This window comes from Belliella aquatica (assembly GCF_014637795.1).
Taxonomy (GTDB): Bacteria; Bacteroidota; Bacteroidia; order Cytophagales; family Cyclobacteriaceae; genus Belliella; species Belliella aquatica.
In genome coordinates this window covers 254,439-312,109 of sequence record NZ_BMFD01000003.1, presented here as the reverse complement: position 1 = coordinate 312,109, position 57,671 = coordinate 254,439, and the positions used below count along the sequence as shown (strand labels likewise).

Below are 57,671 nucleotides of genomic sequence, written 5' to 3'. Positions count from 1 at the left end.
TCTGGTTCCGCTTGGTCTACCTTATTAGTGAAAATGATATGTGGGAAAAGTGGTTTATTTTCATAAACGTGTCTTTCCACCTCGTCACCATTAAATGGAACAATATTGCTTTCATTTAAGCGAAAATCAATCATCAATAAATCAATATCTGAATTATAGACTTGATTCATTAACTCCTCCAATGACATCCCTTTGGTAAATTCATAACCAATTACATCAAATCCAAAATTTCTGAGTTTTCTTCTATATAATTTTACTTGATTAATATCTTCGTCCAAAAAGCCTATTTTATAATTAATTTCCATAATTCTATTTATTAGTGAGGGAAAAAGAAATTTTTACCGAAAATCCAGCTTGGCAATTCAAGATTTCAATATTACCATTATTGTCGTCTATTACTGATTTCACTAAGTACATACCTAAACCAGTCCCGATTTCATTACCGGTTCTATCTTTCTTTGATGTTATAAAAGGAAGAAATATGTCTTCCTTATTTTCAAAAGCTTTATCTAAGCCTTTACCGTTGTCACTGAAAATGATTTCGAGACGATTGTTTATAATTTCAAATTCAATTTTAATATTTCTTTCTTCAATTGTTTTTCGTTGTTCAAAAGAATCAATTGAGTTGTTTATTAGATTAGAAAAAATGGTCGTTAAATCCATTTCAAAAGCTCTAAAATCATAAGAATCGTTACCAATCTTATTTAAAATCGAAAGATTTATATCCTTTCTCTTGAAAATTCGCTTCCAAGATTCGCTTAATTGAATAAAGAATTGAGCTATATCAAGTTTCGCCCTTCTTCTTTTATCCTTTCTGATTGCCGTTAAAGTGTAATCTACCCAATGTTTTATTTTCTCTTTATCTTCCTTTAGTAATTGAAAGATATCTTCCATATCTTGATAGTTAGTAGAACTCTTTTTTTCAATTGGAATTAATGACTTAGCATATTTTTCCAACTCAATTATTTCAGAAGCATTATTGCTTACTTCTTTTAGTTCGTGTGAGAAAGATGAAACTATTAATCCTAAACTTGCAAGAGAACGTACTTGAACTATTTCTTGATTTTCTTCGTCTGATTTTTCCTCAATAATGTTTCTTACAGATTCTTTAAAAAAAGCCTCAACTCGCTCCTGTTCTTTATTTTTATCAGGTTCTGGATTATTTTTTTGTTCCTCTATTATTCTTTTAGCTAAAAGTTCGGCTTGTCTTTGAATTTCTTTTTGTTGTTCCTTTTCTTTTTCTTGTTTATTAAACAAGTAGATAGGATTTAAAATTCTTGAACGATCTACTTCAAATTCATGAATTATCGCAATAATAATATTCTTGAAAGTATTAAAAGAATCGTTTTCTTGAATTCCACCTCTGTCAGATTTGTCTTCTAGTAAAGCATTGTCTTTTCTTGAAATTGTAATTATTCCAGCGACCGACTCATTGTTTACTCGCCAATCACCAATTCTCTGGCCAGCACCAGCTGGACTTTTTGCTGCTCTAAAGCCTAAACCAAGCCAATCATTTTTTGGGTCTCCATAAGGCCTAACCCTAAATGAATCTCTATAGATTTTTATACCACCAAACCGTTCTAGTGTTGATCGTCTTTCTTTTGCAATAATATCTTTATATGGATAACCTTCTTTTTTTGAGTTTGCCAATTTTATATAATTGAATGAAAAATTAAAATTACCAATTTCTTTTAGAAGGTTTTTCCTTGATTCATTTAAATCCCAATTTAAAAGCTTACCAACACTTTTTGAGTATTTGAATATCTTATTTTCTATGGTATTTAAATCAAATGGAAACGAAAGCCTTTCATATAAATGTTTATATTTTCTATAGATAACATTTAAGTCTAGCTCATTTCTTTCGATTTCAAATTCTACAGTTAATAACTCTGCATTGTATTTGGCTTTTATTTTGTAATCAAAATCATTGTAAAATGCAGTATTAACATATCCGTAATTAGACTTATTTTGAAAATGTTTAAAATAGACCTGAAAAGGAATATTCAATTCTTTAGGAGGAATTAACGCTTCAAGACTTTTATATACACTTTCTATTTCATCTGAGAACCATTCATCTTTTAAATTTGATATTTTTAGAATTGTACCACTTTTGAAATCTATATTGGTTAATTCTCGAAAATCAAAATCTTCCCCAAGTAATTCTTTAATTTTATCTTTTAACGTAATTGAAGTTTCTAAAATCTCAGCTTCAATTTCTGATATTGATTTTTCCAAATCGTCAAATTGACTCCAATTCATTTGCCAATAAATACCAATGTCATTATCTGCACTTTTTGAAAGAGTCCACATTTCAGTATTCAAACCAAGGCGATCCAATGCAAATCTGCCAATACCTTTTGCTCCTGTTTTTACTCTTTTGTTGTCCGATAAAAAAAACTGCTCTTTATTACCTGTACCAATTTGCATCCAGTAGTCTTCTACTGTCTTTTTTTTCATCCCATCTCCATTATCAATAATATACAAGACAGATTTTTCTTTTACTGGTATGTTGTGAATTTCACCATTTTCATCCTCAGTTTGAATTATTGGTATGTCAAAAATCACGAGACAATTTTCCGCATCTGCATCATATGAGTTCTTAACTAATTCTGTTATTGCTCCTTCAGGATTAGAAAAATTTTCCCTTCCAAGCAGCTTACCTGCTCTTGCAGAGACTTTAAATGGAATTTTTGTTGTTATCCTAAGTTTTTCTTCCATTTATTCACAAATAAGTTCTCTTGGTGAAACGTTCAATAGTTTTGCAATTTTAACTATGGTTGGTAACGTTGGCTGAACATCATTAGTACACCACCTAGAGATAGTGGCTTCGTTTTTCCCAAGTTTTTCTGCGAGCCATTTACTGGTCAAGCTTTTCTCGACTAATACAACTTTAATTCTATTTATTGTCTTTGGGCTCATAAAAATTGCATTAGATGCAAAGTTATTGATTTTTTACGAAAATAATTTGTTTTTCGGTTGGTGCCTTGGGGCAAAAGCAAATGTAATACATTGAGTTGGTTTTTAGCATTGGGTTACAGCTCTTTTGATTTTACTGGGGAGTTGGCATTTTGTCTTTGTTTTTATGTTTGTTTTCTGGCGGACGTGTTGACTATTACACTAAGCTGTAACATTTACTTCACTAAACTAATTTTACTTTCGAAACTATTTGAAACAAAATACACAACGAATTGCAGATTTATCCGATCAATACCCCTAAAACTACCACCATCTTCACTCTAAAAAAATACCTACTACAGGGTATTTTTGATAAAAAATGACATTTTACCAATACTTATAAATCGTCCAAAGAATTTTATAGCCTGCCCCAAAGACTCCTTTTACTGTACCGCTTACTTTTGAGACGCCAATGCGTTTTCTGTAATCTACAGGGATTTCTGTGGTTTTGAGGCCTGACTGTGCGGCTTTGATTTGCATCTCTATGGTCCATCCATAATTTTCATCTACCATTCCCAAGGCTTTCAATTGATCCCACTTAATCGCTCTAAATGGGCCAAGGTCGGTATAGTTGGTCTTATAAATCCAGCGCATCAGCGTAGTGGCTAGCCAATTCCCGAAAACTTGAGGCAAGGTCATCGATCCGCCTTCTCTTTTCCCCAAAGCCCGAGAACCAATGACCATATCATAATCGGCTTCTATGATCGGCTTTATTAGATCTAGCAGCTGTTCGGGATAATCAGAATAATCTCCATCTAAAAACACGACAATATCTGCTTGTTCTTCAACTTTCGACAGATAATCCATGGCTGTCAGACAAGCTTTGCCATAGCCTTTCTGCGGTTCATCCAGTACAATTGCGCCAGCTGCTTCGGCTACTTTTTTTGTGGTATCCGAAGAACCATTATTTGCCACCACCACATGCCTGACAATAGTGGGAATATCTCGGATAACTTTTCCAATGGAATCCTCCTCATTGAAAGCTGGAATAATGACGTCGATGATAGGCTGATTCAATTGCAAAATTTTTGATTTGGTGAAAAGAAAGGAAATGAACTTTATTATTGTAACCTGTAACTTTTGAAAGATTCGATGCTAACCAGCGTAAATCCTAAAGCCAGCATCGCATGAAACACGAGCATTTCGTAGGTCTGAAAATAAATAGACATGACAACCATAAATAAAAATACCACTGCCATTATTCCCTCTAGATAAGTTGTCATGGGAACCTTGAGTTGGTGATAGCTATTTTTCTTCCAAGATTCTGTCTCGCTCAGATTGTATTTTGGCGTACGGATGAAAGGTGATTTTTTACCTGTTAGTCCTTCCCATACCGCTTGCGCATTGTGAATGGAAAGTCCCATAGACACCGAGAGAAACAAGGGCAATTCCCATAGGAATCTCAATATTCCTTTGGTAGAAAATTCCACCAAGCTCAAGTTGGCAAAGAAATACACCAAAGCGATAATCACAAAACCCACCAAGAAAACCGCTGCTCCTCTGAAAATCTCTCCAGGGATCATATCCTGCTGAAAAGCCCACCACAGTGGAATGCTACACAAACTCACCAGCACCACCGCGATAAAAATCGCTGCATTGAGTAAGTGTGCCGATGCATGCAATTTTTTCCTCAGGCCCAAGGGCTGTAGCCACACATTTTTCAGGTGTTTGGCTGCACACTCAGCACCACCTTTGGTCCAGCGAAATTGCTGAGATTTGATGGCTGACATCACCGGTGGCAACTCAGCAGGTGATTTTACATCTGGCCGGTAGATGAATTCCCAACCTTTTTGTTGCGATCGATAACTTAAGTCCAAATCCTCAGTCAAGGTATCATCATGCCAATTTCCCGCATCGAGGATACAGGATTTTCTCCAAATCCCACCCGTTCCATTGAAATTGATAAAGGCTTGCTGATGATTTCTCCCCATCTGCTCCACCATAAAATGGGCATCCAAAGCAAAAGCTTGAAGCCTTGTCAGAATAGAGTAACCTTCATTTAGATGGGTCCAGCGACTTTGCACCATGCCAATTTTTTCATTCGAAAAATGCCCAATAGTATGGAGAATAAAGTCAGGATCAGGCACAAAATCCGCATCAAAAACAGCGATAAATTCACCTTTTGCCTGTTCCAAACCCGCTTTGAGTGCACCGGCTTTGAATCCTGTCCGATCTGTTCTGTGGATATACTGAAAATCTATCTCTGGATAATTTTGAATATAGCTTTTGAGAATAGCTGCCGTTTCATCTGTACTGTCATCCAGCAGCTGAATTTCAAACTTATCTTTTGGATAGTTGAATTTGGCAGATGCGTCAATAAGTCTTTCGACCACATATTTTTCGTTGAAAACCGGGAGTTGAATCGTTACAAAAGGAAGCTTCTCCCAAGTAGGTGGGCTTGCCTTGGGAATGTTTTTTCTAAACTGAAAAAAATGATACAGCAAATTTGCCTGGGCAAAGCTATACAGAAGGATAAACAGCATCGCTAGGGCGTAAATGCCCATGATGATATAAATAAAGATCATTAAGATTTTATGCTTATGGATTTATTACCGATGATGATAGGCACGTCATTGATTCTACCTTCTTCATCTGCATTTTCTAATTTCAAGACTCCTCTTGGACATACAGCAGAGCAGACTCCACAACCTACACAAGAAGATCTGACGATATTTTGACCTCTTTGCGCATACCAGCGCACATCAATTCCCATTTCACAATAGGTTGAGCAATTGCCGCAAGAGATACACTGTCCGCCATTGGTGGTGATTCGGAACCTGGACTTGAAGCGCTGCACCAATCCCAGGTATGCTGCCAAAGGACACCCAAATCTACACCAAACTCTGTTCCCCATCAAGGGATAGAAACCAGTTCCGATCACTCCCGCAAATGCAGAGCCAATCAAAAAGCCATAAACTGTGTGTAATTCATTGGTGGCGTAACCCAATAGCTCAAATTCCATAAAATAATTCGCCAGTGTAACCGCAGTCATCACCACTGCAAAAACCAATACGCCATGAATCAAATACCGCTCAATTTTCCAAGCTTTGACTGTCTTATCAGAAAGCTGACGGTAGGGATCGCCCAGAGTCTCTGCCAATCCACCACATCCACAGACCCAACTACAATACCATCTTTTTCCATAGAAATAAGTGAATAGCGGCACACCCACCACAATCAAAATAATGCCCCAAACCAACATAAACATCCCCAAAGCTCCAGAACCTAGCATTCCTTCTAGTCTGTAATCGTAGAAAAAGGAATAGTCCAAAGGCCAGATATTCTTAAAATCATGCCATGGCATATTCAGCAAAACCAAGATTTCTGGAAGCATAAAAGCGAAAGCTAATTGAAAAAACATCACCGATGCCGTTCGAATCGTTTGGTAATTATTGCCCCGATATTTCCTAAACATCCTGATTCCCATAACCAAAATGGCTAGGGTGTAGATAAACCCATATAAAAACCACTGTGAGGCAGGATTGCCCGAAAGCGCCATTGATAAAGGATCGACCATCAAAACGAGATTGGTCAAATAGGCTGGAAACCAATAGAGAACAATGTAGAATAGAATCAACCAAGAGCCTGTGATGATACCAAGTAGCCCCCGCGACTTCATGGAAGAATGATAGATCCCATCATTTTTGATTCCATTGGGTTGATTTCGGTAGAGCGGGAGGATGTACAATAAAGCTCCAAATGCTCCGAGTAAAATGGTCACAGCAAGAAATAAACTCGGACTTTCACTCACAGGGCCTGTAGCTGCTGCTTTGGTCAAAGAAAAAGTGTAGTCATCCCAAATCACCTTATCCCATTCTTCAGCACTTTTCAATTCATTATTATATGCATCAAAATACCTATTGAAGTCAGAAATAAACTTAATGTTTGACTCGTATACTTCGCCATACATCGGTTGGAGGATGTCTACCATCGCTTCTTGATGAATATCCTTGGTCTCCGAAATGACTGATTCTTTTTCGAGTTGGTAAGAACCATAAAATGGCAAAAGACTGAAACCAGCAAATGCCAAAATGAAAATTACCAAGCCTATTTTTTGAATGAATTTCATGCGCGGGAACCGATTAGCTTTTGGAGAAATGATTGTTTTTTGATTTGGATAGACCTCTTATTTTCCTGATTATACTGCTTCAGAACTTCTTTATGCAAGGATTTGTAAAACTCAGGATTGAAACTCGCTTGTCCCAGTTCTCCGAGCACTTTTTCTTGGTGATATCCTTTCTCAATGGCATGATCGAAATATTCGTGGCGAAGTCTCCATCCGAATGCGTTCACGCCGATTATGGCTTGATTTGATTTTTGATATAGAATTCTGATGGCGATTTTTCCTTTGGAATCTTCCCAGTAAAAACTCTCTATCTCCTCTCCCCAAATCGGTGGGACAAATCCGTAAGTCTGATATTCGATGTCAAAGAATTTGGCTGAGTTGAACCAGATTCCTGGCTGATACGGTACTTTTTTGGAGTTGGTCAGGTTGTAGGCAAGTGTCTCACCGTGCATTCTGCCCGTGTACCAGACCTGCTCGATGTTTTTACGATCAGCAGCCGGTGCTTCTTGGAATTCCGCACAGTCTCCGATGGCATAGACATCCTCCACATTTGTTTTGAAAAATGAGTCTACTACAACACCCCGATTGATTTGAATTTTTGATTCTTTTAGGAAGTCAACATTTGGCCTCACTCCTACGGTCAATCCTACAAACTGACAATCAATCAAGTCACCTGATTTGGTTTTTATGGCTTTCACTCGGCCTGTTCCATCGTCTAGAATCTCGTCAAGTTCGGTCTCTAACCGCAAATCAATATGGTGTTCTTTGATATGTCTATTGATTAATTTGGCTTCATCTTCTGGCAAAATAGTATCCCAAAAATTCTTCTCTCTAACCAAAAAAGTCACAGGAATCTTTCTGCTTGAAAACATCTCTGCCATTTCAATCCCGATCAATCCTCCGCCTACGACCACTGCTCTTTTTATAGCTTGAGAATTTTTCTCCATCAATTCCAAATCCTGAATGCTGTAGAGTCCCTGAACTCCTTGGAGATTTTCTCCTTTCCACCCAAATTTATTTGGCTTTGAGCCTGAGGCAATGATCAAAACATCATAATCAAAAGTAGAATCATCTGAAAAAATCAAAGTCTTATTATCGGTATCCACCTGACTCACCCAAGCTTGTTTGAGGGCTATCCTATTTTTCTCCCAAAACCAATCTTCATAAGGCTTGGTATGCTCGTACTTCATGTGCCCCATGTAAATGTACATCAGGGCTGTCCGAGAAAAGAAATGCTCACTTTCTCCAGAAATAATAGTTATTTGGCAGTCAGCATCGGCTTTTCTCAGGTGTCTAGCACAGGTGACCCCTGAGATACCATTTCCAATGATTACAAAATGTTTGGGTTTACTTATTGTTGAGTGACCAGTCATAATCTAGGTAGGAGACTTTAGCTTTGGGGTTGATTTTAACCTTAGAATATTTGTTAAGATAATCAATTATATCCCCATTTTTTGTAAAATCCCCTTTGAACCATGAAAAGATTTTAGAAATCTCTACTTGGTTGGCGCTGATGTTATTTCTTTTTGGTCCATTGATAAATGCCTTAGCCACCTTATCCAATTGAGAATCTATCTTCGTGGAAACGTAAGCCTCGTTCAGAAGTGGTGGACAAGAAATGGAAGCACAATTGATCGCAAAATGTATTCTTGGCTCGTCAAATTCCTTTCTGAGGATTTTATGCTCTATTTCGTCCAAATTAGCATCTTGCCCACCAATCTTGAAAAATTTGATATGCCAAACGGTATTGATCAGTGGAATTTTGATTTTTGGATGAAGGTCTTGGATACTTTTGACTGGATAATTGTCTACGATCAACTTCAAAGTGAATGCATTATAAGCATTGATCCAATAGGCCAATTGCTCATTTTTGCTCCAAGTTTTTCGATCAGGCGCATTATTGCTTAGCAAATCACAGTATTTGTCAAGTTTAGCTTTATCTGCCAACAAGCCTTTGTAATTTACTACCCCGGTGGGTGAGACATACTTTTTCAATAAAGCATCAAAGTCTTCATGTGAAGGAGATTTTGAAGATTCAGCACCTAGAGAAGATGCTCCACAGGAAAAATTAAGGTAAAGTGCGCTAAATAGAATCAGTAGGAATTTCATAGTATATTTTTTTACCTTATAAACGTGATTTTATCACTTATAGATTGCAAGATTAGAAAATCAAATGAATACTAACTGTCTTGTTCAAGACAAAATCAATTTAATATACTTTCACGCCTTTATTCAGCCATATTCCCCAGGATCGACTGTATGCGTGGACACGCTTGGTTTGAGATTCTTGGTCAAATACAGGCATGTCTTCATTTACCCAATGAAATATGCCTCCATAAAGATTGTAAACTTGTTCAAAACCAGCATCCTTGAGTTTCTTGCCAATATCTTGACTTCTCGCACCTATTGAACAGTACACTACAATAGGCTGATCTTTTGAAAGGTCTTGTACTGATTCAAGAGAAAAAGTGTTATAACCTACCCATTTGGCATTTTTGAGATGACTGACTTCAAATTCCTCCTTCTCTCTGGTATCGAGCAAAACTGCATTTTCTAGAATTTCTTTTTGATTCAGTTTGACTGTTGGAAAGTCATTGTCATAGACTCCTTTTAGCAGGGTTTTGTAGGCTAAACTTTGGGCGAAGCTCATTTGGATCGTCAATAAAGTAAAACAAAGGAGTAACAATTTGATTTTCATAGAATCAAAACAGACTTTTTTGCTTGATAGTTTACTTTAAAAACAAAAAGATTATCCATAGAAATCACTAAGTCTCGCAAGGCCTTTTTTATCTAAGATGATGATTTTTTTGCCATCAAATTCTATCAACTCGTCTTTTTTGAACTCTGAAAGCAATCTGATAACCGTCTCTGTGGCGGTACCTACCAAGCCTGCAATTTCCTCTCTAGTCAGGACTATGTCGATTTTCTCCCCTTCACCACCATCTACACCGTAAGTATCCCCTAATTTCAAGAGCGTGAATGCAAGTCTTTCTCTAATTGTCTTCTGTGTGGCGTCTGTTAATTTTCCCTCCATCACACCCATATCATTGCAGAGTGCTTTGGTCAGTCTTCTGTGGAAATTATTATCTTCTTGCAACACCTTTAGAAAGGTCTCCTTAGGGACAAAACAAATTTTGGCATCTTCGACTATAGTTGCTGTGTTAGAATACACCTCCTCTCCCAGCATCGATGAATAACCTAAGAATTCACCTTTTTGGGCAAGTCTGATGATTTGCTCTTTGCCATTGGAAGCTGATTTAAATACTTTCACAATACCGGCACTTACACAAAACACCCCAAGAGGCTTGGTGCCTTCGTAGTAAAGAATTTGGCCTTTTTTGTGTGAAATAAAGTTTTTGTTGTCCGATAGATTACAAAGATGGGCATCGGAAAGATCTGCAAACATCGAGAATTTTCGACTTAAACAGAGTTCACAGGGACTGCTTTTTTCTTTGATCATGGAAGAATTTGAGTTAGTAAAACTGATTTAAACAATAGCTAAAGGTAACAAAAATCATATAAATCTCTTACATAATATCTAGAGAATCGGTAAATCTTTGATTTGCAAAAAAGTCTCTGATGATTCGTCGAATTTTAAAAATAAATGCTGCTTCCCATTAGAAATACCTAAATACGGTGATTTAATCGTTTTATTATAAACACAAACTTGCTCAACTGTCTTCTGAGTCAGTTTGACATCAGGAGCCTTACATTCTATCAATAAAAAAGGTAAGCCCGATCTGTCATGTACCAAAATATCAAACCGCTTTTGCATTTGATTATATTTCAAACCCTTCTCTAAGGCAAATAGACTTTTAGGATAAGCATATTTTTGAATTAAAACTTGTATCAAATGCTGTCGCACCCATTCCTCAGGCGTTAATATCAAATACTTCTTTCTCAAGGCATCGAAAATGCTTAATTTCCCATTCTTTTCCTCCTGAAGTTTGAAATCATATTTTGGGAAATTCAGAGATTCCTGAAGAAAAGAGTAATTCGCTTCCATCATGGTGCAAATATGATGGGTTTTATCAAAGAATGTAAACCAATCCAACCCAAATGAAAAAATTATTACTCCTCATCGCGCTTTCAATCTCTTCTTATTGCTTGTCATCTTGTGGAAAGGAAAAGGAACAAGTAGATCTGATCGTGCACAATGGAACAATTTATACCGTTTCGGAAGACTTCGATATTGTAAAAGCATTTGCAGTAAAAGACGGGAAGTTCGTAGCAGTAGGAAGCAACTCAGATATTCTTTCAAACTATGAAGCAAAAGAAACTATCGATGCGGATGGGCAAGCCATTTATCCGGGATTGATTGATGCTCATGCGCATTTTTATCGCTACGGATTAGGGCTCCAAGTTGTGGAATTACTTGGTGCTGAATCTGAGCAAGAATTGATTGAACGCGTGGTGGAACATCATAAAAACAATCCTGATACTCCGTGGATTTTAGGAAAAGGATGGGATCAAAATCTCTGGGAAGACAAAGAATTTCCTACGAAAGATCAATTAGACGAGCTTTTCCCAGATACGCCGGTTTTGCTTACCAGAATTGATGGTCATGCAGCCTTGGTCAACCAAAAAGCACTTGATTTGGGTGGAATCACCTCCAAAACAGAAATGATAGGTGGAAAAGTGATCTTAGCAGATGGGCAACCGACTGGTGTTTTGATTGATAATGCAATCAAACTAGTCACGGCGAAAGTCCCTGATCCTAGTGAAGAAGAATCGAGAGCAGCCTTGATTGGTGCTCAAGAGAATTGCTTTGCAGTTGGACTGACTTCCCTTGTAGATGCTGGATTAGAAAGAAGTACCATTGAACTCATGCATCAAATGCATCAAGAGAATTCTTTAAAAATGCGAATCTATGCCATGGTCAATCCTACTGATGCAAACATGCAGCATTATTTCGAAAAAGGCATTTATCAAGATGATTTCTTGACGGTCAGAAGTTTTAAAATCTATGGTGATGGTGCTTTGGGATCTAGAGGAGCTGCCTTATTGCAACCCTATCATGATCACAACACCAATTATGGCTTTCTTTTGAATACACCTGAAGCTTTCGATGATTTGGCGAAAAAGATGTATGAAAATGGCTTTCAAATGAATACCCACTGCATTGGTGATTCTGCTAATAGAACATTATTAGACATTTATGCTAAATACCTGAAAGGTAAAAATGACCTAAGATGGAGAATCGAGCATGCTCAAGTTGTAAGTAATGAAGACATGCCCAAGTTCGCCTTATATAGTATCATACCGTCTGTGCAGCCTACACATGCCACTTCTGATATGTATTGGGCAGGTAAGCGACTAGGCCCTTTCCGAATCAAAACCGCATATGCCTACAAAGACCTTCTAGACCAAAATGGAATGATCGCTTTGGGAAGTGATTTTCCAGTAGAGCAAATCAATCCAATGTTTGGATTTCATTCTGCTGTAGTCAGAAAAGATGCTAAAAACTGGCCTGATGATGGATTTCAAATTGAAAATAGAATTAGCAGAGAACAGGCGCTAAAAGGAATGACGATTTGGGCGGCATATTCAAATTTTGAGGAAAAGCTTAAAGGAAGTATTGAAAATGGGAAATTAGCAGATTTTGTGATTTTTGAGAAAGACATGATGACTGCACCTGAAAATGAATTGAGAAACCTCAAGGTCACCGGGACATTTGTCGGTGGTCAAAAAGTCTATTAAAAAGAATGATTATGCACAATGACAACAGGATGTGAATATTTCACTTACCATTATGCGAATAATCGTCAATAGTCAACTACGCCACGGCGCACATGCGGCCTCTGCTGATTGAAATGAACTTCAAACAATATTATAAATGACTACTGCTGCAAAAGCGGATATACATATTGGAAAATTATTATAGAAAAAAACCAGCATTGAAGCTGGTTTTTTTCTATTTTGACCTACTCAAGACTCGGAATTGATCCATGACCTTGTAAGTTGCTCGCATAAGATCGGTATTCACTTGGGGAGAAGCTTGGTCAAAAATTGCTGGAGTATAACCTTGCCAAATGGTATTGCCCTTTTTATTATCAATAACAAAAATCACCAACATTCCATTATTCTGAGCGTATTTGACATTTTTATAATTTTCATCTTTACCTCTATCCTCGTCTTTTAGTTCTTCATCCTCTTCAGTGACAAATGCCCCCTTGCGTTGGAGCCAATAATCAAAGCCTGGTTGATCATAACCTCTGTATTTTACCTCGTCTGTAAAGACTTTGTAATTCACGAGAAGATCAGGTTTTTCATCCACAAATTTAAAACCTTGAGAACCTAATCTTGTAGAAATTGATCTCTTAATAATCTCCACAAATTCTATGTCATCACCATCTTGATTTTCTATAAAACCGAAGGTTTTGTATCTCTTAAAATTAGCCGAGTAGTTGAAATCATAATCTGCAATATAATCTTTTTGCGAGGCACAGCCTGACCCCAAAAGCAAAAGAATAAGCAAGAAGAGGGAAGGATTTTTCATATTGAATTAGGTATAATGTTTAATCAAATTTTTACATTTTGTCTTTTTATCTAATATATGCAATCAAATCGAAGTTTTGAAGAATCTACAGCTTTTAACTTCATATATGTTTTTTTGTTTGTGAAATATAGGATATTGGTGATCAAACATTTATGCGAATTTTTATTAAAAAAAATACGCTTTTGACGCTAAAATCGCTTACTTTCGTTAGAAATAGTGCTTTAAAAATATTGAAGTTTCAAACTCAAAAAAGGTAAATATGTCGCTTTTTATTATTGGTGATGTTCACGGGTGTTTCCATACATACCTCAAATTGATGGATCAATGGGAACCCAAGACAGAGACCTTAATTCAACTTGGTGATTTGATAGATCGGGGTAATTTTTCTCCTTTGACTATCCGACTTGCCTTTGAAGTGAAGAAAGTTTTTAAAAATTCAGTGCATTTTTTGAAAGGAAATCACGAACAAATGATGCTAAGATATTTACAAGGTGATGACCACTCTGACCATTGGCTAGACAATGGTGGAAGAGAAACTTTGGAACAATTCAAAAAGCATAAATTAGACCCTAATTTCTATTTGGGTTGGATGAACACCATGCCACTTTTTTGGGAAAATAAAAATGTCCTCATTTCTCATGCTGGATTTTCTGGTAATGGTTCACCTTTTGAATTAACCAATCCAGACGGAGTACTTTGGAATCGGAAACCCATCATTCATATGGGAAAAGTTCAAGTAATCGGACATACACCTAGAATCGATGCCAAACCTGAATTTATGAGCAATTGCAACACATGGAACATCGACACAGGAGCTTACAAAGGAAACTGCCTTACGGGGATCAAACTTAAAAATGACGGGACTTTTATAGAAAGTATCAGTGTACCAACTGATCCAAAAGATATCCTTGAAAAATCTTCAATTCACGCATCCTTACTCAATGCATCACAAGCGGGAAAATCTAGAATTCAAAATTAGAAATAGATGCTCAAAATAGTTTCTATGAGTCTTGAATTGCGATCAAAACAAATAGCTTGAAAGCCAATTTCAATAATCGCTATACGAAATTCTCGCCTTTGGTTTTTGCATCGCTCACGAATTCCCTGAATTTCTTTTCCGCATCTAGCTCGCAGATTAAAAGCACATTATCAGAATCACTGATCAAATAATTTTCTAATCCTTGCACCACTACCAATTTATCCGGAGAGGCTTTGACAAAACAGCTTTTCGAATCATAAATCAGTGCATTCGCTTCAATCACATTGTTGTTTTCGTCTTTGCTACGAATCTCATGTAGACCACTCCAAGAACCTAAATCAGACCACCCAAAATCTCCCAAAATCACATAGACTTCGTTCGATTTTTCCATAATTCCATAATCAATGGATATATTTTTGACTTGGGAATATGCTTTCACTATAAATTCACTTTCCTTGTCTGTGTTGTAGTACTCTTCTCCTTCCTCAAAAGCTTCTGCTACCTCAGGCATGTACTTTTCAAAAGCCTTGATGATACTCTCTACTTTCCATACAAACATCCCTGAATTCCACACAAACTCACCACTTTCTACAAAAGCCTTCGCCAGCTTGATGTTTGGCTTTTCAGTAAAGGTTTTTACTTTTTTCGCATCCCCATTTTCATTACTGATATACTGAATATAACCATAGCCTGTTTCGGGTCTATTAGGACGAATCCCAATGGTAATCAATCGGTTTTCATCATTAGATGCGTGAAGAGCTAAATTTATTTTTTGTAAAAAATTAGCCTCTCTCAAGATCAAATGATCCGCTGGAGTGACGATAATCTTCGCGTCTTTGTCTTTTTGAGCAATTTTGTAACTTGCATAAGCTATGCAATTCGCAGTATTTCTTCTCAAAGGTTCCGTCAAAATATGGGATTCATCCACATCGGGCAATTGCTCTTTCACCAAATCAAAATAATGCTTATTTGTGACAATTAAGAATCTATCTGGATCTGTAATTCCTTCAAATCGATCATACGTCATTTGAAGTAAAGTCCTTCCAGTTCCTAAAATGTCTAAAAATTGCTTTGGTTTTTTATTTCTACTGTATGGCCAAAATCTGGAGCCAATTCCTCCTGCCATAATAACAATATACGGTTTTTCCTGCATCCTTTTATCTTAAACGATACCTTCTTTCATCAAATCATGAATATGAATAAATCCTGCGATATTATCACCATCCATCGCCACCAGCTGTGTAATATTAAATTCTTTCATCCTATTGAGCGCCCTGATCGCAAATTCATCTTGAGAGATTGTCTTCGGATTTTTTGTCATAATTTCTATTGCTTTTACCTGATGAATATCTGCACCAGATAGAAGCATTCTTCTCAAATCTCCATCAGTGATTATCCCGAGCAATTGACTAGAATGATCTACTACTGCGGTTGCTCCGAGTCTTTTGCTACTGATCTCTACGATAATTTCAGTCAAAAGGGCATCTTCTTTGACCGCAGGAACCAAATTTTTTGGAATCACGTCAGCGACAGTGAGATAAAGTTGCTTTCCTAATGCTCCACCTGGATGATATTTAGCGAAATCTTGAGAAGAGAATCCCCTTGCTTCCAACAAACAAACTGCCAACGCATCTCCCATGGCCATATGAACTGTGGTACTCGTCGTAGGTGCTAAGTTATTTGGGCAGGCTTCTTCTTCAATAGTCGCATTGAGCACATAGTCAGCATGCTCGGCAAGATAACTCTCCACATTGCTTACCAAAGCGATCAGCTTTGACCCTAACCTTTTCAATAGCGGAACCAAAACCTTGATTTCTGGTGTATTTCCGCTTTTTGAAATACAAATAACAAAATCATTTTTTTGGATCATGCCCAAATCTCCATGTATTGCATCTGCTGCATGCATAAATAAAGCTGGTGTACCGGTCGAATTCAATGTAGCCACTATTTTGTTAGCTACAATGGCACTTTTCCCAATACCCGTGATAACCACCCTTCCTGAGGATTCCAAAATTGCTTCCACACAAGCCACAAAGTCATCATCTATATAATTTATGAGATTTTGTATCGCATTTGCCTCCTTTTGGAGCACTTGTATAGCGCTTGTTTTAATATTTTTTGTTAATTTCAATTTTGACAGGCTTAATTGTTAAATTTGTTCAAAGGTAAAAAAGAATTCCTTTAAAGTTTAATGATGACCCCAAAGCGGAACATTAAAACGTGATTGTGAAGTGGATCAAACAGTAAAAGAAAATCTCAAAGAAATATTCGGTTTCAGTCAGTTCCGAGGGAACCAAGAAGCTATCGTTGACAACATCCTAGGTGGAAGCAACACTTTTGTAATCATGCCTACAGGGGCGGGGAAATCACTATGCTATCAGCTTCCAGCCGTTATCAAGGATGGAACGGCGGTGGTAATTTCACCGCTAATCGCTTTGATGAAAAATCAAGTTGATCAGCTCAATGCATTTGGCATCAATGCCTATTTCCTCAATTCAACGCTGAATAAATCTGAAACCAACAAAGTAAAAAAAGAGGTTTTAGCAGGCAATACAAAATTGTTGTATGTAGCACCTGAGTCGTTGACCAAAGAAGAAAATGTCAAGTTTCTCAAAGAAGCAAACATCAGCTTTGTAGCGATAGATGAAGCACACTGTATATCTGAATGGGGGCATGACTTCAGACCAGAATACAGAAGGATCAAGTCTATCATTGCTCAGATTGGAGAGAAACTGCCAATTATCGCTTTGACGGCTACTGCTACACCAAAAGTACAGCAGGACATTCAGAGAAACTTGCAGATGGAAGAAGCTGATTTATTCAAGTCTTCCTTTAATCGAACGAATCTCTACTACGAAGTCCGTCCAAAGATTAAGAACGAGACCAAAAAGCAAATCATCAAATATATCAAAGGTCAAAAAGGTAAGTCTGGTATCATTTATTGCTTGAGTAGAAAAAAAGTCGAAGAAATCGCTTCTCTCCTCAAAGTAAATGGAATCAACGCTGCTCCTTATCATGCTGGCCTAGATCAAAATATTAGAATCAAAAATCAAGATGATTTCCTAAATGAAGAACTTGATGTGATTGTTGCAACAATTGCATTTGGTATGGGAATCGACAAGCCTGACGTACGCTATGTCATCCACTATGATGTACCAAAATCACTGGAAGGCTACTATCAGGAAACTGGAAGAGCAGGAAGAGATGGTTTGGAGGGTCACTGCTTGATGTTTTACAAATATGATGACATTGTCAAACTTGATAAATTCAACAAAGACAAACCTGTAACAGAGCGCGAAAACGCCAAAGTTCTTCTTCAAGAAATGGCTGCTTATGCAGAAAGTTCTATTTGTAGAAGAAAAACGCTCCTTCATTATTTTGGAGAGTACATGGAAAAAGATTGTGGATTCTGTGACAACTGTAAACATCCAACAGAGAAATTTGAAGGACAGGAGTTCTTGGTTTCAGCGATAGAAGCGGTCAAACAAACCAATAATCGATTCAATGTAGAGCATATCGTCAAAGTGATCCGAGGAGAACAAAACGATTACATGAAAAGCTATGGACACGACAAGCTTTCAGTATTTGGTATCGGAAAAGAGGAAGACGAAAGACATTGGAAAACAGTTGTCAGACAAGCCATGATCAATGATTTTCTTGAAAAAGACATTGAAAATTATGGTGTGATTAAAGCAACTCAGAAAGGTCTAGATTTTATCAAGGAGCCTTATGGAATTATGATCAGCAAAGATCATGATTTTGAACAAATGCTTATCAACGACCCCTCAGAAGACATCTCCCTTGGAGGAAAAGCCTATGACGAAAAGCTTTTTGAGTTACTGAAATTAGAACGTAAAAAAGTAGCCAAGTCAAAAGGACTGCCTCCTTATGTGATTTTCCAAGATCCTTCTTTGGAAGAGATGGCTACGGTTTATCCAACTACGAGAGATGAATTGGCGCAAATTAATGGAGTCGGAATGGGAAAAGTCGCTAAATTTGGAGCACCTTTTCTAAAACTTATAGAAAATTACGTCGAAGAAAACGACATCATGACGGCTTCAGATGTTGTCGTCAAAACAGCGGGAAACAGATCTAAAGTAAAAATTTCTATCATTCAGCAGGTAGATAGAAAAATAGACCTGGATGAAATTGCGGAAAATCTGAATATTTCTATGGGGGAATTACTTCAAGAAATCGAACAGATTATCTACAGTGGCACCAAGCTGAACATCAATTATTACATTGAAAACATCATGGACGAAGAGCGAGAAGATACGCTCCATGATTATTTCATGACTGCTGAAACAGACAATATCAAAGCGGCTCTTGAAGAATTAGAAGACGAAGATTTTGCAGAAGAAGAAATCCGTGTCTATCGTGTCAAATTCATCTCAGAACACGCTAACTAAACCAGAATTCACTCAATGAATATATTATTATTAGGAAGCGGAGGTAGAGAACATGCCTTTGCTTGGAAAATTGTAAATAGTCAAAAATGTTCTCAACTTTTTGTTGCGCCTGGAAATGCCGGGACTGCGCAAATCGCCAAAAATGTATCATTATCAATTACTGACTTTCATGCTATTTCTGATTTCGTATTAGAAAATAACATCGACATGGTGGTTGTCGGTCCTGAAGAACCCTTGGTAAAAGGTATCGTTGATTTTTTTCAATCTAATCCCCAGATTTCAACTATTCCCATCATCGGTCCGAGTGAAGAGGGAGCTAGATTGGAGGGGTCAAAAGACTTCTCTAAGCAGTTTATGGAGCGCAACAACATCCCAACTGCAGCTTCAGCAACATTTACAAAAGAGACCATAGAAGATGCTTATCAATTCATCGATCAGCAAAGCATTCCTGTTGTCCTCAAAGCTGATGGACTAGCAGCAGGTAAAGGTGTATTGATTTGTCAAAGTCATCAAGAAGCGAAAGACTCGCTGAAGCAAATGCTTATTGACAATATGTTTGGAGAAGCTTCTTCAAAAGTAGTAATAGAGCAATTCTTAGATGGAATCGAGCTTTCTGTATTTGTAGCAACAGATGGAAAAAGCTATAAAATCCTACCTGAAGCCAAGGATTACAAACGAATCGGTGAAGGTGACAGTGGATTGAATACTGGAGGAATGGGAGCCGTAAGCCCTGTTCCGTTTGCCGATGCGGACTTCATGAAAAAAGTCGAGGATCGTGTTGTCATTCCAACTGTAAAAGGATTAGAAAAAGAAAATATCAAATACACGGGCTTTCTATTCATTGGATTGATGAATATTGGTGGAGAGCCTTTTGTAATAGAATATAATGTACGCATGGGTGATCCAGAGACTCAGGCAGTACTTCCAAGAATCAAAAGCGATTTTGTAGACTTACTCCATGCGATGGGTACCATGCAATTGGAAAAATATACTATCGAACTGGAATCATTCACGACTACCACCGTGGTCATTGTCGCTGGTGGTTATCCTGAAGCATACAGAAAAGGTGACAAAATCATTGGATTAGAAAATGCTGGAAAAGACAATAAAGCGTTGGTATTTCATGCAGGGACTAAACTGGGTTCTGAAGGTGAAGTGCTCACCAATGGAGGTCGCGTAATGGCCATCACTGGAATTGGAACGAACGTAGAGTTCGCACTCGAAAACGCATACAAGAATGTTGCAGAAATCTGTTGGGATGACTTATATTTCCGAAAGGACATCGGTCAAGATATTCTGAAATTAATAAAATAACCCCAAACTAACGAGGAGTGTCAAGCTCCCTTTTGATATAAATATGGCAGGATGTAGTAGCTGCTCTACCACCACTGGATCTAGTGGAGGATGCCAAAATAACGGCACTTGTGGTACGAGCGATTGTAATAAAATGAACGCTTTCGACTGGCTTTCCCACATGGGAATTCCAGTAGTAGATAAGTTTGATATAGTAGAAGTGAAGTTCAAAGGTGGTAGGAAAGAATATTACCGCAATGTAGATCACCTCCACCTCACTACAGGTGACCCGATCGTAGTAGATGTTCCAAATGGACATCATGTAGGATGGGTTTCTTTGCAAGGTGAGTTGGTAAGACTTCAAATGCAAAAGAGAAAAGTTAGAGATGATGATAATATCCTAAGGATTTATAGAGTCGCTAACCAAAAAGATATAGAAAAATGGGAGGAAGCGAAAAATAGAGAAGTTCCAACTATTTACCGAACCAAACAGATCATTGACGAGCTCAATTTGAACATGAAATTGTCTGATGTGGAATTCCAAGCAGACAATTCCAAGGCAACGTTTTTTTATTCTGCCGAAGATCGAGTTGATTTTAGAGAATTGATCAAATTGTTGGCTTCTGAATTTAAAATCAGAGTGGAGATGCGTCAAATCAGCTTGAGGCAAGAAGCAGGAAGGTTAGGCGGAATCGGTGTTTGTGGTAGAGAGCTTTGCTGTTCTACTTGGATACATGACTTCAAAAGTGTCAGTACTTCTGCGGCGAGATACCAAAACCTATCCCTGAACCCAACAAAACTTTCTGGGCAATGCGGAAGGTTGAAATGCTGTTTGAATTATGAGTTAGATACTTACATGTCTGCATTAGAAGATATTCCAAATGTGGAAAAAGCGCTTTTGACTGAAGCAGGACCAGCAAGGTTACAGAAAACAGATATTTTCAGAAAATTGATGTGGTTCAGCTACAACAATGAAAATAACTGGTTTTCGATCACTTGCGAACGTGTCAAAGAAATCCAAGCGCTCAATGCGAAGGACATCAAACCCTTTGATTTACAAAATGATCATGCTAAGGACGCTGAAGATAAAATCAGTCAGTCCAATATGGAATTAGAAGCGCTGGATAAAAAATTCAGTACGACTACCAAGAAAAAGAAGAAAAAGAAAAAACCTAGGAACGGAGACGGTACTCAGGCTAATAGTGAGAGACAAAACCCTCAAAAAACAGCCGCTGCAAATCCAAACAGACCTGGTGTCAAAACGGAACCAAGAGAAGGAGGTATTCGTGATAGAAATAGAAATAATAAGCCAGCACGAAGAAATCCAAATCAAAAACCTCAAAACGGGACAGGATCTGAAAATCCAGCGAAACCCAATTCTCCAAAAGCTAGGGTAAATCCAAATCCTAATTCTCCTGCGAATGAAGAGAAAAAACCGCAGGAAAATAGACCTAAAAAGAAGAGATTCCCTCCTAGAAATAAAGGAGGTCAAAATGATAAGGGTGATCAAAATGGTTAAAAAAACCTTTCCTTTTGTACTTGCTTTATTATCGCTTTGGATGATTTCATGCGATGGCAATCGAGTTTTTGAATCCTACAGTGGTTTTGAAACACAAAAATGGAACATCACGGATACCGTAAGTTTCGAAATTACCGATACTGAGGCATATACAAATGCTTTGATTAACGTGAAGTACAATACTGATTATGGTTTTAGAAACCTTTATGTAAAATACTTCCTCTTTGATAGCCTAGGAAGTCAAATCGAATCACAGTTAGTCAATATTCCACTCTTTGATAGCCAAGGTGGAAAGCCTTTGGGTGATGGATTTGGAAGCACATTTACTAAGACGGACACCTTACCAATCATCACTGATGCTGTATATACCAAAGTACAATTTGTGCAATACATGCGCGTGGAGGAATTGGATGGCTTGGAAGCTATTGGGTTTAAACAAGTAAGGAAATAATATTTGATTATCCGCAATAACGCCAGCATTCATATTTATCACGAGGAAATATGCGGATAATTGTCAACAGTCCACGGAGAATGGTCAACTGATGATCTAAATCTGATGATTACATTATTTTGGATGGCTACTAATAAAAAAGCAGAAATATAAATAATCAATACAAAAAAGCCGGGAAGAAATTCTCGGCTTTTTATTTTTCAAAAATATCTTTTCCCATCCAATGTTGGCGGCTAAAAAAGAAATGGTACGGCCATGACTTTTGCTTAAGCTGGAGTGGATGGTACACAAAAGCCTCTTTTGCACTTGAAGCATCATACAGTCGCTGATCATCTGTGAAAATAGCCTCTACAAAACCTTCTTCTTTATTCTTTACTACCAAATCTAACCAAGCAGAATTGGAAATTGGTGATAATTCAAAATCATCATTTTGGGTAACAAGCCTACTTTTCAATGCCCAACTTTCTAAAAATCCCTGAGGATTATGTGCTTCAATATTTTCCATTTCACCCTTCACTTGAGCTTCTACAAAACTTAAATAAGCTTGAAGCATTTCAATTCCAGGATTAGTTAATTTCATTTTACTAAGATCTCTGGAACTAATACTTGTAACAAGGCTAATCTTCTTCTTTGCTCTGGTGATAGCTACATTCAATCTGTTTTCTCCACCTTTTTTAGACAAAAGCCCAAAGTTTGCAATCAGCTTTCCTTTCTTATTTTTGGCGTAGCCAATTGAAAAAATAACCCAGTCAAATTCATCTCCTTGGACGTTTTCAATATTTTTCACAGACACTTTTCCTAAATCAATGGTAAGATCTTCTTCTAAGAGCTGATTGATCAATTCCATCTGAAAATAATTGAAGGAAATGATTCCTATGCTAAACTCAGGTTTTGATTTTTGAATCCGCTTTACGGTTTCGACTACTGATCTTCCTTCTTCCAGATTAGTCTGATTTTCCCAGACTCCATCTACATGGATCAATTCAAAAGGGCTTTGCTGGAGATTTGCAAGATTTCTATCAGTCAACATCTCAAGTTTACTTTCATAGAAATGCTTATTGGAAAATTGAATCAGAGACTTTTCGGCACTTCTATAGTGACCCTTCAACCAAAATTTCTTAAAAAACCCAGAAGCTAAGTCCAACAATGAATCTGTCTCTACTTCCAATCCCTCCTCTTCTGTGTCAATTCTAACCTGATACAAATCAAATGGCTGCAACTGTTTAGAATCCCCTGCCACAACTACTTGCTTGCCTCTCAGCATCGCAGGAATTCCACGCTCTACATAACATTGCGAAGATTCATCAAAAATCACAAGATCAAAATTCTGCTTCATGGGAAATAAAGCTGAAACAGTTTCCGGGGAAACCAACCAACATGGCATCAACTTAAAAATCTCTCCTTCAAAGTTTTCTATTAGCTTCTTGATCGTCCAAAGCCTCCTTTTCTTGCTGACTTGATGCAAAAGTTCCCTGTAGGTGACAAGATTATTCAATCTGTTAAATTCGAGATTTTTGAATGTGTATTCGCGCACTCTCAGTTCCGAAATATACTGTGACAGCTCCCATTTCTCCACTACAGATTGCATCAACTCCTCTTGTGCATTCAGGAATTTCGCTGTGCTCACTTCTCTCAAAACAGGATATTTTGCCTCTATATGATCAATCCAAGCATTACTCAGACCGATCAAAAACAAATAACTCAGCTGACTGTATTCGTGCGTTGGGAATTCATCCAGCAACTTTTCCATGACATGAATTTCATCAGAAGTCAGCCGCTTTCTCAGTTTATCAAAAGCTACCAATTCATCAAAAACAAAAGGAATTTGCTCTTTTTGCACCAAAAAGGACTCTTCAGGCGCATGAGATATCAAATGCTGAATTTGGATCTTACTGAGATAAATGCTCCAAGTATCAATTTTCTCAGACAGTAAATGATTGAATTTTTCAAAACCCTCTAATAAATCAAAAATCTCACTTGCTGACTTTTCTTCATCTAAAATCAGATCTGAAAAACCATCTAAATCATTGATTAATTTACGTGCTTGAATGGCCTCTAAGTGGGTGGATGCGGCATGATTGAAAGTAGAAAAATCAAAGGGTTTGGAAGGCAATTCCAACCAAGCCTTTTGAGTCAAAAGGGTGTATTGATGATTAAGATTCAATCTATTTTCAAGCTTTTTGACCAAAAAATCCAGATCGTGAGCATTATCCTTGAGCTTATTGGAAGCCAACAGTTCTTGGACTCTAGCAAATTTTTTCTTGTTGAGCAAGCGATCAAATCTTCCTAGCCAAGTGTCTTTTGTCTTGATGTATTCCAAAAGTATAGAAAGGCTTTCCTGAACCTTCCCGTCCTCTATATTCCACTCCACGCCCTCCTCTGAAAGTAAAGATTTCACTGCCTCAAATTTATTTTCCAACCAAAGCAAATCAAATTCTTCAATTTGAAATGGCTTGATCCGATCAAAAACCATTTGCACATCCTTCAAATGCAAATGATGTTTGAGGCTTTTGAGCTTTTCTTTTTGCTCAAAAAGTGAATAAAGGTAGGTAGAGTCCAAGCCTTCAAGTTCATCGAAAGTGTCTTCAAAAGAAATTTTAACCTGATCTATCTCTTGTAAGGTCTCTTTCATTCGCTGAGAAGCAGCAACACCAAAACTGCTAAAATCCACCCGATGAAGCCAAAATGATTGCGCATTTTGATACTTTTTGTAATAGGTTTCATATTCTTTGAAATTTCTCAAAAAATCAGCGACGCTATCCCAGTGAAATTTCTTGTAATACTGCGTCAAGTCCACCTCTTCCTCACCCAACTTGGACGTCATATAAAGTTGCTTGATGGGAATGCCACATTCTTCGGTATTGAAAAGCCCTTTTTTGAAATCATCAAAATAATCCAAATGCATATCAATCGTCCGAGACAACTGAGAAAATTGCCTTTCCAATTGAATAGCATTGATTCCTCTATTCAATTCCTGATACTGCTCTATGGAGTTGACTTGTTTTTGAATCTTTTCAAAAAGTGAATTTCTGTTGGCTCTAAAATCATGTACCAAAGCCAAGAAAGCTGCAAAACCCTTTTCCTCCAATCTTCTATAAACCACATCTAATGCGGCTCGCTTTTGGGAAACAATCAAAACCTTTTTTCCTCTTGAGATATAATCAACAGCCAAATTACTAATCAACTGAGATTTCCCTGTTCCCGGAGGACCTTCGATAAAGCAAGATTGTCCTGCTTTGACCGCTTTGACAACCTCTTCCTGACTTGCATCTAAAGGGAAAACATTATAAAGCTGATCTTCTCTCGGTATCGACATTTCCTCCTCGTCCGGAGCATAATGCTTGGAAAATAATTCCTCGAGATTTTCATATGCATTTTGACTGATCAAATCTTCGTAATCTTGAATCAGAAAACTAGACTTCTGTGAAAATTGTCCTAAAACTGCATAGGATCTAAGTTTGAGAATTCCTGAGTCAAATTGATTTGCATCAACGGACTTGCTGCTTTCTGGAAAGTCAAATATTTTTTGTTGATACAATTCCTGATTGAAGTTGATAGAAAAACTAGTTTTTAGAACCTCGTAAATCTCTGTCAAAAAAGCAGTAGCATCTGTTGGAAAACCCTCCAGCTGCATGTCTTCCTCAGATATTGGTCGCTTACCGTAGGCTCTTTCATAAGCCAATAGAAAAGTTTTATTGAATATAATTTGCTGTGAGTTGTCTGAATTCAACACCCACTCGCCCCCATCTTTTGCCAAGCTCACGGGGAAAAATAACAAAGGACACCTGACAACTTGCTCGTTGATCAATTTTCCTTCAATAAATGGATAGCCAACATAAAGACTTTTCTCTCCCGTCTCTTCTTCAGTCAATTTGATCTGATGAAGAATCGATTTGAGGTTTTGCGAGAGTGAATTGATATCCTTATCTCTAGGATCAGAAATCGGGATAAGAAAAATTGATTTTTTGCCTGCAATCAGGTCTCTGATGTAATCAAAAGAAACTTTGTTCTGTAAAAAATTCAATCTGTTCAAGTCTATCATTTGGGTTAAATAGAGCTTTGGGAGATAAAGCGATCTATTTCTGCTTGAAAGATCCGTCAAGCGATTGAGGTAAACTTGAAAGGTTTCTTTGATCATATTGCCTATTTAAATGGGGAATCTTTTTCTTTTGCCATTTGATTGTAAACCACTCCATCCATGATTCCAGGAATCCATTTATTCAAAAATACCGCCAATTTCCCCTGAGTAGTCAAAACTATTTCTCTTTTTCGCTTTGCTGTAGCTTCTACGATATAGGCTGCGACTTCTTCTGCTGACATCATTTTGGCTTCATCGCGAGGTGATGCCCCTTGGGGTGTTCCATCTGCCAATAAAGCATTTGATCGGATATTTGATGTTGTAAATCCCGGACAGGCCACAAGCACATGAACGCCCTTTTTGAGCAATTCCGTTCTGAGCGATTCAAAAAATCCATTCATCGCAAACTTACTCGCTGTGTAAGCAGTCCTTGCGGGCGTTCCTCGATAACCATTGATTGAAGAAATCCCGATAATGCTTCCTTTCTGCTGCGTAATCGACTCCAAGCAATATTTGGTCGCATACACTGCTCCCCAGAAATTGATATCCATCACTTTTTTGAAAACTTCAATATCCAAATCCTGAAAAAGTGCCCGCATCGAAATTCCCGCATTGTTGATTAGAATATCGATTTTGCCAAAATGAGAAATTGCCTTTTCGGCCATTTTCCTATTGTCCTCCTCAATTGCAGCATCAGCTACAATCCCAATGGCATCCACACCCTCTTTCTGTAATTTGATCAATGAATTGTCTAATTTGAGTTGACTTCTTCCTGTAATTACTACTTGAGCACCCTCCTTTCCAAATGCTATGGCACAAGCTTCTCCTATTCCCGATGTGGCTCCAGTGATGACAACTACCTTATTTTTAAATTTCATTTTAATTCAAATTTGACTTCAAAGATAAAAATTTTGCACGCATGCTAAATGGGTGATTTAATGATTAGATTGAAAATTCCTTTCAATAAATAGATATCATCAAAATAAGCCATTTTTAAAGAAAAACCTTAATATTATATGGCAAACTTGATCTTTGATCAATTTAAAGATAAAATTTCTTTAATCATGAAAATTCTTTAACCTTAAGATAAATGAGTTGAGTATTGTTCAATCCTGTTCCAATCAATAATAAAATATGAAAAGAAAATTATCTATTGCCTTCGCTTTTATCGCTTGGTTTGCTGTTATCGTACAATTTTATCTGATGATGGAAAACCGAATTGCATCTGTTCCAGAAACAATAATTCGATTCTTCAGCTTCTTTACCATCTTGACAAATACTTTGGTTGCGATCTATTTCACAAGTCAAAGCCAAAAAGAAAATTCCGCTTCATTTTTTAGCAAAGCTGGAAGATTGACTGCTATTACGGTTTATATCTTGGTAGTAGGATTGATTTATCAACTCGTTCTTAGACAAATTTGGGAACCTACGGGAATGCAGAAAATCGTTGACGAATTGCTTCATTCAGTAACCCCAGTGATTACTTTAATCTATTGGTTTCTTTATGAAGAAAAGAAGCTGGTCAACTGGTCTCAAATCCCCTATTGGCTAATTTATCCAGCTATTTACCTTACATACATTCTGATTCGAGGACATATTTCTGGTTTCTATCCCTACCCTTTTGTCAATGTCACAGAAATTGGATACCAGCAAATCTTGATCAATTCATTAGGAGTATTGATACTTTTTGTGATTCTGTCAAGTGGGATGATCTTGATTGGGAAAGGTTCTGTGGTAAATTCTAAAGACACTTAAAAAATTCAACTCTTTCAGAGTTGGGAATAGATAACTGGGTTTGCATAGTTGCTTTCTCCTCCGCATTGGCATGCGGGGTTAATTAAGGTTTATCCCCGTTGGGGATGTTAGGAGATCTTAGTTCCTGGAGGGAACAAATTTGAGTAACCCCGGATAAAATCCGGTGGACACTGAAATCATTTTACTAATCTTACTAACAGCTCCAATTGGTCAGAGGAAAACTTTCGAGTTTCTACCCCTACCCTTTTGTCAATGTTATTGAAATTGGATGCCAGCAAACCTTGATCAATTCATTAGGAGTATTGATACTTTTTGTGATTCTGTCAAGTGGGATGATCTTGATTGGGAAAGGTTCTGTGGTAAATTCTAAAGACACTTAAAAAATTCAACTCTTTCAGAGTTGGGAATAGATAACTGGGTTTGCATAGTTGCTTTCTCCTCCGCATTGGCATGCGGGGTTAATTAAGATTTATACCCGTTGGGGATAGTAGTACGCTTTAGTTCCAAGAGGGAACAAATTTGAGTAACCCCGGATATAATCCGGCGGACACTGAAATCACCTCACTAATCTTACTAACAACTCCAAAGGAGTTGAATTTGAAAAGGATGAATCTTCAATAAATTGAGTCTTTTACTCTTTTGGCTTCAATACTATTGGATTTTATGCTGGGTCTTATCTTTACATATTTACCAACATAGCTATAAATAGTCGGATCCTTTAATTTGTATTCAATTTTTATGAAATCCCCCACATTAATATTTGCTCTTCTATTTCCCGCATTAATATTCCCAGTATAATCAACCCCTTCTACTTGATATTTGAATTCAATTTTTTTGGCGTAATAAGTTCCTTTACGCAGAATCAGTTTCTCCTTAATAACTTCTGCTTTTGCATATTCTGTTTTACTTAGTAGTAGATGAACCCCATCTAGAAATCCAAAAAACCATAAGTTTAAAGTAAAAATTGAAACGATAATCATTAAAACAACAATTGAAAAATATTGATTAGGTTTTGAAACAGGTTTTAAATTGTGAACAGAAATAAGGTCATGATCTAACTTCTTTTGAAGAAGATTCTTTATTTCATGGATTTTATCTTCAAAATAATACCTAGCTACTGTTTTTATTTGCTTTATATTTTCGGGAGCTTTATCTAAAATAGTTGATTCACCATTTTCTTCCAGAATTACAGCAAAACCATCTTGAAATAAACTACCTCCTATCTCAATCCAATTATTAGAATCTTTTTCAATAACAATCTGATAAAAAAAAATCCAATCCAATTGATCAATAAGTTCAATTACGTTAGCTAGTTCGGCATTCTTAGAAATGGTTTTTTCTCTTTGCCCATAATCCGAAATCAACTTAACTATCATACTTATCTAAAATGTAAATTTCATTTCTCACCTTCCTAAAAAGGCAATGCATATTTCAATAATACCCAATTACATTGACTTTTTTGATTAATTTTGCGCCCATGTCGAGAAAAATGAAAAATAAGGTTGTAACAAACCTGACTATTGAAAGAATCGCTACGGAAGGGAAATGTGTTGGACATCATGAAGGCAAAGTCGTTTTTGTGCAAGGTGTGGCGCCCGGAGATGTGGTAGATGTAAGAATTACCAGAGGAAAAAGCTCATTTATGGAAGGGGAAGCCATCAAATTCCATGAATATTCTAAAGATAGAATCGATCCATTTTGCTCGCATTTTGGCACTTGCGGTGGCTGCAAGTGGCAACATATCAATTATGACCTTCAAAAGACTTACAAAAGACAACAAGTCGTAGATCAGTTCACACGAATTGGGAAAGTGGAGATTCCTGAGGTCATGCCTATCGTCGGGTCTGCAAATACGAGGTATTATAGAAATAAGCTTGATTTTACTTTTTCGAACAACCGTTGGCTCACACGTGAAGAAATCGACTCAGGAGCAGCATTCGAGAGAAATGCGCTTGGTTTTCATATTCCAAAGATGTTTGACAAAATCGTCGACATCGAGCATTGCTATCTCCAAGGTGATATTTCTAATGATGTACGAAATGAACTGAGAGCATTTGCTTTGAGCAATTCACTTTCTTTTTATGACATCCGAAATCAAGTTGGACTACTGAGAAATCTAATCATCCGAACCACAAGCACAGGCGAAAGCATGGTCATTGTTCAGTTTGGTGGTGACAATGCCGAGGAAATTGACTTGGTAATGAATTTTCTTCATGAAAAATTCCCGCAGATCACTGCACTTCTTTACATCATCAATTTGAAGAAAAATGAGACATTCAATGATCTTGAAGTGGTGACTTTTGCTGGAAGAGCCTACATCGAAGAAGAAATGGAAGGTTTGAAGTTCAGAATCGGACCGAAATCATTTTACCAAACCAACTCAGACCAAGCTTACGAACTTTATAAAGTCACCAGAGATTTTGCTGGATTGAAAGGGGATGAAGTGGTTTATGATTTGTACACCGGAACAGGTACGATCGCAAACTTTGTTGCCAAGCAAGCGAAGCAAGTCATTGGAATCGAATATGTGGAAGCAGCGATCGAGGATGCCAAGCTTAACTCACTAGTAAACGGACTAGAAAACACGCTTTTCTATGCCGGAGACATGAAAGACATGCTCAATGATGACTTTATCGCTGCACATGCCAAGCCTGATGTCATCATCACTGATCCGCCAAGAGCTGGAATGCATGACGATGTGGTCAATATGCTACTCAAACTTGCCGCACCAAAAATCGTCTATGTCAGCTGTAATCCTGCTACTCAGGCAAGAGATGTGGCTTTACTTTCAGAAAAATATAGCGTGGACAAAATCCAGCCTGTGGATATGTTTCCGCAAACTTACCATGTTGAAAATGTAGTACTTCTAACTTTGAAATCATGATATCAGACTTTAACGACCCGGAATTGAGTGGAAAATATTTGGGAACCATCACCAAAGATTTCATCAACGTATCTGACATTCTCAAGGAAGCCTCTTATCAGGTAAGAAGCAGGAAATTCTCCCAATATCCGATTTTCCCAATTTCTAAAGAAGAGCAACCAATCGGCCAACTGCTCTTAGGAAAAGAAGAAAAGAAACTAGATTGGAATTATTATATCACCTATGTAGATGAATTTATTCAAAGGAAATTGATAGCCGAAGACTTATTGGAAGAATTCGAAAAAAACTACAAAAACCCGGATGAATTCTGCTGCCTTTTTGTGATGGATAAGGAGTTTACGAGTTTTGTTTATATTCCATTCCCGGAGGAGTAACCATGAGCTCGCGAAGGGAGCGGAGGAGCAAAGGATTGTAGGATAACTGAATAAAAAAAGGGGGAGCTTTCGCTCCCCCTTTTTGTTGAAAATATTTTAAAAATGCTTCCAGCCTTGAGCTTTGAGTTCTACTACTGTTCCGCTCTTGGTAACTAGATTTTTGCCATCTTCTGGCTTGGTGGTGTGACCGATAAAGTGGATATCTGCATGTTTTTCCAGCTTCTCAAAATCTTTTTGATCAATCGTGAAGAGCAATTCATAATCCTCTCCGCCATTCAACACACAGGTAATCGGATCGAGTCCGAGTTCTACAGCGGTATCAAATGTTTGCTTGTCAATTGGCAATTTATCTTCATAAATCGTCACACCGACATTTGACGCTTTGCAGATATGAAACAACTCAGAAGCCAAGCCATCTGAAATATCCAACATACTGGTTGGCACAATTCCCAATTCTCTCATTTCATGAATGATATCCATTCTTGCATCCGGCTTCAACTGACGGGCTGTCACAAAAGTGTATTTATCCAAATCTGGCTTCATTTCTGGATTAGCCATAAATACCTGCTTCTCTCTCTCCAAAACCTGCAATCCAACCAATGCTCCACCCAAATCTCCAGTCGCACAAATGATATCATTCACTTTTGCACCTGATCTGTAGGAAAGCTCTTCTTTTTTTGCTTCGCCAATGGCAGTAATAGAAATCACCAAACCTGAACGCGAAGCCGTGGTATCACCACCAATCACATCAACATTATAATGTTCTGCTGCTGCATTGATTCCAGAATATAAGGCATCAACAGCTTCTACCGAAAAGCGATTTGATAAAGCGATGCTTACCGTAATTTGCTTTGGAATGGCATTCATGGCTGCCACATCAGAAATATTGACAGCAACAGCTTTGAATCCTACATGCTGCAACGGTGCATAGGCCAAATCAAAATGTACGCCTTCTAGCAACAAATCCGTGGTGACTACTTTGACATGATCGCCTGCTTCGATGACTGCCGCATCATCTCCAATTCCCTTGAAAGTTGATGTGTTTTTGATTACAATACTTTTATTCAAATGATCAATCAGGCCAAACTCACCTAATTCACCGATTTCTGTTCTTTTGCTATCTTCCATAATTCTTATTTTCTCTCTTGACACAATTCCACCAATACGCCATTGGTAGATTTGGGATGCAAAAATACAACTAATTTATTGTCCGCCCCTGCTTTTGGTGTTTCATTCAAGATTTCGAAGCCTTCAGCTATGAGTCGCTCCACTTCCGCATGGATATCCTCCACATCAAAAGCGATATGATGGATTCCTTCAGATTTTTGCTCCAAGTATTTCGCAATCGGACTATCAGGTCTAGTTGCTTCTAAAAGCTCGATTTTAGTCTCTCCAACTTGGAAAAATGAAGTCATCACTCCTTCCCCTCCTACTTCCTCTTCCTTGTAATGTTCTTTTCCCAAAAGCTTCTTAAAAAGTTGATTAGACGCTTTGAGGTCTTTGACTGCTATTCCTAAATGTTCTATTTTTCTCATCTTGTTTTTGAGTTTGGACAAAAATAAGAAATCCTACTTGGAAAACTTAATGCATATCAAGAAGGAGAAACGAAAAAAGTCCTGAGCAACAAGTTCAGGACTTTCAAACTATTTAACCAATCTAAAGTAATTTTAATTAGGAACGAGTACTTTATCTATAACATGAATCACTCCATTGGATGCTTCAACTGTCCCAATGATTTTTCCTCCATTGACCAAAACATCCCCATTTTCTAAGATTTCGATTTCTACTGATCTTCCATCAGCGGTACCCATTTTTCGGCCATGGACTAAGTCGGCCTTTTTGTAAACTCCCAAAAGCACGTGATACTCCAAAATATCTCTTAACTTTCTTTGATTTTCTGGTTTCACCAAGCTTTCTAATGTCCCTGCTGGTAGCTGATCAAAAGCTGCATTAACTGGAGCAAATACAGTGAATGGACCAACATTAGTCAGTGCGTCTACATAATCAGCAGCTTGCAAAGCCGCTACAAGAGTGCTATGGTCGGCAGAACTGATCGCAACTTGAACCACATTTGGGTTTGACATATCGTCCACAACACCTGACTGACCAACAGATCTGTTTTCAGAAATGCTAGAAGTTTCCGATTCTGTCTTTGCATCATCGCAGCCCACAGAAAAGCTGATAAGGATCGCTCCAAGGATAAATTTTAAGATATCTTTCATTTTTTTCGGGTTTAATTAATGCTCAAAATTAATAAAAGATATTTTTATCTTTTATGACAAAAGTCAGGTTTTTGGTGAATAGTATTTTATTTTAGTAAATACTGATAATCAGATTACTAAGAAAAATAAAAAAGGCCTTTATTCCATTTTTATTTAAAAACTCAACTGCTATTATTTTTATCAGTAGGGAAAAATTTCCTATATTTAAGAGTATAGCATTAATAAAAATAGAGTCCGCATGATATTTAGTAGCATTCAATCACGTATTAATTTTGACTATATCCCTCTTATCGAATTTCGGTTTTTGTCTATTACTTAATTCCCAAAATTGAATTTTCCAGCACTTAATTAATCTACGATTAACCCTTTTTTCAAATAATCTATGAACAAAGAAAAACTCACCATAGAACAGGTTTTTAGCTTAGACTTACCCAATATCATTCTTTATGCCGCTCCAGTGATGATAGGTTTAGTATTATTAGAATGGTTCTATTCATATCGCAACAAAAAAGATTACTACGACGGTAAAGACACCATTTCTGCCACTTTCATTGGCTTAGTCAATGTTGGCATGAGTGCAGGAATTAAGGTGATTACTTTCGGGATTATCTTGTTTTTCTACAATCTCGTCCCTTGGTCTATCCCTAATACTTGGTGGGCTTATGTGCTTTGCCTGTTTTGGTTGGACTTTTGGAGATATTGGGCACATAGAGTTGCTCACGAGAATCGTTTTTGGTGGGCAACGCATGTAACGCACCACAACTCTGAGAAATACAACTGGTCTGTGTCATTTAGATTGAGTTGGACGCAGCATATCAAAGTCATTTTCTTTGTTCCGGTAGTTTTAGCGGGATTCCACCCCGTTGTCTTCTTTATAGTACATCAGTTAGCTGTTTTGTATCAATTTTGGATTCATACCGAATACATCACCAAACTCCCCAAACCAATAGAATTTTTCTTTACCACCCCTTCTCACCACAGAGTTCATCATGCTACTAACGAGAAGTATTTGGATAAAAATTACGGATCAACTTTCATAATCTGGGACAGAATATTTGGAACATTTATGCCCGAACAGGAGAAAGCGAATTATGGCTTGACGAAGCAAGTGAATTCTTACAATCCTATTACATTGAACTTTCATGAATGGTCTGACATCGTCAAAGATGTAAAAAGATCTAAATCTCTCAGAGAGGCCTATGCGATGATTTTTTCAAGACCTAGTGAATTGGAAATGGTCAAAGCAAAGTTTCGGGAAAAAGAAAATTAAGTATTTAACAACAAGAGTGAGTGTCAATTTCAAAAATGGCACTCACTTTTTTTAAACATCAAATCTTGCTAAGACAGTTTGACCATTGTCAACTTCTAATGCCAGTTCTCGAAGTGTTTTTTTCGTCAGCATTTCGACTATTTCGGTGCGGACTTTTTTGATTTCGTGATGAAGTGGACAAGGGTTTGTTTCAGAACATTCTTTCAAACCCAGTGAACAACCACTAAAAAGACTGTCTCCATCTATCGCCACAACAAGATCTTTGAGCGTGAATTTTTCATGTTTACCATCAACATAAAAACCTCCATTGGGACCTTTTTGGGAACCGATGATTTTCTTTCTGACCAGATCCTGAAGAATTTTTGCTGTAAAAGGTTCAGGGACATCTACATATTGCGCCACTTCCTTAGCTCCAACTTTATTGCCTTTGAGGCTTTGTCCCCAAATATAAATTACTGACTTGACTCCGTATTGACAGGCTTTAGAAAACATGTGTTGATTTTATATTTAATATAAAATTAAGGATAAAAAAGTCTTTCATAAGACATTCAGACATTTTTTTTCGCTTCCTTGAACTCTTTTTTAAAATTACGTGTATATACATTGATTAATTAAAAAACAATATGAATTCAGTAATTAAAAATCTACAGTGGCGCTATGCGACCAAGAGAATGAATGGTCAAAAAGTACCTTCAGATAAATTGGGGAACATCCTTGAATCAATTAGATTAACTGCAACTTCAAATGGATTGCAGCCCTTCACAGTGTTGGTTATCGAGGATCAGGAAACCAAAGAGAAGCTTCACAAAGCTGCTTTCAATCAACCTCAAGTATTGGAAAGTTCTCACCTGCTTGTATTTGCGGCATGGAAAAATATAACACCTGCACAGATCGATACCTATTTTGACTTGGTCTATGAAGAAAGAGGGATGGAAAAAGGCTCTTTGGATCAGTATGCCACCTTCTTGAAAGACAACTTCAGTAAGCAAACTTCTGATGAAATCTTCAATTGGGCAGCTAAGCAGGCATATATCGCCTTGGGTACAGCTTTAGTCTCAGCTGCGGAAGAAGAGGTAGACAGCACTCCAATGGAAGGTTTTAACGCCGCCGAAATTGATCAAATCTTAGGCTTGGATGAAAAGGGAATGGGAAGTTCTGCACTTCTCGCTTTAGGATATCGAGACAGTACAGCTGACCATATGGTAGACGCCAAAAAAGTCCGCCGATCAAAAGAAGAATTATTCGTAACTATCTAATTCAAAAAATCCCAATCTGAACGGTTGGGATTTTTATTTTTACAAATAGATCAAATTCTCAAAATTCAACTATAATTTTTTAATCTCCTCTGCAAAATCTCGCACTTGATCCCAATCTGTGTATTCAATTGGGAGATTTGAAAAAACAGGACCTTTGGTGATAATCATGATTAATTTAATCATGTATTTGTCCCAAAAGGAATATCGACTGTAATCCAATGCTCCTGCAAATATCCCTATCAAATTTGGAGACCAACTGCTTCGTCTAAAAAATTTTGATACATAAGGATTCGTTTCTTTAGTTCTCTTTTCGGGCTTCCTTGCGACCAAATTAACTGAAATAAAAACTGACTTTATCTTATTAAGAAACTCTGAATCCTCTTCGATCAGGGACAATATTTTTGGATGGTGCTTCCCATATCGAATACTCGAGGCTAAAATAATCTTGTCATAATCCTTTAAAGTCTTCGAAAAGAAAATGACATCACCACTCACAACATCATCACCCCCTTCTCTGAGACACCTCTCTATTTCAAGACATATCTTCTTTGTTTGTCCGTCAATAGAACCGTAAAGCATCAAGATTTTTGCCATATGGACATTTGATTTTTAAAGTTTAGGGTATCGCAAGCTAACTAAATAGCCAGATAGAAATGATAAAAACATCATATCCAATATTAATAAAAAAAACCTTGGGATTTATTACAAACTGATGAAAGTCACCTTTTTAAGTGGAATAAGTCAGTCCCACCCCTTTCTAGTATCTGTAAATTTACATAATAGCAATTCAAACAAACTATATAATTAACCAAATTCTAAAGCACTATGAAATATCAAAAATTAATTTCCAACAAGTACAGCGTGCTGCTCCTCAGTATTTTTTTCATAGGGAGTATAATCGCATCCTGTACGCATGATGATCGAATTTTCGAACCTGCCCCTGTAACTCCTGGTGAAACACAAGTTAAACTCCAAGTGGCTTACGATGCCACAGACGTAGCATTTCGATTTACATGGAAGACTCAGAAAAAACTTTATCCAACGGGACTTCCAAATACTGGAAAGAATTACCCGATGCAGTTTCATGACATGTTAATGCACAATGGGACCAAATTCGACAGACTCCCTTCAGGAGAAAGGATGGAAGAAGATCGGATTTCAGTAATGCTGAATAAAACACAGGCAGGTATTCAAGGATTTGCAGAAGCTGGTTGTGCGATTATTTGTCACACAAACATGGATAGCCATCACTTACTAACAAATGACGTTCTGGATCATTGGCATTGGAGAGGTGCACGTTCTGGACCTATGGGATATGCGGAAGATGTTGCCATCAATAATACTGAGAGAATCAGGGATAACTTAGGAACACTTCCCACCAAATTTTTAAGATCTGGTGGTGATAGGCTAAGAGAAAATCAGGAAGCCTTGGCTGGCACTGGACATCCAGTTTTAGTAGATGGGTTGCCAAGATTTGTCTTCAACAAAGGAAAAAATATGCCTAGTAATTTTACAATACCTAGTTTTTTCTTAGTTGGTGATAACAATGCGATACTAATCAACCCACAAGGAGAGATTCCTACTGTGAAAAATGTAGATAGAAATACATCTTTACTAGTTGTATATCAGGACAAAACATTCGATACAAGAGATAAAATGAATTCGCTTGATCTGGGGTATTTAGTCTATGTGGCATTAGGATCTGTAGATCATCTACCGGCTCACCTCCGTGATGTGGCATCTACAGATTTCAATACATGGAGATCATATTGGGCAGCAGAATCTAACATCACAACATCAGCAGCTGCATTGACAAAGCTCAATGAAATCCATGCAGAATGGAATAGTAGCAATAAAAAAGCAATGGTAACAAGAAGTGTTGGCTTCATCTATCCAAGTGATCAACATGATGTGAAATCCGAGAGATCGTTTAATCCAAATACAAATGAATGGACTGTAACGCTATTCAGAAAACTAAGAACTGATTCAAATAGAGATGAAGACCTTTCTGAATTAAGAACAGGAGCCATTTATGGAGTGAGTTTCGCTATGCATGATTCTGGAGCTGGATCAGAGACACATGATATTTCTCTACCTTATAAAATGTCAAATGCAAACTCTGCAGATATACAAGCTGTATCGGTAAGCAACATTCAAAGTGTGGACTGGAATAGTCTTCCAGCGCTAGAAACTAATTGGGTAAAACAAGCCCTAATGCCGAAATACACTTCAGATTGGTTGAAAAGTGCTGCACATCCAGGAGCAAGTTCTCTTGAGTCTGTCACTTGTGCTACTTGCCATACAGATGATAAATCTCTTCTTAATTCATTGGTTTTAGACTAAAATCCAAACCAAATTCTTTAACCAAAAAATAAGAAGCTATGAAGTCTACTAAAATTAAATATTTGATAGGATTGGCATTAATGTCAATCCTCATTCTCAACGGGTGTTACTATGATCAAAATCTACCTGATACAGGTGAGAACTTGGGAGAAATATCTTTCTCCGAAGATCTAATGGTCATCTTCAATACTAGTTGCAATAGTACAGCTTGCCATGGAGGAACCTCTGCCCCAGATCTAAGGCTAGAAAGAGCATACAACGAACTAATCAACGGGAATTACATCAATACGAGTAATCCTGAAAATTCAGAACTAATTCAATGGATGCAGGGAAATCGAGGATTGGCAATGCCGCTCAGCGGTCCCAATGCGACTTATAATGCTAAAGTACTCGCTTGGATCAGACAGGGCGCACTCAACAACTAAATTGAAGAATCATGAAAAAAAGTATATTAACACCTGTTATCAGCATTCTTTTATTTGGTCTTTTTTTGACAATCGTGCCAGAAGCGCAAGCTCAGAAAAAAACCAAACAGGAATTGCTGCTTGAAAATCCCGAAGATGAACTGCAAACTATTGAAATTCACAGTAGAAAGCTCCAAAGATCTGGAAACACTTTTGAAAGTACTTGGCTGATAGATAATCAGACTACCTTGGTACCAATGAAGCAAACACTTCAATTTGATATTCTCCATAGGTTTGGGACTATCAACAATGGTTTTGATGATCTTTGGGGATTATATGCACCCTCTAATATCAGAATGGGATTCAGCTACGTACCCTTCGACAACTTGATGGTTGGCTTTGGTCTATCTAAAGATAGAATGCTCTGGGACTTCAACTTGAAATACGCATTTATCAGTGAGGACAATGATGATCGATGGCCTGTTAGTGTGACCTACTTTGGAAATATTGCCATAGACTCAAGACCTCAGGCTGGATTTATTTACACCACAGACCGGTATAGCTATTTCCATCAATTGATGGTATCAAAGAAGGTGACAAGAGACTTTTCGATTCAAGGATCAGTAAATTTCTCTCACTTTAATGGTGTCGAGGCATTCATCTTTGAGGAAAATAAAATCGCCAAAATGAAAAATGACCATTTCTCATTTAGCGTAATGGGAAGATATAAGATCTCTGACGCTTTTGCCTTCATCGCAAACTATGATCAGCCTCTGACAAAGCACAACATGAATAACCCAAACCCTAACCTTAGCTTTGGAATTGAAGTGGCCACGCCACTCCATGCATTCCAGATGTTCTTTGGCAATTATAAGTGGATGGTTCCTCAGTACAATCATGTGCTAAACAGCAATAACCCTTGGGATGGAAGATTCCTCGTAGGATTTAACATTACTAGACTTACTGATTTGAAGTATGAAAACCTTGGGCAAATGATGTTCAAAAGAAAGAATAAGGATTAAATTGTTAATGAACAAGATTAGAAAACTGGGAGATTTTCCAGTTTTCTTTTTTTCATCCCATCCTAGGTACAAGAGCTTGTTCGATATAGCTCACAAGCAGTCTCAGTTGCTTTTCATCAGAATTCTCAGCCAAAATTTTACCAATCATAATCTTTTGATCCTCATTTGATAAGGACTCAAAATGCTCCAAGACCCCTGATTCTCTAAAGGTTTCCCTAATCTCCTTCTCACCTAACTCTTGGCTATCTCGATCCAAATATAAGGTCACGCTAACTGTATCGCCACCAGTTTTATGAATCGCTTTTCTTATTGCTGCGTTGATTGAAAGCCTTCTGTCTTCCCTTCCCATCGGCGCCAGATTCATGTGTGTAGTGGGGTACCCGTCTATCGATCCTGAAACTTTTATTTCACCCCACTTTCCTTTGATGCTTTTAGTATTTGGAACAGTGATATGATAGGTCCATGCTCCCTTACCTGGCACATATTTAAGTTCAAGCTTTTCTTCTTTGATCAGGTAATTCATCTTGTAAGTTTTGAGTTAATTGAAGAACCCCTATATAACTGAAAGGTTTGGACAATTTATTTGAAAAAATATTAAAGGATATTTTTGTCTTTATTTAAAAAAAGATATATTTGTCCTGTATTAAAGAAGAGATGTTTTCCAAAGCCTGTAAATATGCAATCAACGCCATGATTTATGTGGCATCACTTCCTGAAGGGATGCAGAGAGCTGGATTAAAGGAAATATCAAAAGCTATAGATTCCCCGGAGGCTTTTACCGCTAAGATTCTTCAGCAATTGGTGAGAGTGGAATTGCTCAGTTCTGCCAAAGGCCCACACGGGGGCTTTGCGATACAAGGAGACCCGAATACCATCACGATCGCTCAAGTTGTAGCAGCAATTGATGGAGATATGATCTTTACAGGTTGCGCCTTAGGCTTAAAAAAATGTTCCGAAGATCATCCTTGTCCTGTTCATCACAAATTCAAAGCGATCCGAGAACATCTAACAGGAATGCTCCTGACCTCTAATCTAAAAGAAATTGCCGAAGGGGTAAATGATGGCAAAAGCTTTCTTAAATATTAAAAAAATTTAAAATAATAAAAGATAAAATAGTCTTCCATAAACCACAAGTACACATGATACAGGAATTAGCAAATAGAAAAGTTGGCGGCATCGTCGCAGACAACTTCAAGACAGCACAAGTATTCACCAAATATGGGATTGACTTCTGCTGCAAGGGTGGTATTAGCCTCAATGATGCCTGTGAGAAAAACGGCGTGCCGCTCAACAGTATCTTAACTGATTTAGAGCAAGCTGTAATCTCACCAGAAGAAGTGCATTACAAAGATTTTGGTCTTAGCCAAATGATAGACCACATTGTCAACACCCACCATCAATATGTAGAAAAAACCATTCCTGCATTGAAAATTTATCTCCCAAAACTCGCGGCAGTTCACGGTGGTAGACATGCTGAACTCTTCGAAGTTGCTCAAGAATTCCTCTTAGCAGCTGATGCGCTGACGACTCATATGAAAAAAGAAGAATTGGTGCTCTTCCCATATATCAAAGCCATGGAAGAAGCAGACAGGAGTGGATTTCCATTATCAGAAGCACATTTTGGACATATAGACAATCCGATCGCAATGATGGAACACGAGCATGAAACAGAGGGCGATAGATTTCGGAAAATCTCCACTATCACGGATGGCTATACTTGTCCTCCTGATGGCTGTCAGACTTATCGCGTAGCCTTTGAAATGCTCAAAGAATTTGAAGCAGACTTACACACGCACATTCACTTAGAGAATAATCTCCTCTTTCCAAAAGCCAAACAATTATATCAAAAGCTAAACGCTTAATCAGTCATGAATACTGCCCATAAATATATGGAATCCACGCAAATGCCTTCTATTGTCGCCAAGTCTCTTCCCAAGACTTGGATGACTTGGGCAGTATTCTTTTTCTTCTGCGCATCAGTTTTCGGTTTAGCGATGCGCTACTTTTTTATTGGAGATTTTCCCGTTTTAGAATACAAAAATCTTTTACATGCACATTCTCACATAGCCTTGTTAGGCTGGGGATATTTGTTGGTCACAGGAATACTTGTATTCACCTTTATACAAAACCCTATTCGACTTAACATCTACAGAAAAATATTTCTTCTCACTGTCATTGCCAATTTAGGAATGATGGTGACTTTTCCGGTTCAAGGTTACGGACTTTTCAGCATTGCCTTTTCTACCTTTCACCTATTGCTAAGCTATGCTTTTACATATCACTTTTTCAAAGACTTGAAAAATATTAAGTCAAATACTGGCAAAACCTTGATCATGCTGAGCCTTGTTTGGATGGTCGTTTCTACGATAGGTTTGTGGGCTATTGCACCGATAGGTTCCATTTTAGGCCGTTTGCATCCTCTTTACTATCTATCTGTGCAATGGTTTCTTCACTTTCAACTCAATGGTTGGTTTGTGTATGCCCTACTCGGTCTGCTTTTATCCTTCATGGAGAAAAAAGGTTACTCAGTCCAAATATCAACACCGATTTTGATCGCACTACACCTATCTCTTTTTCTAACATTTGCACTATCTGTAGCTTGGAGTAATCCTTCAAATTATCTGCTTGCTACAAATGCAATTGGTGTGATTCTTCAAGCTTTTGCGTACTGGATAATCTTAAAATCTGCAATCAAATACTTAAATCACCAGACTAATCTTTCAAAAAATTGGATCAATCACCTGCTATGGATAGGATTGATCAGCCTGCTTGCCAAAGCAGCAATTCAGGCGGCCTTAATTATTCCCGATGTAGCAAATATTGCCTTCACGATTAGAAACTACGTAATCGGATTCATTCACTTGGTCATGCTTGGGGCCATTACTTTCGGATTAGGGGCTTTGGCTTTGAATCAAAATTGGCTGGTAAAAAATTTAATCAGTAAAATCGGTTGGATAACGCTCGCCTTTGCATTTGTAAGTTCTGAAATCATTTTGCTCACTCAAGGCACACTTCTCTGGGCTAAAATGGGATTCATTCCACAATACCATCTTCTGATATTCTTGGCATCAGCACTTTTCCCACTCGGATTAATCTTTCTTTTAATCGCTCAGTGGCAGGCATCTTTTCAAAAGCACCAATTACCCAAATTTATTCATAAACAAAAAAATCAATTTAAATCAAAAAACACAGAAACGATGAAAAGTACAGTACTCATGTCCTTAGGAGCTGCAATGCTCTTGATGGTCAGCTGTGGTGGTGGAAGTAGCGAAAACCAAGGCTCCTATACTCCTCCAAGCGCTCAAAAAGAAAAAGTAGCTGACCCAAAAGGGATTGGTGAAATCAAAAATGTGGATTTAGGAGACGGCATTGATGAGGCTTTGGCTCAAAAAGGAAAAGCTATCCTTGATATGAAATGTACAGCTTGCTATCAATATGATGGAAAAAGAGTCGTAGGGCCGGGCTTTGAAGGAGTGACGAATAGAAGACGAGCAGAATGGATCATGAATATGATCACCAATGTAGATGTGATGCTGGATGAAGATCCTGTAGCCCAAAAGCTATTCGAGGAATGTCTGACAAGAATGCCGAATCAAAACATCTCTTTGGATGAATCCAGACAGATTTTGGAATATTTTAGAAAAAATGATTTCGAAAGAACTGGCGGCAGTGATGCAGCTATGAATTAAACCAAATTTAAACTCGATGAAAATGAAAACAAGATTATGGTTATTAGCAGGAGCTGTGGTAGCCATGGCTTTTGCCCCTGGCTGCAAACCAAAAGGTGCTCAATCAGCCCTTTCAGGAGATGCCGCAAGTAAAGTATATGTAGCGCCGGGAGAGCATGACGAATTTTATAATATCGTCTCCGGTGGATTTAATGGTCAAATCTCTGTAGTAGGATTACCTTCAGGCAGGGTTTTGAAGATTGTTCCAGTTTTCTCCGTGCATCCAGAAAATGGATGGGGATTCTCAGAAGAGTCCAAACCAATGCTGAATACAGTCCATGGTTTTGTGCCTTGGGATGATCTTCACCATATAGCCATTTCCACCACCAATGCAGAGCATGATGCCAGGTGGGCTTTCGCCAATGGAAACAATACCCCAAGGATTGCTAGAGTGGATCTCACTACTTTTAAAACAGTGGAAATAATTGAAATCCCTAACTCTGCGGGTAATCACTCATCTCCATTTATCACTGAAAACACTGAGTATGTCGTCGCAGGCACACGTTTTTCAGTTCCAACAGGGGATAATAAGGATGTAGCAATTGATTCTTATAAAGAGAATTTCAAAGGAACCATTTCTTTCATCTCTGTGGACAAAGAGCATGGAAATATGGATTTGGCCTTCCAAATCGAGGCACCTCCATTCAATTTTGATCTTGCACGTGCTGGGAAGAAAAAATCTCACGGCTGGTTCTTTTTCTCTACCTACAATACTGAGATGGCCCATACACTTTTGGAAGTAAATGCTTCTCAAAAGGACAAAGACTACATTATGGCTGTCAACTGGAAAAAGGCTGAGCAATACATCAAAGAAGGAAAAGGCAAAAAGTCTAAGGCTAAATATGCGCACAACCTTTGGGATGAATCTAATCACACAGCTACTTCTACCATCAAAGAAGATATTCTGACTTTGGATCCAAAGGAACTGAAAGACATCATCTACTTTATCCCTTGTCCTAAATCTCCTCACGGTACAGATACTGACCCGACAGGTGAATACATCATCGGAAGTGGAAAATTAGCTGCAATTATCCCAGTATTCTCTTTTACTAAGATGCTAAATGCCATAGAAAAACAAGATTTCGAAGGCACTATTGACGGTATGCCAGTATTGAAATATGAATCTGTGCTTCATGGAGAAGTCGAAAAACCAGGTTTAGGCCCACTGCACACAGAATTTGATGGAAAAGGAAATGCCTACACTTCAATGTTTGTATCGTCTGAAATTGTGAAATGGAATATCGAAACGCTTCAAGTTTTGGATAGAGTTCCGACGTATTATTCTGTAGGCCACTTGATGATCCCAGGCGGACCAACTGGTAAGCCACATGGAAAATACATGGTAGCTTACAATAAAATCACCAAGGACAGATACTTACCTACAGGTCCTGAATTAGCTCATTCAGCCCAGCTTTACGACATTTCAGGAGATAAAATGCAGTTGCTTTTGGATTTCCCTACTATCGGAGAACCACATTATGCCGAGGCCTTCCCTGCTTCCTTAATCAAAGACAAGCAGGTGAAATTCTACCGTCTAGAAGACAATAATCACCCAAGAGCTCTCAAAGGCATCAACAATGCACGTGTAGAACGAGATGGAAATAAAGTTCACATCTATATGACTTCTATCAGATCGAACTTTAGACCAGATAACATTGAAGGCGTGAGAGTGGGAGATGAAGTATATTTCCACGTGACGAATCTTGAGCAAGACTGGGATGTTCCGCACGGTTTTGCTGTCAAAGGAGCCAATACGGCAGAACTGCTTATCATGCCAGGTGAAACTGCCACTTTGAAGTGGGTACCAGATAGAGTTGGTGTATTTCCATTCTATTGTACAGACTTCTGCTCGGCACTTCACCAAGAAATGCAAGGATACCTCAGAGTATCTCCAGCGGGATCTAATACAGAAATCAAGTACTCAACAGGAGAATAAACCCTATAAAACCCCACCGGCAGCAATGCCGGTGGCTTACCTCTAAGGTCATGAAAAAAATAGATTCTATCAATCGATTATTAGTATTGATATCAGCCTTACTAATGATTTCAGCCTATTTCACACCACTCTGGCAAATCAGTCTTTGGGCTCCTCAATATCCTGAAGGACTCAATATGAAAATTTGGATTGATAAGCTTAGTGGTGATGTAGACATCATCAATGGAGTCAACCATTATATCGGAATGAAGCATATTGGTGTAGAAATGTTCCCTGAATTCACCTATTTGATCTATGTTTTCGCATTTATCATTGGGTTTGGAATACTAGCTGCATGGATCGCAAGAAGATGGGCAGCATACACATTCTTAGGGTTGATTTCACTACTCGGTATTGGAGTCTTAGTGGATATGTATCTGTGGGGCTATGATTACGGACACAACTTAGACCAAATGGCTGCGATCAAAGTTCCAGGAATGGCTTATCAGCCACCTCTAATAGGCTATAAGGAACTACTTAATTTTCTCGCATACTCAGGTCCCGATACCGGAGGCTGGATTATTTCTGTTTCAGGTATTCTACTGCTTTTCGTGATCATTCGATTCTTTATCCAAGACAAAAAAGCGAATCATCCGAATCAAAATATTTAAAGACATGATTCCGGATTCTTGTCAATCTGATCTAGTTTTCACTTTATTCTAATCACATCATGAAAACGCAATTTCTAATCTTCCTCACAGCGATAATTTTATTTGCTTGCAATGCTGATCCTCGTGCCATCAATTATGGTCAAGACAGTTGCCACCACTGCAAAATGAAACTGATGGATCCACAATACGGTGCCGAAGTAGTCACTCAAAAAGGTAAAATCTTCATCTTCGATGATGTCAATTGCCTGATGGCGTTCATCGATAGCAAGGAAGTCACAGAGGAAGATATCAAGCATGTGCTGATCACAGATTATGACACACCTGAATCCCTCACCGATGCTACAGTTGCTTTCTACCTCAAATCACCACACTTCAAAACACCCATGGCAAGCAATATCGTGGCTTTCTCTGACTATGAAGTTCTCAAAAAGCACAAAGCCGAACACGGTGGTATTTATTTGGCATGGGGTGAATTGGTGACTCAATTTAAGTGAGGAAAAAGAAATTTCTCTCTTCTCTCGAAATAATAGAATAAGATCAGCCATGTCTACTTCTTGGCTCTTATCTCTAATTCCTTCTAGAATCTCCATTCTCTTATCTAAACAAAATATCCATGAAAGCACTAATAATTCTTTTCTTTCTCCTCAACACCACAGCTTGGGCGGAAACGATACGGTTGAAGCCGGGAGATTCTATTAAAGATGCTGTGGAAAGGGCAGCTATTGGAGATATTATCACTCTAAGTGCGGGCGAATATCTAGAACATGATATCATCATCCGGAAGCCACTTACGCTAATCGGTGAAGGAATGCCGGTCATCAATGGTCGGGATCAGGGAGACGTATTCATCGTGGCGGGAGAAAATATACATTTCAATGGACTCAGAATCATTAATACAGGTAGATCCAATATCGATGATTCAGCAGCCATTAAATTTTATGATTCCAAAAATTGCAGCGTAGAAAACATTGAGTTAGAAAACACCTTCTTTGGCCTACATTTTTCAAATTCATCTAACCTCACTATCAAAAACAATAAACTGTTTTCAGAAGCTGAAAGAGAGTATCAGACAGGAAATGGCATCCACCTTTGGAAATGCAAGGATTCTCTGATAGAAGGAAATGATGTAAAAGGACATAGAGACGGGATATACCTAGAATTTGTCACCAACACCATCAGCCAAAACAATATAATTCATGAAAACAAGCGCTACGGCTTACATTTTATGTTTTCTCATAACAATAGCTATATCAAAAATACTTTTCGGAAAAATGGTGCGGGAGTAGCAGTCATGTATACGCGAAATGTAATAATGAAAGACAACATTTTTGAAGAAAATGAAGGAGCAAGTTCATACGGTATTCTTCTCAAAGACATCTCAGATTCTGAAGTTACAGGTAATATTTTCCGTAAAAACACTATTGGAATCTACATGGAAGGAAGCAGCCGTACCATTTTCAAAAACAACTCCTTCACAAATAACGGTTGGGCACTCAAACTGATGGCAAGCTGTGACAACAATACTTTCGAAGCCAATAATTTTTCTGCCAATACATTCGACATCAGCACCAATGGCAGTGTGGTACTCAACACACTTAAAGATAATTATTGGGATAAGTACGAAGGATATGATCTGAACAAAGATAAAGTGGGTGATATCCCCTACCGTCCGATAAGTTTATTCTCTGTGATTGTAGAAAAAATCCCCTCAGCAGTTATCCTTTGGAGAAGCTTCCTAGTCACACTCCTCGATAGAATGGAAAAAATCATCCCTGCTATCACCCCTGAAAATATGATTGACAACAGTCCAAAAATGAAACCTTATGATCTCAGTTAGAAATATATCCAAAAAATTCGGAAAGCTAGATGTCCTTAAGGAATTCAACTTAGAATTCGAAGCAGGAAAAAGCTATGCCCTGATGGGACCCAATGGATCAGGAAAAACAACTTTAATCAAAATCATCCTTGGCATGGTCATTCCCAACAAAGGTGATGTTATCGTCCAAGGAGAGTCCATCAAAAACAACTTCAAATACCGCTCAAATATTGGTTATATGCCACAAATAGGGCGCTATCCTGACAATATGAAAATTGGGCAGCTTTTCAGAATGATGCAAGACATGCGCCCTGAAATCAAAGAATATGACGTAGAACTCATGGAATCTTTTGGTCTAAATCAAATGATGGATAAACCTATGCACACCTTGAGCGGAGGAACAAGGCAAAAAGTAAGTGCTGCACTAGCCTTTATGTTCAATGCAGATATTTTAATCCTAGATGAACCTACTGCTGGACTAGATCCCATGGCAGTGGAAACCCTAAAAAACAAAATAAAGAAAGAAAGAGACTCTGGAAAATTGATTCTGATTACCTCCCACATATTGAGCGAATTGGATGAACTCACCGATCAAGCTATCTATATTTTTGAAGGTGACATCTTCTTTAATGACAGCGTCGCAATGCTAAAAGAAACTACGGGAGAAGAAAGATTCACGACTGCCATCGCCAGATTGATGGAATGGAGTTTAAAAAAAAAGCAAACCAAAACTGAACTGAGCCATGTTTAAGCTACTCAAATATTCGCTATACGATATTCTAAAAAGCAGATTCGCCATTCTCTACACCATCTTTATGGTTTTGGTTGCTGTATCGATCTACCAAGTGTCCGAAGACCTCAGCAAAGTCTCACTCAGTTTGCTCAATATCATGCTGATGATAGTTCCATTAATTGCAGCAGTGTTTGCCACTACTCATTTCTTCAACAACCTTGAATTCACCGAATTGATGCTCGCCCAACCTGTGAAGCGGAGAAATGTCTTCCTTAGCCAGATTTTGGCAGTCATCATCATGCTTAGCGCTGCAATAGTAATTGGTTTTGGGATCCCCATGCTGATATGGGGAGCGGATGAAAGTATTCTGATCTTACTTGCCATTGGGATAGCCCTTTCTATTGTTTTTGCCGGACTTGCTTTTTTGGCATCTGTGATGACACGAGACAAAGCTAAGGCAATAGGTATCAGCCTTTCCTTTTGGATATATTTCTCCTTGATATATGATGGATTCGTACTTTACTTGATATACAGCCTATCAGATTTCCCTCTCGAAAAAACCACTTTAGGCTTAGTATTTCTAAATCCAGTTGACTTGGGAAGAATCATCATGCTTATGAAGTTGGACATTTCTACTTTGATGGGCTATACAGGAGCCTTTTTCCAAAACTTCTTTGGAAGTGCCCAAGGTATACTGCTATCAAGTTTTATTCTCCTGATTTGGATGTCTTGGCCTGTAGCAACTGCTATGCGGATTTTCAAAAGGAAAGATTTCTAGCACAAAAACCCAGTTCCTAAAACTGTACTGGAAAGAGATTTGCTACTTAGTGCCTACAAAAGTATATTTGTAATTGAATCATTTCAAATCATAGGTTGTTTTGCTTGTGATTCGAGAAAATTGAAAATTATAAGATATGATAGTAGTTTCTGAAAAGGCAAAAGATAGAATCTTAGAACTTAGAAAAGAGGAAGGCCGATCTGAAAATGAAAATATAAGAGTTTCTGTTAAAGGTGGCGGTTGCTCCGGTTTAATGTATGATTTAGGCTTTGATGCGAGCTTGGCAGAAACAGACCATGTATTCGAAGACAAAGGCATAAAGATCTTGGTAGACCGAAAGAGTTTACTTTACTTGGCTGGAACCATCTTGGAATTTTCCGATGGCCTTAATGGCAAAGGATTCCAATTTGTAAACCCAAACGCTTCCCGCACTTGCGGATGTGGAGAAAGTTTTTCTGTCTAAGATTTGAAAAGTTAAATAGCAATCAAAAAAGCCTTTCCGCATTACGGAAAGGCTTTTTTTAGTTTAAATCATAGACATAAAGGTTGTATTCCTTCTCGTGAGGTAGAAAGCAATACACTTTATTATTATCGAAATCGACTGCGAATGATTCGACAAATTTATTATCAGCTAAAATGAATTTCTTTAAGAGGTTTCCCTCCCAATCAAATTGTAAAAAATTCAAATCTTGATGATCGTAGTTATTATAAATAGCAGTGGATGAATTGTTGTAATTTAGCCCAAGAATATAATCGTTGTTTGAATCTATATCTTTAATAAAATGCTTTGAATCAAACCATTCACTCTTTCTATATACCTCTAATCCATTTTTGAGAGAATCTACAGTGTCATAGCTTACCGAGGCTATTAAATTTTGCTCAAAGTCAGAAATCTCTAGATTTGGGATCAACATCGTTGCAGCAGCTATTCTCTTTTTTCCCTTATTCACAGCTATTGCTGGTCTATAAATTGAATACATCCATACTGGCTCAATTTCAAAATCTAACTTTGGCGTATACGGGAAAATAATTTCATTTTTTCCGATTCTATCAAATAATATAAACTTTTTCGATCCATCAGGAACTCCAATATAATATTCTTCGGAACTGTAATAGAAATTTAAATAGTAATTATCTCTATCATCAATAGGGTTTTGATTATGGAATTGAGGTTCATCGTTAATCAATCCAAGTAAATCTATCTCGTTGATTTCTCTTCTATCTAAATCATATACTGAAATAATAGGAGAGTTTTTATTTGTGGTCCGTCTATAATTCTTTAATAATTCTGGAGTACCAAATTGAAGATCTCCATTTCCAATAGTTCCGTATTCAACTAAAAGTTGAAAATTATTTGTGTTGTATACTTTTAAAACATTATCCTGACGAGTTTGAATAACCAAAAAAGAATCAACAACCATCAGATTCACATTACTTTGACTGAATATAGAGATTTCCTTTACAAATTCTCCATAAATAGGCACTTCCTCATTAAATTGCTGGAATGATGCTTTGTCCTCAGTACAATTTAAAAGTGTGAAACTTAATGATGTAATAATAAAAAAACTGAGTATACTCAGGCAAAAAGGATTTGACTCCTTACTCTTAAACATAAAACTATTTTTTAAAGGGTTATTTCAAATTAATCATTCAAGTTAGCAAGATAAAAAATAAGTTCAATAAAAAGGCTGTTCCTGCTTTTTGTAATCCACCTTTATAAATTACCTTTGCGCCTTAAAGAAATAAACCCGATGATGGAAGATATTATCAAAAAAATCCAACTTAACGACCTCCACGTAGCTTTGGGAGGAAAAATGGTTCCTTTTGCTGGCTACAATATGCCTGTTCGCTATTCCTCTGATATGGAAGAGCACAAAACAGTCCGCGAAGGCGTAGGAGTTTTTGATGTTTCTCACATGGGTGAATTTATGGTTACAGGTCCAAAAGCTTTGGATCTTATTCAAAAAGTAACTTCAAACGACGTTTTTAAACTGATCGACGGACAAGCACAATACTCTTGTTTCCCAAATGAAAAAGGCGGTATTGTTGATGATTTGATCGTTTACAAATTTGAAGATGAAAAATACATGCTCGTAGTCAATGCTTCCAACATAGACAAAGATTGGGCATGGATTAATCAACACAATACAATGGGTGCTGATTTGGAGAATATTTCTGATACGCTTTCTCTTTTTGCTGTTCAAGGACCAAAAGCCATCGAAGCAGTGCAAGCGCTCACTCCTGTGAATCTTTCAGAAGTGAAGTTTTATCATTTTACAGTTGGTGAATTTGCAGGTATACAGGATGTAATCATCTCAGGAACAGGCTATACTGGTGCAGGTGGATTTGAGATTTATGTCAAAAACGAGGATGCCGAAAAAGTATGGAACGCCATCTTTGAAGCTGGAAAATCCTATGACATCAAGCCGATCGGGCTAGGTGCTAGAGACACTTTGAGAATGGAAATGGGCTATTGCCTTTATGGAAATGACATCAATGATGAAACTTCTCCATTGGAAGCAGGTCTAGGTTGGATTACCAAATTCACCAAGGATTTCATCAACAGTGAAAACTTGAAAAAACAGAAAGAAGCTGGTGTGGATAAAAAACTTATTGGTTTTATCATGCAAGAAAGAGGTATTCCAAGAGGTCATTATCCCATCGTCAACTCAGCTGGAGAAGTAATTGGAGAAGTTACCTCTGGAACGCAGTCTCCTTCAATGGGTGTAGGTATCGGCATGGGTTATGTCAAGACCGAATACGCTGCTCCAGGAACAGACATTGCCATTACTGTAAGAAATAAAAATTTGGCGGCAAAAATCGAAAAGCTTCCCCTTCTTAAAAAATAATTTAAACCCGCATTTGCTACTTTTAGCTTTTGCGGGTTTTTGCTTTTATATCATGTCCAAAAAAATTGAAATCTGTTTTAGTCCAGAATTAATTCATCTCCATCAGCTTGATAATAAAATCATAGTGGTCGTGGATATCTTTCGCGCCACCTCCACCATGATGGCAGCATTGGCGAATAACGTAGAAAGTGTTACTCCAGTGGCAGACTTAGAAACTTGCAGGATGATGGCACAATCGGGTTATGTGGTCGCAGGTGAAAGAAATGGAATCATTGAGGCAGGCTTCGAATTGGGCAATTCTCCATTAGCTTATTTGGATGGGAGTTATGCAAACAGAAAAATTGCCATGACGACTACGAATGGCACCGTGGCAATAGAAAAATCAAAGATCAATTCCGCAGAAATTTTGGTGGGCGCATTTGTGAATTTGGCAGCAACAGCCAAATATCTCAAATCGAAGGACAATGATGTCTTAATTCACTGCGCAGGTTGGAAAGGAAAATTCAACTTGGAAGATTCCCTTTATGCGGGAGCATTGGTGAGTTCATTGGCGGGTGATTTTGAGTTTGATTGCGATGGCGCGATTGCTATGAAAGCATTATACGAAGCTAATCGAGCTGATTTGAAGGGATTTCTCGCTCAGGCTTCCCATGCTAAGAGACTTCAAAATCACAACATTGAATCAGACATTGATTTCTGTTTGACACTTGATCTCTACGACATCATCGGAAAACTACAGGATCAAACTCTTGTTCCTCAAAAAGTTAAATAAAATTATTCACCTATATTGAAAACTTAGGTTTTCAGAAAGCTTACAAAAATCATTACCTTTACAAGTATCCAAAAAATCATTTCGATTCAATCCAAAACCTTCTTAAAAACATGTCTGAGGTTAAACTCTTCTCCGGAACCAACAGCAAATTACTAGCAGAAAAAATTGCAAAGCACTATGGTAAAAAACTAGGTGATTTGACGATGTCCAAATTCAGTGATGGTGAGATGTCACCTAGCTTCAATGAATCAGTCAGAGGCTGCACCGTATTTCTAATCCAATCTACAAATCCTTCAGCAGACAACTTACTTGAGCTTTGCCTGATGATCGATGCGGCCAAAAGAGCGAGTGCATACAAAGTTTGCGCGGTCATTCCATATTATGGCTATGCAAGACAAGATAGAAAAGATCGTCCAAGAGTTTCCATCGCTGCCAAGCTTATCGCTAACATTTTGACCTCAGCGGGGGCAGATAGGATCATGACTTGCGACCTACATGCAGGACAAATTCAGGGATTTTTTGATATACCTTTGGATCATTTGAATGGTTCAGCTATCTTTGTGCCCTATTTGGAAAGGCTAGATGCAAAAAATCTAATTTTCGCAGCTCCTGATGTAGGGGGTGTAGCAAGAGCAAGATCTTATGCCAAGCATTTTGAAGTAGAAATGGTAGTCTGTGATAAGCACAGAAAAAGAGCAAATGAAGTTGCTTCTATGCAGGTAATTGGGGATGTAGAAGGAAAAGACGTGGTGTTAGTAGATGATTTGGTAGACACAGCAGGTACACTTTGCAAGGCTGCACAAATCATCATGGACAAAGGCGCACTCTCGGTAAGAGCTATTGCCACGCATGGTGTACTATCAGGAAAAGCTTATGAAAATATCGAAAATTCGGTTTTGAAAGAGCTTGTCATCACAGATACCATCCCAGTAAAGCAAATATCTGAAAAGATTAAAGTGATTTCTGTATCAGATTTATTTGCTAAGGCAATACATGCGGTTACGGGTAATACCTCGATATCAGCATTATTTATTTAAGAATTATTATTCAATTATTTATAACAATCAATTTTAAAAATTATGAAATCTTTAGAGATTATAGGGTTTAAAAGAGCAAATCTCGAAAAAGGAGAGTTGAACCAAATCCGTGAGGAAGGTAATGTACCATGTGTAGTATATGGTCCAGGTATCAAGGAACAAATTCACTTCTATTCGCCTGCCATCCTTTTCAGAGACTTGATCTACACTCCAGACGTTCACATGGTAGATTTGAACATCGAAGGTACAAAAGTAAAAGCTATCCTAAGAGACGCTCAGTTTCACCCAGTGAGTGAAGTATTACTTCATGCTGACTTCTTAGCCTTTACAGAAGACAGAGATATCAAAATGGACATCCCTGTTGAGATCAAAGGAACTTCTCCTGGTATCATCAAAGGTGGTAAATTAGAGATGAAAGCTAGAACTTTGAAAGTAAAAGGTTTGGCTTCTAATCTTCCTGATAGAATTCCAGTTGACATTTCTCATCTTGACCTAGGTAAGTCTGTGAAAGTAAGTGAACTTTCAGTTGAAGGTTTCGAAATCTTAACAAGCCCTAACGTATCTATCGCTACCATCGGTATCCCTAGAGCACTTAGAGGTAAGAAAGCTGAATAAGTTAATCTTATTACAATATTTAAAAATCCTGCTTGTTCGCGAGCAGGATTTTTTATTTTTGCACCTTCTACATCAGACATAGCAATTCTACACAGCAGGTAGACATGTCTCTTAATAAAAAGTTAAAGTCTTGACTCAAGCAATATGAAATATTTAATCGTTGGATTGGGAAACATTGGTCCTGAATATGAATTGACTCGCCACAATGTGGGTTTTTTGACTGTCGATAGATTGGCTGATAAACATGCTGCAACTTGGAAAAGTAGTCGCTTGGCATTTACTGCAGAATTCAAATTCAAGGGCAGACAATTCCATCTGATCAAACCAACGACCTATATGAATCTCAGCGGAAAAGCGGTGAATTATTGGATGAAGGAATTGAATATTTCGAAAGAAAATGTTCTGGTTATAGTTGATGATGTTGCACTTCCCTTCGGGAAATTAAGAATGCGAGGAAAAGGATCTGCAGCAGGACACAATGGACTTAAAAACATAGAAGAAATGACCGGTGGCCAAGATTACCCAAGATTGAAATTTGGAATTGGTGATGATTTCCCAAAAGGTAGACAAGTAGATTACGTCCTAGGCCGCTGGACACCCAAAGAACTTGAAGAACTCCCAATTTTCATGGACAAAGCCATCGACATGACACTTGCCTTTTGCACTGTTGGCATCAACATGGCCATGACGCAGTTTAATGATTGAGGAGATTTTGGAATTTAGATTTTAGATTTAAAAATCTTTGATCTGCGAAATCAGTGGAATCTGAGAGAGTACCAAATCTAAAATCTACCTTCTTAAATCTAAAATTAAGCAGAAATCTGTGAGGGTATTTTTTTGATTTTTAGGGAATAGGACTTTACTTTGTAGCCAATTACATAAATGATTTATAAAGAAGAGGTGAGAGAACAGGCTCAGCGACCCTCTGGCAACCATCATAACCCAGATGAAAGGTGCCAAAACCTGCCCAAATCGGGAACTATAAATTAGACGCCATGCAGCTTACAATTCAGTTTTTATTTTATTCAGTTATTCCATCTTCTATGCTTTACATCGCAAAGATAGGATACTGTTATATGTTCGTTGTGGATACTACTTTCACACTGTTTCTATTATATGGCTTTAGTATTTCTATTTTATTTCCTCAGAATTGCTTTCATATTGCAACCTTACTCAAGATACCATACTCCCAAATTTCTCAACCGAATAACTAATCTATAGTTAATTAAGATACCATGTCACACTTCGAAACTGATGCCATACGAATCAATGCATCCAAATCTAATCAAAGAGAACACTCTGCGCCCTTATACCTTACTTCAAGTTTTACATTTGACTCTGCTGAAGAGGCGAGAGCGATGTTCGCTGAGGAAATTCCAGGAAATATCTATTCCCGATATGCAAATCCAAATTCCTCTGAACTTATAGAAAAAGTTTGTGCGGCTGAAGGAACAGAAGACGGTATAGCAACTGCCTCAGGAATGGCCGCCATGTTCGGAAGTATGGCTTCTTTGCTTCAGCAAGGAGATCATATTTTGGCTTCTCGATCCCTATTTGGTTCCACTCATCAACTTTTGACGAGAGTATTTCCGAAATGGGGGATCAGTTCTACCTATGGAGATATCTCTGACATCGCCAATTGGGAAAAATTAGTACAACCCAACACCAAAATGCTCTTTATCGAAACACCTTCTAACCCAGGTTTGGAAATCATCGATTTGGAATGGGTAGGGAAATTCGCAGCAGCACATAACCTCATCTTGGTGGTAGACAATTGCTTTGCTACGCCGTATTTACAGCAACCCGCAAAATGGGGTGCTCATATTGTCACTCACTCTGCTACCAAATTTATAGATGGACAAGGAAGGGTCTTGGGAGGTCTGATTTTAGGCAAGAGTGAATTGATCAAAGAAGTTCAGTTTTTCACCAGACATACTGGGCCATCTATCTCTCCATTCAATGCTTGGATTTTGGCAAAAAGTATGGAAACCTTGGCTGTCAGGATGGATAGACATTGTGAAAACGCCCTTGCTGTAGCCAATTATTTTCAGGGAAGTACTGACTTAGATTTTGTCAAATATCCATTTCTTAAAACTCATCCGCAATATGATTTGGCCAAAAAGCAGATGAAGCATGGAGGGGGAATCATCACGCTAACTTTAAAGGGTGGCATCGAGAGAGCGCAAAGATTTATAGATCAATTGCAGATGATATCCGTGACTGCAAATCTGGGAGACAGCCGAAGTATCATCACGCATCCCGCCTCGACCACACACAGCAAACTCAGTGAGGAAGAGCGTGCCAAAGTCGGGATTTCTGATGGTTTGATTCGACTTTCTGTTGGTTTGGAGCATCAAGAAGACATCATCAAAGATGTAGAACGCGCCTTGGAAAAATCAAGATAACATACGAAATGTAAAAGATCTACTAGATTTTGAAAACCTGGCAGGACTAAAAAAAAGGGAAGAACTCTAGAAGCTCTTCCCTTTAATTTTTTCAAATAGAAACCTATTTACAAGTTCTCTATCTGATGCATTACCAGTTAACAAATCACTTAATTAACCAATAACTATTTTTTTATCCAATTGCAATTGGCAACACTAACTTTTCCCATTTCACAACAATACCTGGAGTTTCAACAGAAACAGAAAGTTGCTCTTGGCTTTCCTCTACCCAAGTTGGTGTAGATTCTACTCTAAGCACATCAAATTCTTCTTTGTATTGGAAATGTCCATGCTCCAAATCCCACTCGGAATTGAAGATTACGGTCCACTTACCTGATTCTCTAGGAATAGTAAACAAAGAGTATTTTCCAGCTGGAAGGACTGATCCTTCTACCATGATGTCTGATGCAAATTCCACAAAAGTGGCTTCATTGGCACCTGTTCTCCATACTTCATTGTAAGGAACTAAATCTCCCCACAATACTCTTCCTTTTACAGAAGGTGCTCCGTACTGAACACTTAGGCTTACATTGT

At 37.8% G+C, this 57,671-nt stretch carries 56 protein-coding genes and 1 riboswitch (2 of these 57 cut by a window edge); of the genes, 31 read left to right on the top strand and 25 right to left on the bottom strand.

What is annotated here, in order from left to right:
• The 11 genes from IEV57_RS06270 to IEV57_RS06220 form a co-directional block, all read right to left on the bottom strand.
• A protein-coding gene (locus IEV57_RS06270; protein WP_188440732.1) for a hypothetical protein crosses the window boundary here: on the bottom strand, positions 1 to 305 show its start. Its footprint begins 379 nt before the window's first position; the window shows 305 of its 684 coding nt (coding positions 1-305); it begins with the start codon at positions 303 to 305; the stop codon falls past the left edge of the window.
• Positions 306 to 309: 4 nt separating this feature from the next.
• Entirely contained in the window at positions 310 to 2,718 is a 2,409-nt protein-coding gene (locus IEV57_RS06265; RefSeq protein WP_188440730.1) for an ATP-binding protein, read from the bottom strand.
• A complete protein-coding gene (locus IEV57_RS06260) occupies positions 2,719 to 2,919 on the bottom strand; it encodes a helix-turn-helix transcriptional regulator (protein ID WP_188440728.1) in 201 nt (66 codons plus the stop codon).
• A gap of 363 nt (positions 2,920 to 3,282) precedes the next feature.
• A complete protein-coding gene (locus tag IEV57_RS06255) occupies positions 3,283 to 3,972 on the bottom strand; it encodes a glycosyltransferase family 2 protein (RefSeq protein ID WP_014772592.1) in 690 nt (229 codons plus the stop codon).
• A 44-nt stretch (positions 3,973 to 4,016) separates the two neighbouring features.
• Entirely contained in the window at positions 4,017 to 5,480 is a 1,464-nt protein-coding gene (locus tag IEV57_RS06250; RefSeq protein ID WP_188440726.1) for a cellulose synthase family protein, read from the bottom strand.
• On the bottom strand, positions 5,480 to 7,024 hold the full coding sequence (locus tag IEV57_RS06245; RefSeq protein WP_188440724.1) for a 4Fe-4S binding protein: 1,545 nt from the start codon (positions 7,022 to 7,024) through the stop codon (positions 5,480 to 5,482). Before IEV57_RS06245 ends, IEV57_RS06250 begins: the two co-directional genes overlap by 1 nt.
• Positions 7,021 to 8,394, bottom strand: coding sequence for an NAD(P)/FAD-dependent oxidoreductase (locus IEV57_RS06240; RefSeq protein ID WP_188440722.1), 1,374 nt, complete (start codon positions 8,392 to 8,394; stop codon positions 7,021 to 7,023). Before IEV57_RS06240 ends, IEV57_RS06245 begins: the two co-directional genes overlap by 4 nt.
• Positions 8,369 to 9,130 carry a DUF547 domain-containing protein gene (locus IEV57_RS06235; protein ID WP_188440720.1) on the bottom strand — a complete coding sequence of 254 codons (762 nt, stop codon included), beginning with the start codon at positions 9,128 to 9,130 and terminating at the stop codon, positions 8,369 to 8,371. Before IEV57_RS06235 ends, IEV57_RS06240 begins: the two co-directional genes overlap by 26 nt.
• A gap of 100 nt (positions 9,131 to 9,230) precedes the next feature.
• Positions 9,231 to 9,719 carry a rhodanese-like domain-containing protein gene (locus tag IEV57_RS06230; protein ID WP_229744246.1) on the bottom strand — a complete coding sequence of 163 codons (489 nt, stop codon included), beginning with the start codon at positions 9,717 to 9,719 and terminating at the stop codon, positions 9,231 to 9,233.
• Positions 9,720 to 9,770: 51 nt separating this feature from the next.
• Positions 9,771 to 10,481, bottom strand: a complete 711-nt coding sequence (locus IEV57_RS06225) for a Crp/Fnr family transcriptional regulator (protein WP_188440718.1) — start codon at positions 10,479 to 10,481, stop codon at positions 9,771 to 9,773.
• Positions 10,482 to 10,559: 78 nt separating this feature from the next.
• The gene (locus IEV57_RS06220; protein ID WP_188440716.1) at positions 10,560 to 11,030 is read right to left on the bottom strand and encodes a type I restriction enzyme HsdR N-terminal domain-containing protein; all 471 of its coding nucleotides are present in this window, start codon (positions 11,028 to 11,030) and stop codon (positions 10,560 to 10,562) included.
• Between the two features lie 50 nt (positions 11,031 to 11,080).
• Here IEV57_RS06220 and IEV57_RS06215 point away from each other — a divergent pair, with 50 nt between their 5' ends.
• A complete protein-coding gene (locus tag IEV57_RS06215) occupies positions 11,081 to 12,721 on the top strand; it encodes an amidohydrolase (protein WP_188440714.1) in 1,641 nt (546 codons plus the stop codon).
• Between the two features lie 214 nt (positions 12,722 to 12,935).
• On the opposite strand, the gene IEV57_RS06210 is transcribed toward IEV57_RS06215, so the two are convergent.
• Positions 12,936 to 13,520 carry a DUF4136 domain-containing protein gene (locus IEV57_RS06210; protein WP_188440711.1) on the bottom strand — a complete coding sequence of 195 codons (585 nt, stop codon included), beginning with the start codon at positions 13,518 to 13,520 and terminating at the stop codon, positions 12,936 to 12,938.
• Positions 13,521 to 13,779: 259 nt separating this feature from the next.
• Between IEV57_RS06210 and IEV57_RS06205 the strand changes: the two genes are divergently transcribed.
• Positions 13,780 to 14,499 carry a metallophosphoesterase family protein gene (locus tag IEV57_RS06205; protein ID WP_188440709.1) on the top strand — a complete coding sequence of 240 codons (720 nt, stop codon included), beginning with the start codon at positions 13,780 to 13,782 and terminating at the stop codon, positions 14,497 to 14,499.
• Between the two features lie 79 nt (positions 14,500 to 14,578).
• On the opposite strand, the gene IEV57_RS06200 is transcribed toward IEV57_RS06205, so the two are convergent.
• Both IEV57_RS06200 and IEV57_RS06195 read right to left on the bottom strand, forming a co-directional pair.
• Positions 14,579 to 15,652, bottom strand: coding sequence for a mannose-1-phosphate guanylyltransferase (locus IEV57_RS06200; RefSeq protein WP_188440708.1), 1,074 nt, complete (start codon positions 15,650 to 15,652; stop codon positions 14,579 to 14,581).
• A gap of 9 nt (positions 15,653 to 15,661) precedes the next feature.
• Positions 15,662 to 16,630 (bottom strand): KpsF/GutQ family sugar-phosphate isomerase, encoded by a 969-nt coding sequence (locus tag IEV57_RS06195; RefSeq protein ID WP_188440706.1) that lies wholly within the window; start codon positions 16,628 to 16,630, stop codon positions 15,662 to 15,664.
• Between the two features lie 100 nt (positions 16,631 to 16,730).
• Here IEV57_RS06195 and recQ point away from each other — a divergent pair, with 100 nt between their 5' ends.
• The 4 genes from recQ (at position 16,731) to IEV57_RS06175 (ending at position 22,171) form a co-directional block, all read left to right on the top strand.
• Positions 16,731 to 18,908: a DNA helicase RecQ gene (gene recQ / locus IEV57_RS06190; protein WP_188440704.1), complete on the top strand. Its 2,178-nt coding sequence runs from the start codon at positions 16,731 to 16,733 to the stop codon at positions 18,906 to 18,908.
• A gap of 15 nt (positions 18,909 to 18,923) precedes the next feature.
• Positions 18,924 to 20,222 (top strand): phosphoribosylamine--glycine ligase, encoded by a 1,299-nt coding sequence (gene purD, locus IEV57_RS06185; RefSeq protein WP_188440702.1) that lies wholly within the window; start codon positions 18,924 to 18,926, stop codon positions 20,220 to 20,222.
• Between the two features lie 133 nt (positions 20,223 to 20,355).
• Positions 20,356 to 21,720: a PSP1 domain-containing protein gene (locus IEV57_RS06180; RefSeq protein ID WP_188440921.1), complete on the top strand. Its 1,365-nt coding sequence runs from the start codon at positions 20,356 to 20,358 to the stop codon at positions 21,718 to 21,720.
• Positions 21,713 to 22,171, top strand: coding sequence for a gliding motility lipoprotein GldH (locus IEV57_RS06175; RefSeq protein WP_229744245.1), 459 nt, complete (start codon positions 21,713 to 21,715; stop codon positions 22,169 to 22,171). Before IEV57_RS06180 ends, IEV57_RS06175 begins: the two co-directional genes overlap by 8 nt.
• 193 nt (positions 22,172 to 22,364) lie before the next feature.
• On the opposite strand, the gene IEV57_RS06170 is transcribed toward IEV57_RS06175, so the two are convergent.
• Complete coding sequence (locus tag IEV57_RS06170; protein WP_188440698.1) at positions 22,365 to 26,309, bottom strand: AAA domain-containing protein; 3,945 nt, start codon at positions 26,307 to 26,309, stop codon at positions 22,365 to 22,367.
• A 5-nt stretch (positions 26,310 to 26,314) separates the two neighbouring features.
• The gene (locus tag IEV57_RS06165; RefSeq protein ID WP_188440696.1) at positions 26,315 to 27,127 is read right to left on the bottom strand and encodes an SDR family oxidoreductase; all 813 of its coding nucleotides are present in this window, start codon (positions 27,125 to 27,127) and stop codon (positions 26,315 to 26,317) included.
• Positions 27,128 to 27,383: 256 nt separating this feature from the next.
• Between IEV57_RS06165 and IEV57_RS06160 the strand changes: the two genes are divergently transcribed.
• Positions 27,384 to 28,004 (top strand): Pr6Pr family membrane protein, encoded by a 621-nt coding sequence (locus tag IEV57_RS06160; RefSeq protein ID WP_188440695.1) that lies wholly within the window; start codon positions 27,384 to 27,386, stop codon positions 28,002 to 28,004.
• Positions 28,005 to 28,210: 206 nt separating this feature from the next.
• Positions 28,211 to 28,384 (top strand): Pr6Pr family membrane protein, encoded by a 174-nt coding sequence (locus IEV57_RS19505; RefSeq protein WP_188440694.1) that lies wholly within the window; start codon positions 28,211 to 28,213, stop codon positions 28,382 to 28,384.
• Positions 28,385 to 28,618: 234 nt separating this feature from the next.
• Here IEV57_RS19505 and IEV57_RS06150 read toward each other — a convergent pair whose 3' ends face one another.
• Positions 28,619 to 29,380 (bottom strand): hypothetical protein, encoded by a 762-nt coding sequence (locus IEV57_RS06150; protein WP_188440693.1) that lies wholly within the window; start codon positions 29,378 to 29,380, stop codon positions 28,619 to 28,621.
• 101 nt (positions 29,381 to 29,481) lie between these two features.
• Between IEV57_RS06150 and rlmD the strand changes: the two genes are divergently transcribed.
• Entirely contained in the window at positions 29,482 to 30,888 is a 1,407-nt protein-coding gene (gene rlmD, locus IEV57_RS06145) for a 23S rRNA (uracil(1939)-C(5))-methyltransferase RlmD (protein WP_188440692.1), read from the top strand.
• Positions 30,885 to 31,262: a hypothetical protein gene (locus IEV57_RS06140; RefSeq protein WP_188440690.1), complete on the top strand. Its 378-nt coding sequence runs from the start codon at positions 30,885 to 30,887 to the stop codon at positions 31,260 to 31,262. The genes rlmD and IEV57_RS06140 overlap by 4 nt, the downstream gene beginning before the upstream one ends.
• A 96-nt stretch (positions 31,263 to 31,358) precedes the next feature.
• Here IEV57_RS06140 and thiL read toward each other — a convergent pair whose 3' ends face one another.
• The 3 genes from thiL to IEV57_RS06125 form a co-directional block, all read right to left on the bottom strand.
• Positions 31,359 to 32,390: a thiamine-phosphate kinase gene (gene thiL / locus IEV57_RS06135; protein WP_188440688.1), complete on the bottom strand. Its 1,032-nt coding sequence runs from the start codon at positions 32,388 to 32,390 to the stop codon at positions 31,359 to 31,361.
• 5 nt (positions 32,391 to 32,395) lie between these two features.
• On the bottom strand, positions 32,396 to 32,797 hold the full coding sequence (gene mce, locus IEV57_RS06130; protein WP_188440686.1) for a methylmalonyl-CoA epimerase: 402 nt from the start codon (positions 32,795 to 32,797) through the stop codon (positions 32,396 to 32,398).
• Positions 32,798 to 32,929: 132 nt separating this feature from the next.
• Positions 32,930 to 33,484: a fasciclin domain-containing protein gene (locus tag IEV57_RS06125; RefSeq protein ID WP_188440684.1), complete on the bottom strand. Its 555-nt coding sequence runs from the start codon at positions 33,482 to 33,484 to the stop codon at positions 32,930 to 32,932.
• Positions 33,485 to 33,866: 382 nt separating this feature from the next.
• Here IEV57_RS06125 and IEV57_RS06120 point away from each other — a divergent pair, with 382 nt between their 5' ends.
• Positions 33,867 to 34,754 (top strand): sterol desaturase family protein, encoded by an 888-nt coding sequence (locus IEV57_RS06120; protein ID WP_188440682.1) that lies wholly within the window; start codon positions 33,867 to 33,869, stop codon positions 34,752 to 34,754.
• 51 nt (positions 34,755 to 34,805) lie between these two features.
• On the opposite strand, the gene IEV57_RS06115 is transcribed toward IEV57_RS06120, so the two are convergent.
• Positions 34,806 to 35,246 (bottom strand): RrF2 family transcriptional regulator, encoded by a 441-nt coding sequence (locus tag IEV57_RS06115; RefSeq protein WP_188440680.1) that lies wholly within the window; start codon positions 35,244 to 35,246, stop codon positions 34,806 to 34,808.
• Positions 35,247 to 35,377: 131 nt separating this feature from the next.
• Between IEV57_RS06115 and IEV57_RS06110 the strand changes: the two genes are divergently transcribed.
• On the top strand, positions 35,378 to 36,010 hold the full coding sequence (locus IEV57_RS06110) for an NAD(P)H-dependent oxidoreductase (protein WP_188440678.1): 633 nt from the start codon (positions 35,378 to 35,380) through the stop codon (positions 36,008 to 36,010).
• 69 nt (positions 36,011 to 36,079) lie between these two features.
• On the opposite strand, the gene hemG is transcribed toward IEV57_RS06110, so the two are convergent.
• Complete coding sequence (hemG, locus tag IEV57_RS06105) at positions 36,080 to 36,604, bottom strand: menaquinone-dependent protoporphyrinogen IX dehydrogenase (protein WP_188440676.1); 525 nt, start codon at positions 36,602 to 36,604, stop codon at positions 36,080 to 36,082.
• Positions 36,605 to 36,835: 231 nt separating this feature from the next.
• Between hemG and IEV57_RS06100 the strand changes: the two genes are divergently transcribed.
• The 3 genes from IEV57_RS06100 to IEV57_RS06090 are packed head-to-tail and all read left to right on the top strand — an operon-like array spanning position 36,836 to position 39,779.
• Complete coding sequence (locus tag IEV57_RS06100; protein ID WP_188440675.1) at positions 36,836 to 38,353, top strand: ethylbenzene dehydrogenase-related protein; 1,518 nt, start codon at positions 36,836 to 36,838, stop codon at positions 38,351 to 38,353.
• 38 nt (positions 38,354 to 38,391) lie between these two features.
• Positions 38,392 to 38,778, top strand: a complete 387-nt coding sequence (locus IEV57_RS06095) for a hypothetical protein (RefSeq protein WP_188440674.1) — start codon at positions 38,392 to 38,394, stop codon at positions 38,776 to 38,778.
• An 11-nt stretch (positions 38,779 to 38,789) separates the two neighbouring features.
• On the top strand, positions 38,790 to 39,779 hold the full coding sequence (locus IEV57_RS06090) for a DUF5777 family beta-barrel protein (RefSeq protein WP_188440673.1): 990 nt from the start codon (positions 38,790 to 38,792) through the stop codon (positions 39,777 to 39,779).
• Positions 39,780 to 39,831: 52 nt separating this feature from the next.
• On the opposite strand, the gene IEV57_RS06085 is transcribed toward IEV57_RS06090, so the two are convergent.
• Complete coding sequence (locus IEV57_RS06085) at positions 39,832 to 40,302, bottom strand: DUF1905 domain-containing protein (protein ID WP_188440672.1); 471 nt, start codon at positions 40,300 to 40,302, stop codon at positions 39,832 to 39,834.
• Positions 40,303 to 40,433: 131 nt separating this feature from the next.
• Between IEV57_RS06085 and IEV57_RS06080 the strand changes: the two genes are divergently transcribed.
• The 10 genes from IEV57_RS06080 (at position 40,434) to IEV57_RS06035 (ending at position 49,883) form a co-directional block, all read left to right on the top strand.
• Positions 40,434 to 40,865 (top strand): RrF2 family transcriptional regulator, encoded by a 432-nt coding sequence (locus IEV57_RS06080; protein ID WP_188440919.1) that lies wholly within the window; start codon positions 40,434 to 40,436, stop codon positions 40,863 to 40,865.
• 53 nt (positions 40,866 to 40,918) lie between these two features.
• Positions 40,919 to 41,641 (top strand): iron-sulfur cluster repair di-iron protein, encoded by a 723-nt coding sequence (gene ric / locus IEV57_RS06075; protein ID WP_188440671.1) that lies wholly within the window; start codon positions 40,919 to 40,921, stop codon positions 41,639 to 41,641.
• A 6-nt stretch (positions 41,642 to 41,647) separates the two neighbouring features.
• Positions 41,648 to 43,468, top strand: a complete 1,821-nt coding sequence (locus IEV57_RS06070) for a cytochrome c (RefSeq protein WP_188440670.1) — start codon at positions 41,648 to 41,650, stop codon at positions 43,466 to 43,468.
• 22 nt (positions 43,469 to 43,490) lie between these two features.
• Entirely contained in the window at positions 43,491 to 45,443 is a 1,953-nt protein-coding gene (nosZ, locus tag IEV57_RS06065; protein ID WP_188440669.1) for a Sec-dependent nitrous-oxide reductase, read from the top strand.
• A 50-nt stretch (positions 45,444 to 45,493) separates the two neighbouring features.
• Positions 45,494 to 46,093 (top strand): hypothetical protein, encoded by a 600-nt coding sequence (locus IEV57_RS06060; protein ID WP_188440668.1) that lies wholly within the window; start codon positions 45,494 to 45,496, stop codon positions 46,091 to 46,093.
• Positions 46,094 to 46,152: 59 nt separating this feature from the next.
• Positions 46,153 to 46,587, top strand: coding sequence for a nitrous oxide reductase accessory protein NosL (locus IEV57_RS06055; protein ID WP_188440666.1), 435 nt, complete (start codon positions 46,153 to 46,155; stop codon positions 46,585 to 46,587).
• Between the two features lie 119 nt (positions 46,588 to 46,706).
• Entirely contained in the window at positions 46,707 to 47,930 is a 1,224-nt protein-coding gene (nosD, locus tag IEV57_RS06050; RefSeq protein ID WP_188440664.1) for a nitrous oxide reductase family maturation protein NosD, read from the top strand.
• Positions 47,917 to 48,660 (top strand): ABC transporter ATP-binding protein, encoded by a 744-nt coding sequence (locus tag IEV57_RS06045; protein ID WP_188440662.1) that lies wholly within the window; start codon positions 47,917 to 47,919, stop codon positions 48,658 to 48,660. The genes nosD and IEV57_RS06045 overlap by 14 nt, the downstream gene beginning before the upstream one ends.
• The gene (locus IEV57_RS06040; RefSeq protein ID WP_188440660.1) at positions 48,653 to 49,420 is read left to right on the top strand and encodes an ABC transporter permease subunit; all 768 of its coding nucleotides are present in this window, start codon (positions 48,653 to 48,655) and stop codon (positions 49,418 to 49,420) included. Before IEV57_RS06045 ends, IEV57_RS06040 begins: the two co-directional genes overlap by 8 nt.
• Positions 49,421 to 49,556: 136 nt before the next feature.
• Entirely contained in the window at positions 49,557 to 49,883 is a 327-nt protein-coding gene (locus IEV57_RS06035) for a HesB/IscA family protein (RefSeq protein ID WP_188440658.1), read from the top strand.
• 58 nt (positions 49,884 to 49,941) lie between these two features.
• On the opposite strand, the gene IEV57_RS06030 is transcribed toward IEV57_RS06035, so the two are convergent.
• Positions 49,942 to 51,033: a hypothetical protein gene (locus IEV57_RS06030; RefSeq protein ID WP_188440656.1), complete on the bottom strand. Its 1,092-nt coding sequence runs from the start codon at positions 51,031 to 51,033 to the stop codon at positions 49,942 to 49,944.
• Between the two features lie 141 nt (positions 51,034 to 51,174).
• Here IEV57_RS06030 and gcvT point away from each other — a divergent pair, with 141 nt between their 5' ends.
• The 6 genes from gcvT (at position 51,175) to IEV57_RS06000 (ending at position 57,098) form a co-directional block, all read left to right on the top strand.
• A complete protein-coding gene (gene gcvT, locus IEV57_RS06025) occupies positions 51,175 to 52,269 on the top strand; it encodes a glycine cleavage system aminomethyltransferase GcvT (RefSeq protein WP_188440917.1) in 1,095 nt (364 codons plus the stop codon).
• Positions 52,270 to 52,321: 52 nt separating this feature from the next.
• Complete coding sequence (locus tag IEV57_RS06020) at positions 52,322 to 53,041, top strand: 2-phosphosulfolactate phosphatase (protein ID WP_188440654.1); 720 nt, start codon at positions 52,322 to 52,324, stop codon at positions 53,039 to 53,041.
• 110 nt (positions 53,042 to 53,151) lie between these two features.
• Positions 53,152 to 54,078 (top strand): ribose-phosphate pyrophosphokinase, encoded by a 927-nt coding sequence (locus tag IEV57_RS06015; protein ID WP_188440652.1) that lies wholly within the window; start codon positions 53,152 to 53,154, stop codon positions 54,076 to 54,078.
• Positions 54,079 to 54,120: 42 nt separating this feature from the next.
• Positions 54,121 to 54,693, top strand: coding sequence for a 50S ribosomal protein L25/general stress protein Ctc (locus tag IEV57_RS06010; protein ID WP_188440650.1), 573 nt, complete (start codon positions 54,121 to 54,123; stop codon positions 54,691 to 54,693).
• A gap of 144 nt (positions 54,694 to 54,837) precedes the next feature.
• Positions 54,838 to 55,398, top strand: a complete 561-nt coding sequence (gene pth, locus IEV57_RS06005; RefSeq protein WP_188440648.1) for an aminoacyl-tRNA hydrolase — start codon at positions 54,838 to 54,840, stop codon at positions 55,396 to 55,398.
• A 179-nt stretch (positions 55,399 to 55,577) separates the two neighbouring features.
• A riboswitch (SAM riboswitch) is annotated at positions 55,578 to 55,681 on the top strand.
• A gap of 247 nt (positions 55,682 to 55,928) precedes the next feature.
• A complete protein-coding gene (locus IEV57_RS06000; RefSeq protein WP_188440646.1) occupies positions 55,929 to 57,098 on the top strand; it encodes a trans-sulfuration enzyme family protein in 1,170 nt (389 codons plus the stop codon).
• A 172-nt stretch (positions 57,099 to 57,270) separates the two neighbouring features.
• On the opposite strand, the gene IEV57_RS05995 is transcribed toward IEV57_RS06000, so the two are convergent.
• Positions 57,271 to 57,671 carry the 3' portion of a DUF2911 domain-containing protein gene (locus tag IEV57_RS05995; RefSeq protein ID WP_188440644.1) on the bottom strand. Its footprint extends 181 nt past the window's final position, so 401 of the gene's 582 nt are visible here — the last part of the coding sequence; the start codon falls outside the window, past its right edge; it ends in the stop codon at positions 57,271 to 57,273.

Coding starts and splice junctions, on each gene's coding strand:
- IEV57_RS06100 (WP_188440675.1), top strand. CDS start 36,836: ATGAAATATCAAAAATTAATTTCCAACAAGTACAGCGTGCTGCTCCTC.
- purD (WP_188440702.1), top strand. CDS start 18,924: ATGAATATATTATTATTAGGAAGCGGAGGTAGAGAACATGCCTTTGCT.
- IEV57_RS06080 (WP_188440919.1), top strand. CDS start 40,434: ATGTTTTCCAAAGCCTGTAAATATGCAATCAACGCCATGATTTATGTG.
- IEV57_RS06225 (WP_188440718.1), bottom strand. CDS start 10,481: ATGATCAAAGAAAAAAGCAGTCCCTGTGAACTCTGTTTAAGTCGAAAA.
- IEV57_RS06235 (WP_188440720.1), bottom strand. CDS start 9,130: ATGAAATTCCTACTGATTCTATTTAGCGCACTTTACCTTAATTTTTCC.
- IEV57_RS06160 (WP_188440695.1), top strand. CDS start 27,384: ATGAAAAGAAAATTATCTATTGCCTTCGCTTTTATCGCTTGGTTTGCT.
- rlmD (WP_188440692.1), top strand. CDS start 29,482: ATGTCGAGAAAAATGAAAAATAAGGTTGTAACAAACCTGACTATTGAA.
- IEV57_RS06240 (WP_188440722.1), bottom strand. CDS start 8,394: ATGACTGGTCACTCAACAATAAGTAAACCCAAACATTTTGTAATCATT.
- IEV57_RS06090 (WP_188440673.1), top strand. CDS start 38,790: ATGAAAAAAAGTATATTAACACCTGTTATCAGCATTCTTTTATTTGGT.
- IEV57_RS06170 (WP_188440698.1), bottom strand. CDS start 26,309: ATGATCAAAGAAACCTTTCAAGTTTACCTCAATCGCTTGACGGATCTT.
- mce (WP_188440686.1), bottom strand. CDS start 32,797: ATGAGAAAAATAGAACATTTAGGAATAGCAGTCAAAGACCTCAAAGCG.
- IEV57_RS06040 (WP_188440660.1), top strand. CDS start 48,653: ATGTTTAAGCTACTCAAATATTCGCTATACGATATTCTAAAAAGCAGA.
- IEV57_RS06015 (WP_188440652.1), top strand. CDS start 53,152: ATGTCTGAGGTTAAACTCTTCTCCGGAACCAACAGCAAATTACTAGCA.
- IEV57_RS06120 (WP_188440682.1), top strand. CDS start 33,867: ATGAACAAAGAAAAACTCACCATAGAACAGGTTTTTAGCTTAGACTTA.
- nosD (WP_188440664.1), top strand. CDS start 46,707: ATGAAAGCACTAATAATTCTTTTCTTTCTCCTCAACACCACAGCTTGG.
- IEV57_RS06070 (WP_188440670.1), top strand. CDS start 41,648: ATGAATACTGCCCATAAATATATGGAATCCACGCAAATGCCTTCTATT.
- IEV57_RS06260 (WP_188440728.1), bottom strand. CDS start 2,919: ATGAGCCCAAAGACAATAAATAGAATTAAAGTTGTATTAGTCGAGAAA.
- IEV57_RS06140 (WP_188440690.1), top strand. CDS start 30,885: ATGATATCAGACTTTAACGACCCGGAATTGAGTGGAAAATATTTGGGA.
- gcvT (WP_188440917.1), top strand. CDS start 51,175: ATGGAAGATATTATCAAAAAAATCCAACTTAACGACCTCCACGTAGCT.
- IEV57_RS06110 (WP_188440678.1), top strand. CDS start 35,378: ATGAATTCAGTAATTAAAAATCTACAGTGGCGCTATGCGACCAAGAGA.
- IEV57_RS06220 (WP_188440716.1), bottom strand. CDS start 11,030: ATGATGGAAGCGAATTACTCTTTTCTTCAGGAATCTCTGAATTTCCCA.
- IEV57_RS06000 (WP_188440646.1), top strand. CDS start 55,929: ATGTCACACTTCGAAACTGATGCCATACGAATCAATGCATCCAAATCT.
- IEV57_RS06055 (WP_188440666.1), top strand. CDS start 46,153: ATGAAAACGCAATTTCTAATCTTCCTCACAGCGATAATTTTATTTGCT.
- thiL (WP_188440688.1), bottom strand. CDS start 32,390: ATGGAAGATAGCAAAAGAACAGAAATCGGTGAATTAGGTGAGTTTGGC.
- IEV57_RS06115 (WP_188440680.1), bottom strand. CDS start 35,246: ATGTTTTCTAAAGCCTGTCAATACGGAGTCAAGTCAGTAATTTATATT.
- IEV57_RS06045 (WP_188440662.1), top strand. CDS start 47,917: ATGATCTCAGTTAGAAATATATCCAAAAAATTCGGAAAGCTAGATGTC.
- IEV57_RS06205 (WP_188440709.1), top strand. CDS start 13,780: ATGTCGCTTTTTATTATTGGTGATGTTCACGGGTGTTTCCATACATAC.
- IEV57_RS06265 (WP_188440730.1), bottom strand. CDS start 2,718: ATGGAAGAAAAACTTAGGATAACAACAAAAATTCCATTTAAAGTCTCT.
- hemG (WP_188440676.1), bottom strand. CDS start 36,604: ATGGCAAAAATCTTGATGCTTTACGGTTCTATTGACGGACAAACAAAG.
- IEV57_RS06250 (WP_188440726.1), bottom strand. CDS start 5,480: ATGATCTTTATTTATATCATCATGGGCATTTACGCCCTAGCGATGCTG.
- ric (WP_188440671.1), top strand. CDS start 40,919: ATGATACAGGAATTAGCAAATAGAAAAGTTGGCGGCATCGTCGCAGAC.
- IEV57_RS06210 (WP_188440711.1), bottom strand. CDS start 13,520: ATGAAAAATCCTTCCCTCTTCTTGCTTATTCTTTTGCTTTTGGGGTCA.
- IEV57_RS06030 (WP_188440656.1), bottom strand. CDS start 51,033: ATGTTTAAGAGTAAGGAGTCAAATCCTTTTTGCCTGAGTATACTCAGT.
- nosZ (WP_188440669.1), top strand. CDS start 43,491: ATGAAAACAAGATTATGGTTATTAGCAGGAGCTGTGGTAGCCATGGCT.
- IEV57_RS06095 (WP_188440674.1), top strand. CDS start 38,392: ATGAAGTCTACTAAAATTAAATATTTGATAGGATTGGCATTAATGTCA.
- IEV57_RS06010 (WP_188440650.1), top strand. CDS start 54,121: ATGAAATCTTTAGAGATTATAGGGTTTAAAAGAGCAAATCTCGAAAAA.
- IEV57_RS06085 (WP_188440672.1), bottom strand. CDS start 40,302: ATGAATTACCTGATCAAAGAAGAAAAGCTTGAACTTAAATATGTGCCA.
- IEV57_RS06020 (WP_188440654.1), top strand. CDS start 52,322: ATGTCCAAAAAAATTGAAATCTGTTTTAGTCCAGAATTAATTCATCTC.
- IEV57_RS06035 (WP_188440658.1), top strand. CDS start 49,557: ATGATAGTAGTTTCTGAAAAGGCAAAAGATAGAATCTTAGAACTTAGA.
- IEV57_RS06245 (WP_188440724.1), bottom strand. CDS start 7,024: ATGAAATTCATTCAAAAAATAGGCTTGGTAATTTTCATTTTGGCATTT.
- IEV57_RS06175 (WP_229744245.1), top strand. CDS start 21,713: ATGGTTAAAAAAACCTTTCCTTTTGTACTTGCTTTATTATCGCTTTGG.
- IEV57_RS06125 (WP_188440684.1), bottom strand. CDS start 33,484: ATGAAAGATATCTTAAAATTTATCCTTGGAGCGATCCTTATCAGCTTT.
- IEV57_RS06200 (WP_188440708.1), bottom strand. CDS start 15,652: ATGCAGGAAAAACCGTATATTGTTATTATGGCAGGAGGAATTGGCTCC.
- IEV57_RS06215 (WP_188440714.1), top strand. CDS start 11,081: ATGAAAAAATTATTACTCCTCATCGCGCTTTCAATCTCTTCTTATTGC.
- IEV57_RS06230 (WP_229744246.1), bottom strand. CDS start 9,719: ATGAAAATCAAATTGTTACTCCTTTGTTTTACTTTATTGACGATCCAA.
- IEV57_RS06165 (WP_188440696.1), bottom strand. CDS start 27,127: ATGAAATTTAAAAATAAGGTAGTTGTCATCACTGGAGCCACATCGGGA.
- pth (WP_188440648.1), top strand. CDS start 54,838: ATGAAATATTTAATCGTTGGATTGGGAAACATTGGTCCTGAATATGAA.
- IEV57_RS06150 (WP_188440693.1), bottom strand. CDS start 29,380: ATGATAGTTAAGTTGATTTCGGATTATGGGCAAAGAGAAAAAACCATT.
- IEV57_RS06060 (WP_188440668.1), top strand. CDS start 45,494: ATGAAAAAAATAGATTCTATCAATCGATTATTAGTATTGATATCAGCC.
- IEV57_RS06180 (WP_188440921.1), top strand. CDS start 20,356: ATGAACGCTTTCGACTGGCTTTCCCACATGGGAATTCCAGTAGTAGAT.